A 57,671-nucleotide genomic window follows, 5' to 3' on the forward strand; every position below is an offset into this window, starting at 1 on the left:
CTCAAGCAATTCGGCAAAGTGGCAGTTGTTGCTGCCTTGGTACTTCGTTGTATACAGGGTCGCCGCTTTCGCCCTCACTTCGTCCGGCAGGGCGTGTGCCGGTTTTCTGCCACGATTCCCGTGGATAAGTGCACGAGCTCCTCCTTTGTTCTGATACTTCTGCTTCAATCGAATGACCTGCCTCTCCGTCAGCCCCAGCGCTGCTGCCCCTTCCTTGTTTGTCATATGTCCCTCGAAGATCTTTTCCACCACTAATACCTTCTTCAGCTCTGCTCTCGTCAATGTTAATGTCTCCTGTCCCATAGTGACATTATCTCAGAACAGTTATAGGGTGGCATTATCACGGAACAACAACAAAGTGAAGTGCACGGCTTGACTTTACCAAAATTCGCAGTTAAAATGTGAACAATGAAAATCATTGATGTGATCCAACGATGGGAATAAGTACTCCGGACCTTGCATAGCTCAGAGAGGGAAGCCCAGGCTGCAAGCTTCCTTATGCGAATCGGACGAACAGACATCCCGGAGGACAGTCGGGGAACCCCGCTGCTGCGCTTTCCGTGCCGTCAGGCCGGAGTGACGGAGCCGCTGGCAGTAGCCGCGCTGCGTATGGCGGGCGTTATCCGCTTCAAGTGTGAATGATCATCAGCGCCCGGCTGCCGCGGGGAGGATGCATTCGAATCGCGGGTGGTACCGCGGGAGAAATCGACATGTTCTCTCGTCCCTGTTAACGACAGGGGCGGGAGTTTTTTGTTTTTGTCCGCCCTGTTGCTGGGAGGGCACGGCCAGTAAGGGAAAGGAGTGAATGAAAAGATGAGTATTCAGAAACCGAAGGGTACGCAGGATCTGCTGCCCGGTGAAATCGAGAAGTGGCAGTATGTGGAGAGTAAGGCGCGCGAGCTGTGCCGGCGGTTCAACTACCGGGAGATCCGGACGCCGATCTTCGAGAACACGGAGTTGTTTCAGCGCGGTGTCGGCGAGACGACCGATATTGTCGAGAAGGAGATGTATACGTTTCTGGATAAAGGCGACCGCAGCATGTCGCTGCGTCCGGAAGGGACAGCCGGCGTTGTCCGCTCTTATGTGGAGAACAAGCTGTATGGCGAGCCGGATGTCAGCAAGCTGTATTATGTCGGTCCGATGTTCCGCTATGAGCAGCCGCAATCCGGGCGTTACCGGCAGTTTCATCAGTTCGGCATCGAAGCTATCGGTTCCGTCGACCCGAGTCTGGACGCCGAGGTGATTGCGCTCGGCTACACGTTCTACCGGGAGATCGGGCTGAAGGATGTGACGGTGGAGATCAACTCCGTCGGCAATCCGGCTGTCCGCGCCGCCTACCGGGAGCATATCCAGCAGTTTTTTGCGCCGGTCAAGGATCAGCTTTGCAAGGACTGCCAGTCGAGATATGACCGCAACCCGATGCGGATTCTGGACTGCAAGATCGATCAGAAATACTGCGAAGGTGCGCCGACGATTGTCGAGCATCTGGATGAAGAGTGCCAGACGCATTTTGCGCTGGTGCAGGAGTATTTGACGGCGCTGAATATCCCGTTCCGGCTGAACCCGCGCCTGGTGCGCGGTCTGGATTACTACACGCACACCGCCTTCGAATACAAGGCGGCGGGCATCGGCGCTATCGACACGATCGGCGGCGGGGGACGGTATAACGGACTTGTCGGCCAGATCGGCGGCGGAGGCCAAGATCAGCCGGGCGTCGGGCTGGGGCTCGGACTCGAGCGCATCCTGCTCGTGCTGCAGGCGCAAGGCGTGGACATTCCGGCTGCGCAGCCGCTGGATGTGTACCTGATCGGTCTCGGCGAGGCGGCGGAGAAGCGGATCGTCGGTCTGCTGCACGAGCTGCGCCTCGAAGGGCTGACGGCGGAGAAGGACTACCAGTCCCGCAAGCTCAAAGCGCAGATGAAATCCGCGGACCGGTACAATGCCGCTTATGTAGCCATTCTTGGCGATAATGAGCTGGCGAATAATGAAATTACCGTAAAGTCGCTCGCTACCGGCGAACAGGAGACGCTGCCGCTGGCAGAGCTCGCCCGTACGCTGGCGTCACGGAAACGCTAAACAACCCATTCTCATATTGGAGGAAGATAGGATCATGACACAATTGTTAAAAACGCATGACTGCGGCAAGCTAACCAAAGCAAATGTCGGCCAGACTGTAACGTTGAACGGCTGGGTGCAGCGCCGCCGCGACCTGGGCGGGGTTTTATTCATCGACCTGCGCGACCGCAGCGGGATCGTCCAGATCGTGTTCAATCCGGAGTTTTCCGGCGACGCTCACGACATCGGCGACCGGGCCCGCAATGAATATGTGCTGGCCGTTCGCGGTACAGTCGTCGAGCGCGATGCCGAGACGGTAAACGCGAACCTGCCGACAGGAGACATCGAAGTGCGCATCACGGAGATCGAGGTGCTCAATCCCGCGAAGAACCCGCCGTTTTTCATCGAGGACGGCATCGAGATCGACGAGTCGCTCCGTCTGAAATACCGTTACCTCGACCTGCGCCGTCCGGAGATGCAGCGCACGCTGCTGCTTCGTTCCAAGGCGGCCAAGGTGTTCCGCGATTATTTGGACGAAAACGGCTTTATCGAGGTGGAGACGCCGATTTTGACCAAAAGCTCGCCGGAGGGCGCGCGCGATTATCTCGTGCCGAGCCGCGTGCATCCGGGCGAATTTTTCGCCCTGCCGCAATCGCCGCAAATCTATAAGCAGCTGCTGATGGTCAGCGGTCTGGAGCGCTACTACCAGATCGCCCGCTGCTTCCGCGACGAGGACCTGCGTGCCGACCGCCAGCCGGAATTCACCCAGGTGGACATCGAAACCTCGTTCCTGACGCAGGACCAGCTGATGGAGCTGATGGAGCAGCTTACTGCCCGTTTGTTCCGCGAAACGATCGGCGTCGAGATCCCGACTCCGTTCCAGCGGATCAGCTATGCGGATGCGATGGGCAAATACGGCTCCGACAAGCCGGACCTGCGCTTCGGTCTGGAGCTCAAGGACGTATCGGATATCGTCGCGAACTCGGGCGTGCAAGTATTCAACAAGGTAGTAGCCGGCGGCGGCCAAGTGAAGGCGCTGAATGCCAAGGGCTGCGGAGTGTGGAGCCGCAAGGAGATCGACGACCTCGGGTCGTTCGCATCGCGTTACGGCGCCAAAGGCTTGGCCTGGATGACGTACAAGGAAGGCGAGCTGAAGGGGCCGATCGTCAAGTTCTTCAACGAGTCGGAACTGGAGCTGCTGAAGGAGCGTCTCGAAGCCGAAGAAGGCGACCTGCTGCTGTTCTCCGCCGACACGAAGAAAGTCGTAGCCGATGTGCTGGGTAATCTGCGCCTGAAAATCGGCAAGCAGCTCGGTCTGATCGACGAGAGCAAGTTCAAGTTCGCCTGGGTCGTAGACTTCCCGCTGCTCAGCTATGACGAGGAAGCGAAGCGTTATGTGGCCGAGCATCATCCGTTCACCCGTCCGAAGGAAGAGGATGTGCATTTCTTCGACACCGATCCGGGTCAAATCCGCGCTCAGGCGTATGACCTCGTCCTGAACGGCTACGAAGTCGGAGGCGGCTCCATGCGGATTTACAAGCGTGAGGTGCAGGAGAAAATGTTCGCTGCGCTCGGCTTCTCCACAGAAACGAGCTACGAGAAGTTCGGCTATCTGCTGGACGCCTTCGAATACGGCACGCCTCCGCACGGCGGCATCGCCTTCGGCTTCGACCGTCTGGTCATGCTGCTGACCGGCCGCACCAACCTGCGGGAGACGATCGCCTTCCCTAAGACGGCAAGCGCAACGGATCTGCTGATGAACGCGCCGGCTGAAGTGGAAGACAACCAGCTGGAGCAGCTGTCGATTCGTGTAGCGAAGAAGCCGCCTGTCGCCAAGGCGTAAGCATACCTGTCCGAAGCATAAAGCTCTTGCTCATATCCGGGCTCTCATCGGGGAGTCCGGACGCTAGGAAGCGATAAAGGAGAGAACTCGATGCTGCATCAATTTTCACGCACGGAGCTGGCTATCGGTCCCGAAGGGCTGGAGGTCATGAAGAACAGCACGGTCGCCGTTCTCGGCATCGGCGGCGTTGGCGGTATTGCCGCCGAGGCTCTGGCCCGGACGGGTGTGGGCCGGATCGTGATGATCGATAAAGACGTGGTCGATATCACCAATGTGAACCGGCAAGTCCATGCGCTGACGACGACTGTTGGCCAGCCGAAGGCCGAGCTGATGAGGGAACGGATTCTGCAGATTAATCCGGCATGCGATGCGATCGCGCTGCGCATGTTCTACACGGAGGAGACGTATGAGCAGCTGTTCGAGTATCCGCTTGATTATGTGCTCGACGCATCGGATACGATCAGCTACAAGATCCACCTGATCAAGGAATGCCGCAAGCGGAAAATCCCGCTGATCTCCAGCATGGGAGCAGCCAACAAGATGGACCCTACCCGGTTCCAGGTTGCGGATATTTCCAAGACGACGGTCGACCCGCTGGCCCGGGTCATCCGGCACAAGCTGCGCAAGGAAGGCATCCACAAGGGCGTCAAGGTTGTGTTCTCGACCGAGGAGCCGATCAAGCCTCGTGCCGACGTTACCCAGAAGATCGTGCCGGAGAATGCGCCGGAGATCCGCAAGGCCCAGCAGCCGCCGGCCAGCAACGCTTTTGTGCCGCCTGTCGCGGGATTGATCATGGTCAGCGTAGCGGTGAAGGACCTGCTCGCCAAAGCCGGAATCAAGTAAACAAGAAGAACGGTATTCGCTCGACGGGAGCGGATGCCGTTTTTTGTTTTGACGCTCAGAAGCGAAGCCGGCAGGGCTGTACCATTTTTCGATTCGGATGCGAACATGTGTTACAATATAAGGAGATTCCGTACGAAGAAGGTAGGTAGCGATGGACTTATTTGATTATAATCAGCCCTCCACGGAGGAATACATGCCGCTCGCCGAGCGCATGAGGCCGCGGAATCTGGATGAATATATCGGTCAGGCGCATCTGGTCGGCAAGGGAAAGACGCTAAGGCACCTGATCGAATCGGACAAGGTGCCCTCGATGATTTTGCAGGGTCCGCCCTCCAGCGGCAAGACGACGCTCGCTTCGATCATCAGCCAGCTGAGCGAAGCTGAATTTATCAAGCTGAACGCCGTCTCGCTGTCGATCGCGCTGCTGCGCGATACGTTCGAGAAGGCCAAGGATATGAAGAAGCTGTACAACAAGCGAACGATCGTATTTATCGATGAGATTCACGCGATGAAAAGCAATATTCAAGAGTCGCTGCTGCCTGTCGTCGAGAACGGCACGATCACGCTGATCGGCTGTACGACGGAAAGCATCCAGCATGATATTATCCCGCCTCTTGTATCGCGCTGCCGGGTATTTCAGCTGAAGCCGCTTACGGATCAGGAGATCCGCACGGCGCTTCTGCATGCGCTGGAGGATACGGAGCGCGGCCTCGGCAAGCTGAAGGTTTCGATCGCTCCGGACGCGATCGCGTATCTCGCGGATATCTGCAACGGGGATCTCCGCAATGCGCTTAATGCCCTGGAGGCTGCCGTATTCTCGACGTTCGACTCCGACGTCGTCGAGCTGGCCGCTGTGCAGGAGGCGTATGCGACCCGGATCAATACGATCACCACGAACGATAAGTACAACCTGACCTCGGCGCTCTGCAAGAGCATGCGGGGCGGCCATACGGACGGGGCGCTGTATTGGCTGGCGCGGCTGTTGGACAGCGGAGTGGACCCGATGTACATCGTGCGCCGCGTTATTGTACACAGCTGCGAGGATGTCGGGATGGCAAACCCCAACGCGCTGCAGGTCGCTGTAGCCGCGAAGGAGGCCATTCAGTTCGTCGGCATGCCGGAAGGCAGACTACCGCTTGCCCAAGCTGTGGTGTACGTGTGCGAAAGCCCCAAATCCAACAGCGTATACAAAGGGATCAACGCTGCGCTGCAGACGGTCCGGGACCACCGGGCCTATGAAGTGCCCGAGCAAATTAGAGACGCCACCAAAACGTATGTCAACCCGATCGACAACCCGGGAGCCGTTATCCAATATCTTCCGCGTGAGCTGAAGCATACCAGGTTCTATGAGCCGCAAAATGCCGGGGTCGAAGCGAAAATTTTCAGCCGTTATCACGACAAACGTCCCCAATAATCTACGATGGAGCGTGACCGTACCGGATGAACGTACAAATGGAGACTCGCCGCATAGCCAAGCGCATGAAGCCGTCTGTGGCTCTGCTGCTGCTGGCCGCCGTCGTAACGGCATGCGCGCCGAAGCCGGAGGCGGCCAGCTCGCATGCCGGGCATGAGCAGCATCAAACCGCAAGCGGAGATATTCAGGAGAAGACGGCTTCCGCTTCCGTGCTCCCGTCATTTTTGGATAAGCAGCCGGACGATATACGGCTTGTGTATCAGGCGGCCGGGCAGGCGGCGGACATCCTGAAGTGGATGCCCTGCTACTGCGGCTGCGGCGAGAGCGCAGGGCATCAAAGCAACCTGAATTGCTTTATCCAGAAAGTTAACGAAGACGGCTCGGTGATGTGGGACGATCATGGCACGCGCTGCGGCGTCTGTCTCCAGATCGCGGTCAAATCGATCAAGCTGAAGCAGGACGGCAAATCGCTGAAGGAAATTCGTCAGACGATCGACCAGACGTATAAGCAGGGCTACGCCAAGCCGACACCGACGCCGATGCCGGCGTAGTAGGCAGCCGAATTAAAGGAGACTACCTGCGAATATAACGGAACGAGGGGACAGAGCCTTGAGAGCATCCGGACGTCCGGCACAAAAACGCCGGGCATTTTTGTGCCGCTGTGCCGCTGTGCCGCGGCAGCCCTTGCCGGCCACCCGAGTACATTCTATCGCAGCCTGCGGAGGTCCGAAGGCGAACAATATTTGATCTTTTTGAATACCTTGTTCAAGTAATGGAGATCGCAAAAACCGACCTCGACGGCGATTTCCGTGACCGGCATTTCCGTCTCCAGCAGCAGTCTCTCGGCTTCGCCGACGCGAATTAACTGCAGAAAACGGCCGAACGTGTGGCCGGTCGCTTTTTTGAAGCTTTTGCAAAAATGATAAGGGCTTAAATTGACCATCTTCGCGGCGTCCTCCACGCTTATTTTTTCGGCGTAACGCTGCTCCACATACGTGATTAGCGGCTTGAACCGCTCGGCTTGCCGGGCGGTCTCTTTGGGCTTCTGCTGCGGACCGGCGCCATGCCGGAACAGTTGCGCGAAAGCGAGCGCCAGGTACAGCTTGGCGTTCATTTCGTAGGCCGTTTCGCGGCTCTCCAACTCGCGGACTGCGGACATGACCGGTCCAGCCACGTAGGCATAGAGCGGGGCTTCGGTCCCGATGTGAGGGGGAAGCCGGCGCTCCCCGGTCAGCAGCGGGGCGATCGTTCGGATGTAATGAGGATCGAAGCCTTTCCCTGCCAGCAAGTCCGGGTGAAACACGATGGCGACGAACTCGGTCGGACCCGCCGATGTCGCCTGGCCGGTATGAAGCTCTCCGCCGCCTACGAACAGCAAATCTCCGGGCTTGGCGGTAAAGGCTTGGCCGTTCACGATAAAGACCGCCTCGCCTTCCGTCATCCATATGATCTCCAGATGTTCATGCCAATGCAGTGGCAGGATGGTCGCTTCATGTCCCGTGTGGCGGTTGCGGAACAGGTTGACCGGAAATAGCGGATCTGTCTTCTGTTCTTCTCTCAGGTCGGTTCCGATAGGCATGCAGCTATCCTTCTCCCCCTATATCAAAATCGCAAGATCAGACCCATGAACCCCAAGATCATACCGAGCTATTTGGTGTCAGGTCTACTATGCTTATTATGATCAAGCTTACCGATATGCAGACCACAACGCAAGATTGCACCATCGTCCGGGGCTGGCAAAATATGAGGGGATAGAAGGAAGGGAGAATATAAACATGACAACAAGCAGCAGTCCGCATCGAATTGTGATTGCCGGGTGCGGCAGCATGGCCCGTACATGGGCAGCCTATGCGCTCGAGCGGCCCCATGCGGAGATTGTCGGGCTAGTGGACTTGTATGAGACGAGCGCGAGGAGCTTCGCCGGACATTTCGGCCTTGCGGTACCGATCTTCGCCGATTTGGATGAAGCGATAACGGCAACCGGAGCGAACCTTGTTTTCGACGTCACGATACCGGAGAGCCACAAGCAGATCGCCTCGACCGCCATAGCCCGCGGCTGCAGCATCTTCAGCGAGAAGCCGATGGCAGCCAGCTACGAGGATGCGAAGGAGCTCGCCGCCTTGGCAGAGAAAAGCGGAGCCAGGTATGCCATCATGCAGAATAGGCGTTTCCTGCCGAAGGCTCGTGCGTTGAAAGATTTTATAGCCACAGAGGCCATAGGTCCCATCGGAGCGATCCACGCCGACTTTTTCCTTGGGCCTCACTTCGGCGGCTTCCGCGACTTGATGGAGCATCCGCTTATTCTGGATATGGCGATTCATACGTTCGACCAGGCCAGGCAGATCAGCGGGGCCAACCCCGTCTCCGTTTACTGCCACGAATTTAATCCGCCGGGCTCCTGGTATCAAGGACATGCAGCTGCGATCTGCATCTTCGAGATGAGCGACGGCTCGGTTTTCTCCTACCGGGGGTCGTGGTGCGCGGAGGGCTTTGCAACATCGTGGCAGGCCGATTGGCGCATTCTGGGGGCGAAGGGCACGGTGCGCTGGGATGGAGAGAATGATCCGGTATGCGAGATGGTTGATGAGTCTCAGCGATCCGCTTTCATGAGACCCGTCAAGCGGGTCGACGTTCCGGTTGCCTGGCAAGGACGGGAAGGGCATCTGGGCTGCCTCGACGATATGTTCGATTCCCTTGAAGCCGGCCGTCCGTCCGAAACCGAATACTTCGATAACATCCTCAGCCTGTCCATGGTGTTTGGAGCGATTCAGAGCTCGAAAAGCGGACAGAAAGTGATGCTTGCTTAAGGTTGCGCCATTACAGCTTTTTTTCGTATCTCTTATCTGTTTTCCGTTCTAGGCCAAACTTCGGATGTATAAGGTAGTAATACAATCTTATTACCGGAAATCCGGCGAGCAGCGTGCAGGAAGCCTTACGGCAGCCACGGGGTCGAAGGCCGGAGGTTCCAAGTTTGGGTTAGGAAGGTGGTTTGGCTTGAGCGGCGATCCGTTATCCTTCTGGTTATGCATCATGTTGGTCGTCTTATTGATTGGATTGAACGGGCTGCTCGCGGCGGCCGAGCATGCGCTGGCCAGAGCTGCCCCGGGCGAGGGAGCCAAAGCGGTTACGCCCGACGGCTCTCTGCCTGCAGTGCGAGCGGAGGAAGGGCTGCGACCCGCCGGGACGGACTTGCCGGAGCGCCGGGCGGAGAAGCATATAGGCGGAATCCGGGCCGGCATCACGCTGGCGACGCTTGGCCTTGGCTGGCTTGGAGCGGCAAAGCTGACGGTCATTCTGGAGCCGCCGCTGCGCCCGCTCGGACTATCCGGGCAGACGGTGCATCTGCTAGCAGCCGTCCTTGGCTTCCTCGCGCTGACTCTGCTGCAGCTGATTTTGGGCGACCAGCTGCCTCGAGCCTATGCGCTGCGCAGGCAGGAGAGGGTTGTATGGCTTGCGGCGAGACCGGTTGCCTTGCTCGGCAGGCTGTTTTCTCCTCTGCTTAGACTTTCGAACGGCATGACGAACTCGCTGCTGAGGCTAGCCGGCATAGATCCGGCGGAGGAGCGGGGGACGGCTCATACCGAGGATGAGATTCGCTCATTGATGAAGGAAAGCAACCGGCGGGGGTTTATCGCCAATACGGAGATGACGCTGGTCGACAATATATTCGAATTCGCCGAGACGAACGCCAGAGAAATTATGATTCCGAGAACGGACATGGTTTGCCTGTATGCCCAAAGATCGTACGAAGAGAACAAGCTGCTGGCAATCAGCGAAATGCATACCCGTTATCCGCTCTGCAAGCCGGATAAGGATAATATTGTAGGCTTCGTGCATATCAAGGATTTGCTCAAGCTGGCCGACGGGGAGGGAGATATGCAAGAGATCGTGCGCCCGATCCTGAAGGTGCCGGAGTCGATGCAGATCAGCGCGCTGCTGAAGCTGATGCAGAAGCGGAAAACGCAGATGGTGCTGCTCATCGACGAGTTCGGCGGTACGAGCGGTCTTGTCACTTTCGAGGATATTATCGAGGAAATTGTGGGCGAGGTCCAGGACGAATTCGACGAGGAGCGCCCTCAGATCGAACGGCGAAGCGATGCCGAGCATTCCATAGACGGCAGACTGCTGATTGAAGAAGTGAACGCTTTCTTCGGCCTGGCGATTGAAACGGACGACTACGATACGATCGGAGGCTGGATGTATTCGCAGGTCGAGATGCCTCCCGCCCGGCAGCAGGAGGTGCGAATCGGCGAAGAATGGTCCCTGGTCATCGAAGAGGTGGATCACCTGCGGATCACGCGAATTTTAATGATTCGCATCCAGCCCGGGATGAACCGAACATCATCCAACTAGCTGATCTGAATGCAGATCAGTTCTTTTTTTGTATTTACAACGTAACAGTGTTATGTTACATTTATTGCGAGGAGGGGTTTTCATGCACGATGAGGAGCTGATTTCCAAGAAAGAGCTGCTGGAGCAGAAGGGCATCTCGTACGGGCAGCTGTATCGCTGGAAGCGAAAGCAGCTCATTCCCGAGGAATGGTTTATCCGCAAGTCTACGTTCACGGGACAAGAGACGTTTTTTCCGAAGCGGCGCATCTTGGCGCGTATCGATAAGATTGTCAATATGAAGGATGATTTGTCGCTCGATGAGCTGGCCGATGTATTTTCCCCGACCGCGGACAGCTTAGCGATGGAACGGGCTGAGCTAATGCAACGAAACATTGTTTCGATTGATTCGCTTGATCTATACGATTCGGTATTCGGAGAAACGGCTGTGTTTCCATTTAGGCGCATCCTGTTTACCTATATGCTCGACAAGCTGCTGTACGCCGGCGAGATCAATCTGGATGAAGGTCGGATGATGCTGCGAACGTTAATGGAGCGGGAAGCCGCGATGGAGCACAGCAAGCCTTGGGTGCTCGTGTTTATTCGCAAGATGGGCATCTCTTCTTTTCTGCTGGCGGAGGGCGAGGCGTTCTGGTTTGAAGCGGGTACGAAGGTGGTAGCCCGAATAAGCGCGGCGGCCTGTGCGGAAGAGCTAAGACTAAAGATGAGTTAACGAAAGGAGAGATTCGGATGGAGACGCGTTATCCGCTTACCGTTACCGGCAATGGCAGCTCGGCCGGCGGGATGTTCAAGGTCATTAAAATTGTGGGAGAGGCGCGCTTTACGGGAGATGTGGATTGCCTGGGATTCCGGTGTACGGGTTCGGCCTATCTGGCGGGGGCGCTCAAAAGCGACGTCTGCCGCGTCAGCGGAACATTGGACGTGAACGGAGATATGGACATCGGCCAGGCAGTTGTTAACGGCAGGCTGGAGGTAGGAGGAGACGTTAAGGCGGGGAAGATCAGGTCCAACGGCGAAACGATCATCCATGGCAGCGTAGGAGGCGAGCGGATTCACCTCGAAGGCTACTTCCTGATCAAGGGGCGCTGCGAGGCGGAAGAACTCAGGATCAAGGGGATCATAAAGATTAACGGGCATATGAACGCCGATGTGGTGGAACTGGGTCTCCACAGCCGGTGCGTCGTCTCCGAGATCGGAGGGGGGCGCATCGAGGTGAGAAGGGCTTCCGGCCACTTGCTCAAGAAGCTGGCGGGGGCCTTATTCCTTCCGGAAGATTTCTATGAAGGGACTTTGCAGGCGGGGACGATCGAAGGCGACGATGTGTATGTGGAACATACGACTGCGGACATTGTGCGCGGACGTCATGTCACCCTCGGTCCCGGCTGCCGGATAGGGCGGGTCGAATATACCGGGCAATTGCATCAGGAAGCGGGATCAAATGTGGCAGAAGCGGTAAGAACCGGAGAAGAAACGGAGTGAGGAATATGTCGGGCAGAGGAGATTTGAATATTGACGGCATTATGACTGGGGTTGGAGGCGGAGAGTATCGTTTTGTTACCATCAACGGTCATGGCACGATTAACGGCGATGTGGACTGTCTCACCTTCTCCTCGAACGGCCGGGCGGTTGTCCGTGGCGCTGTAGAGGCGGCGGAGCGAGTCGATGTGAACGGAGCGGCAACCTTCGAACAGAAGCTTGCAGCGGGTGAAGTGCGCATCAACGGCAAAGCCGATATAGGAGGCGCGCTGCATGCGGAGCTTCTGCGAGTGGACGGCCACATGAAAGTAGGGGAAGGTCTGTCCGGAGAATCGGTGGAGGTGAACGGATATCTCGGGGTTCACGGCTCCTGCGAGGCGGAATTGTTCCGGTCGCGGGGCTGCTTCCGAATCGGCGGCTTGCTCAACGCGGGGAAAATCGAGGTCGAGCTTTACGTGGAATGCCGGGCCAAGGAGATCGGCTGCGAGACGGTAGAGGTCCGGCGTCCGTTATCCGCCAATCCGTTTGGCAAGCTGGTCCGCACGCTTTTCAGCGGCGATATGCTGATCGCGGGAACGATCGAAGGCGATGATATTTATCTGGAGTCCACCAAGGCCGAAATTGTCCGGGGCAAACGGGTGAAGCTGGGCGCCGGCTGCGAGATCGGGCTGGTGGAATACAGCGAATCGTATGAGCAAAGCCCCGAAGCCCGGGTGAGAGACAGCCGGAAAAGCGTATAATCGGGCGCAAAATTTTAAAAGAACGGAGAGTCTTTATGGCAAACGCCGGACAGCGTCATTTGGGTTTTGTAGTGGCTGGTCTGATGCTTGGCATCTTGACCGCAGCGATGGATAACACGATCGTCGCTACGGCTATGGGAACAATCGTGGCGGATATGGGAGGGCTCGACAAGTTTGTCTGGGTGACGAGCGCCTACATGGTAGCGGAGATGGCCGGGATGCCGATCTTCGGCAAGCTGTCCGATATGTATGGCCGCAAGCGTTTTTTTGTCTTTGGCATGATTGTGTTTCTGATCGGGTCGGTCTTATGCGGCACGGCGCAGAGCATCGAACAGCTCAGCATGTACCGGGCCATTCAAGGGATCGGCGGCGGGGCCTTGATGCCGATCGCATTCACGATTATTTTCGACGTATTTCCGCCGGAGAAGCGCGGTCAAATATCTGGCTTGTTCGGGGCCGTGTTCGGGATGTCGAGCATATTCGGTCCGCTGCTGGGCGCTTATATCACCGACTACATCAGCTGGCACTGGATCTTTTACATCAATCTGCCGATTGGCCTGCTTTCCCTGGGCTGCATTATGTTCTTCTACAAGGAGTCGCTGATCCACGCGCGGCAAAAAATCGACTGGCTCGGCGCGGCGGCGCTGGTCGGGGCAATCGTCTGTCTAATGTTCGGTCTGGAGCTGGGAGGGCATACCTACGCCTGGGATTCCGCGCAGATCATCGGCTTGTTCGGCGGCTTTGTTGTGCTGTTTGCGGCCTTCGTGCTGATCGAAAGACGGGCGGAGGAGCCGATCATCTCCTTCGATATGTTCCGCAGCAAGCTGTATGCGGGCAGCAATCTGGTGGGGCTGTTCTTCGGAATCGCCTTCATCGTGGCAACTGTGTATATCCCGATCTTTATCCAGGGCGTATACGGCGGATCGGCCACGAACTCCGGCTTGATCCTGCTGCCGATGATGCTCGGGACGGTCGTAACGGCCCAGGTCGGGGGTTTTCTGGCCGGCTCGGGCAAAATGAGCTACCGCGGCGTCATGATCGCGTTTTCGCTGCTGTTCATTGTCAGCATGGCGCTGCTTGCCACGATATCGGCCGCTACACCGCGGTGGCTGCTCACCGTCTACATGATTCTGGTCGGACTTGGCGTAGGCGCTTCCTTCTCGACGCTGGGGATGGCGGCGATGCATCCGTTCGACGAGACCCGGCGGGGCTCGGCCAGCTCGACGATGTCCTTCGTCCGGACGCTCGGGATGACGCTCGGCATTACGATCTACGGTCTGATCCAGCGCAATGCTTTTGCCGCCCGGATGGGAGAGAGCTTTGGAGCAGGCAGCGGTACGCCTGGCGGCGGGTTGTCGAGTGATCCGCGGGCCCTCCTGTCACCGGAAGCGCGCGCAGCTATCCCGGCTCCTGTGCTGGAGACGATTACCGGGGCGCTGTCCGCTTCGATAACCCATGCATTTATGTGGGCAGTTGTTCCGGCTGCGCTGGCATTCGTTTTTTCGCTGACTATGGGGGCGGACCGGATGAAGCCTCAGCCGCGGGCCGCCGCCAAGGCAGAGTAACGAATTTTCTGCGGACATGATATACTTGCTCTAACGATTCAGTATGAGAGCAGGGAGTTGGGTAAGCGTTGGCCCGTCTATTCAAAGGATTCAAGGTGACCCCGCCGCGCGTCTTCGCGCTGGGATTTGCGCTTATTATTGCGATCGGCACGCTGCTGCTGTCGCTTCCTGCCGCCGCACAGAGCGGCAGGCATACGCCGTTTATCGATGCCTTGTTCACGGCGACCTCGGCAACCTGTGTCACGGGGCTTGCCATTGTCGATACCGGAACTTTTTATTCGACATTCGGCCAGCTGGTCATTCTGGCGCTGATTCAGCTCGGCGGACTCGGGTTTATGACGACGGTGACGTGGTTCGCGATCGCGCTGCGCAAGCGGATCTCGCTGCGCGACCGGATCATTTTGAAGGAGTCGCTTAATCTGTCGGGCATCGAAGGAGTCGTGCGGCTCATTCTGAAGGTGCTGCTGTATTCGGCTACGATCGAAGGCGTGGCGGCGCTTTACTTCAGCTATCGCTGGTCCTTCGAGATGCCGCTGCCCCAGGCCATCTACTATGGCGTGTTCCATGCGATCTCCATCTTCAACAATGCAGGCTTCGAGCTGCTTGGCGGGTCTCGGAATTTGACTCCTTATGTGGAAGACTGGGGGATCAACGTCGTATCGATGCTGCTGATTCTGCTTGGGAGCATCGGGTTTATCGTCTTGGCCGAGCTGGTGGATTACCGGCATTCGCGCAAGCTGTCGCTGCACAGCAAAGTGGTGCTGTCGGCCACGGCGGTGCTGACGCTTGTAGGCGCGCTGCTTATTTTTATTTTCGAGTTTACGAACACGCGGACCTTGGGGGCGCTCGAATGGGACGGCAGGCTGCTCGCCTCGCTGTTTCAATCGATCAGTCTCCGCTCGGCCGGCGTCAACACGGTCGATATTTCCCAGCTTCGCTCCGCGACCATGTTTTTGATGATCATCATGATGTTTATCGGTGCGGCTCCCAATTCGACCGGCGGCGGCATCAAGCTGACGACCTTCGTTATTCTGGTCGGAGCCCTGCTGGCGATGATCCGGGGGAAGGAGGATGTGGTGCTTTTCCGCCACCGCATCGCTAAAAGCGACATTTACAAGGCAACGACGTTCTGCTTTATTGGTTTATTTTGTGTTGTAGCTTCAACGATGGCGCTGTCGGCCGTCCAGCAGCAGGATTTTCTTATCATTTTGTTTGAAGCCGTGTCGGCATTCGGCACAGTCGGCCTGAGCGCAGGGCTGACAACGGAGCTGACGACGGGAGGCAAGGTGATCATCATCATCATGATGTATATTGGCCGTGTCGGCATCGTAACGCTGGCTTATGCGCTGCAGCCGAATCCGAAGAAGGAGCCTTTCCGGTATCCGGAGGGCAAGCTGACGATCGGCTGACCCGGACTCTCGGGCTTTCGCCTCGTCAACGGCTCCGTTATAGCCCGGGAAATAATTTACGACAAAGAAACCGTTGGAATCCGATTCATTCCGACGGTTTCTTTTGCGTTTCTATAGGTTGTGGTGCTGTTTGCGCCGAATGGAGAGAGCGCTCAAAACGCTATTCAGCCTTAAGCATCCGATCGATCACGGCTCCGCCCAAGCAGATGTCGCCGTCGTAGAACACAACGGACTGTCCCGGCGTAATCGCCTTCTGCGGCTGGTCAAAGGCGACTTCGCAGTTCCCGCCCGATCCGAAATGAATAGTCACGCCTTGATCCGGCTGGCGGTAACGGAACTTGGCCGTACAGCGGAAGGGCTCCTGCGGCGGCTCGCCGGCGATCCAGTTCAGCTCGGAGGCGAGCAGCCCTGTCGAATACAGCTCGGGATGCTTCTCGCCCTGAACGACGTACAAAATGTTGCGCTCCAAATCCTTGCCGGCGACGAACCACGGCTCGCCGCTGCCGGAGCCGCCGATGCCGAGGCCCTGGCGCTGGCCGAGCGTATAGTACATCAGCCCGTCGTGCCGGCCTTTGACTTCGCCGTCCAGCGTCTGCATATCGCCTGGCTTGGCCGGCAAATAACCGCTGAGAAACTCCTTGAAGTTGCGCTCGCCGATGAAGCAGACTCCTGTGCTGTCCTTTTTCTTCGCTGTTGCAAGACCGGCCTTCTCGGCGATCGCCCGCACCTCGGGCTTTGGCAGATGGCCGATCGGGAACATGGCTTTGGACAGCTGGTATTGATTGAGCGCATGGAGAAAGTAGGTTTGATCCTTCCCGGCATCCACGCCGCGCAGCAGTTGGAACTTGCCGTCCGTTTGCCCCACGCGGGCGTAGTGGCCGGTAGCGATATAATCCGCCCCCAGCTCAAGCGCTTTGTTCAGGAACTCGCCGAACTTAATCTCCCGGTTGCACATGACATCGGGGTTGGGAGTCCGGCCCTTGCGGTATTCGTCAAGGAAGTAGGCGAATACCTTATCCATGTATGGTTTCTCAAAATTGACCGTATAATAAGGAATACCGATCTGATCGCAGACGCGGCGCACATCCTCGGCGTCTTCCTCCGCCGTGCAGTGGCCGAATTCGTCGGTATCGTCCCAATTTTTCATAAATACGCCGATCACCTCGTAGCCCTGTTCCTTCAACAGGAGCGCCGAGACGGATGAATCGACGCCGCCGGACATCCCGAGGACAATACGTGGTTTGCTCATAAGTTTTCCCTCGCTTTGCTTGATGACATGGTTGTTATTATACATCTAATCGGTCGGAATATAAAATTTTTTCATGAATATGACACGGTTAGTCTCCCATCGAAAACGGTTTTATGTTACGATAGAAAAGATACGAAAATGTATGATATGTAAATGAGGTGCTAGACTTGAAAATTTCTACTAAAGGCCGCTACGGGCTGACCATCATGATGGAGCTGGCGACCCGTTTCGGAGAAGGCCCCACCTCACTGAAAAGCATCGCGGAGAAGCATCAGCTTTCCGAGCATTATCTAGAGCAATTGGTTGCCCCGCTGCGTAATGCCGGGTTGGTCAAGAGCATTCGCGGCGCTTATGGGGGCTACATCCTTTCGAAAAATCCGGAAGATATTTCCGCCGGCGATGTGATTCGGGTATTGGAAGGGCCTATCTCACCTGTGGACTTCACGGAAGAAGACGATCCGGCCAAGCGGCATCTGTGGGTGCGCATACGCGATGGGATCGCGGAGGTGCTGGATTCGACCTCTCTGCACGACCTGATCAACTTCAAGGATGAGGGTAATAAGAGCGATAGCTACATGTTCTATATCTGAGTTTCCGGATCGGTTCTAAGCCATAGCCCCACGATGTGGGGTTATTTAGGGCTTAACGGCTTTATTTTTATTACAGGCTGCAGGCCAACGATGACATGCGTGTAAATGATGATATGTAAGAATGAGTGTGGTGAATTCAATTGGACACGATTTATTTGGATCATGCCGCTACGACTCCGGTTCACCCGGATGTCCTAGAGGCTATGCTGCCTTATTGGAGCGGCAGCTTCGGCAACGCCTCCAGCATGCATGGGGCGGGCCGGGCGGCAAAGCTCGCTTTGAATCAAGCTCGGGACGGCATCGCCGCTCGAATCGGCTGTATGCCTTCGGAGCTGGTGTTCACGTCCGGCGGCACGGAGAGCGACAATCTTGCCTTGTTCGGCGCCGCTGAAGCCGGCAGGGACAAGGGCAGGCATATGGTGACAACAACGGTCGAGCATCATGCAGTCCTGCATGCTTGCCAGCGGCTGGAACGGCTTGGCTACGAAGTGACCTATGTGCCGGTCGACGAGCACGGACGAGTATCGGCTGCGGATATCCGCGATGCCGTCAGGCCGGATACGATATTGATCAGCGTCATGCACGGCAACAACGAAGTAGGCACGCTGCAGCCGATCGAGGAGATCGGAAGCTTCGCGCGCGAGCGGGGTATCGTATTTCACGTCGATGCCGTTCAATCGCTTGCATATATGCCTCTGCGTCTTTCGGAGCTGCCGGTCGATTTAATGAGCTTTTCCGCGCACAAGCTTAACGGTCCCAAAGGGATCGGCGCGTTGTATATAGCCAGGACAACAAAGTTAGCGGCGCAGAGCTACGGCGGCTCGCAAGAGCGCAAGCGCCGTCCCGGTACGGAGAATATTCCCGGTATCGTCGGATTTGCCAAAGCGTTGGAACTTTTTGACCGGAAGAGGTATGAACACAGGGAGAATGTGGAAAGACTAGCGGGTATACTGGTTAATGAGCTGGAGCAGCGGCTTGGGAAGGAAAGCTTCATAATTAACGGTCATCCGGTTCACCGGCTGCCCCACATTCTGAATATTAGCTTTCCGGGAATCGCCACGGAGACGATGCTGATGAATCTGGATCTTGCGGGAGTCGCCGCCGCCAGCGGATCGGCTTGCACATCGGGCTCGCTGGAAGTGTCCCATGTGCTGAGGGCCATGAAGCTGCCGGAATCCAGAGCAATCTCGGCTATCCGGTTCAGCCTGGGCGCCGGCAACGATGAAGCTCAGATGGTCCGCACCGCTCAGATTGTTGAAACCATCGCCCGGCGCTTACGTACTAAGACTTAAGTCTTTTCATATGCTCGTGTTCGGGCTACCTGCAGGGCTGCTCCTCGGTTTATGGCTCCGATCCGGAAATGGAGAGAATGTTGTTGAAGCGAACGCGAGATGTAATCGGGTTGCCCGTGATTTGTGTGCAGACCGGTAAGCAGGTAGGCGCAATCAAGGATGTGCTGCTCGACGACGAGTGGCAGGTTCGTGCTTTCATACTCAGCGATGGACACTGGTTCCAGGAGGCGAACTGCGTCGAATGGGAAGGTGTTGTAGCAATCGGCGACGATGCCGTGACGATCGAGCGCGAGGATCTGATCAAGCCGCTCGAAGCGGAGGAGTCGTGGAGATTGCTGCTCGGCGGCAGCCGCCGCATCAAAGGATTACCCTTATTAACCGTTAACGGAAACCAGCTCGGGTTCGTTGACGATGTTTATTTGGATGGGGAATCGGGTAGGAAAGTAATAGGTTATGAAGTAACCGAGGGTTTCATTTCAGATCTCAAAGAAGGGCGCAAGTGGTTGCCAATGCCGGACTCGGTGAAGGTCGGCGAGGATGCCTTGATTGTTCCCGTTCACGCAAGCGAGGCATTGGAGGAAATCTTCGTACCAAAAGAAGAATAGGGTGATACCAATGTTACGTTGTCCAAATTGCAACTCCAAAGATATCGGCAAAATCGGCTCGCATCAATTTTATTGCTGGGGCTGCTTCATCGAACTGACGGTGAACGGGGAGAAAATGTCTGTATTCCAGGTTGAGGAAGATGGCACGCTCAGCTCGCTGGACGATCTTTTCTTCGAAGAGGAAATGCCGCAAGTGCATGCCAATTAACGAATGACATAGTTAACCGAATATGAACGCCGCCTCGGTAAGCGACAAGCGCTTGCCGATTAGCGGCGTTTTTTGCCGTCTGCAGGCGTACGAGAGGACGAATGGACAGCTGACGGACGCAGCATGAGCAAAACGATGGGTTAATATCCAAGGGTTGTACATATACTGTCTTATGGGTAACCCGCCGCTGCCGATGCGGCGCTGCGCTAGGAGGAGAAATTCATGGACAAACTGCCAAGAAACCGCGTCCTGCTGGGCATGATCTATGTGCTGATCGGACTCGCCATCCTGCTGCTGCTTATGCAGCTTCGTCCGATGATCTCGGGCGTTTATGTGTTTCTCAGAGAAATTCTGACCCCGTTCATCATAGCTCTTATCATCTCTTACGTATTGAATCCGGTGGTATCGCTGCTGGGCGCGCGCCGCGTTCCCCGTACGATCGCCGTATTGCTGATCTATGCCATGTTCATTATGTCGATGACGGTTATTCTCATGAATGTGATTCCCATGTTCGTGAAGCAGCTGGCGGAGTTGAATCAACATATGCCTGACGTGTCGTTTCGGGCGCAAAGCCTGGTGGACAATTTGAACGGCTTGCAGTTCCTGCCCGACAGCGTGCGAATTGGGATCAACCAGTCGCTGTCCAAGCTGGAGGCGGGCATTTCGGCAGGCATAGCCAACTATATTGACGGCATCGGCAACACGATCAATGCGCTGTTTATGATTTTCATCATACCGTTCGTCTCCTTCTATATGCTGAAAGACTTTCAACTGCTGGAGAAGACGACGCTGGCTATCGTGCCGAAGACGCATCGCAAAGAAATTGTATCCATGCTGATGGATATCGACACGGCGCTCGGCAACTACATCCGGGGCCAATTTACCGTTTGCGTCATTATCGGCGTACTGGCCTATATCGGCTATTGGGCGATCGGGATGCCGTATGCGCTGCTGCTGGCCAGCATCGTAGCGGTATTTAACATTATCCCCTATCTAGGGCCGTTTCTCGGAGCTGCGCCTGCCCTGATCGTCGCGTCGACCATCTCGATCAAGATGGTGCTGCTGGTTATCGTGGTCAACACCGTCTGCCAAATTCTTGAGGGCAATGTCATCTCTCCCCAGGTGGTAGGCCGATCGCTCAAGATGCATCCGCTGTTTATCATATTTGCGCTGCTGGTCGGGGGCGAGGTGGCCGGCATAGCGGGATTGATTTTGGCGGTGCCGTTTTTTGCCGTGATGAAGGTGATTTTGCAGCATTTGTTCCTATATTATGTGCATAGACGGACGGTGCATTGAGGCCGGCATACTGGCTCCGCACGTTCTAAGGCGCATGTTGCAAGCAGGCATTACGCGCCAATCCAGGGGCGAGGAATGAAGCGAACGCTGAGTTTTGATGGCGGCTCGGAAGTTTTGCGCCGAGGTATTACATTATTGTGAGGGAGCGTCCAGTTGACAGCCCCTGCTTGACAGCGGTATAATTTGCCGGTATAAGAACCATTGACTATAGTCAAAAAGCGTCGAAGAAATTCAGTAGGTTGTAGTCCATTAGCCAGAGAGAAGGCTTGGGGCGCGGCACAGGATTCGCCACGAACGGCATAGAGCCGGACTAGGATGCTGTCAGGTCGACCCCGCTGCGAGAGCCTTCCTGATGAAGGATAACCGAAAGCTCATTTCCGAGTGCGGATAAACTCCGCCGGCCCCGGACCCGTTAATATCCGGCAAAAGGAGATTGTGCCCGGCATTCCTGCGCTTCCAAGCGTCGGTAGCCTGCAGGCGCGATAACCAGGGTGGTACCGCGATTCAATTCAATCGTCCCTGTTTTCAGGGGCGGTTTTTTGTCGTTTTCCGTTTCATACCAATTGAAGGGGGTTATTAGCAAGTGAAAGCCAGTGAAATCCGCTCTAAATGGTTGAGTTTTTTTGAAAGCAAGGGACATAACATCGAACCGAGCGCTCCGCTCGTTCCTCACAACGATCCGTCGCTGCTTTGGATCAATGCGGGGATGGCGCCGCTGAAGCCTTATTTTGACGGCCGAGTCGTGCCGGAGAATCCGCGCATCGCCAACTCCCAGAAATGCATCCGCACCAACGATATTGAGAACGTAGGAAAAACCCGCCGCCATCATACGTTTTTCGAGATGCTCGGGAACTTCTCGATCGGCGATTACTTCAAAGAAGAGGCGATTACCTGGGCGTGGGAATTTTTGACCAGCAAGGAATGGATCGGCTTCGATCCGAACCGTCTGTCTGTCACGGTATATCCCGAGGATACGGAAGCTTTCGATTTCTGGAACAAGAAGATCGGCCTTCCGGAGGAACGCATCTACAAGCTGGATGAGAACTTCTGGGATATCGGCGAAGGTCCGTGCGGACCATGTACGGAAATTTTCTACGACCGCGGCGACAAATACGGCGATCTAAACGATCCCGAATGCTGGCCGGGCGGCGAAAACGAGCGCTTCCTCGAAGTGTGGAACCTCGTATTCTCGCAGTTCAATCATAACAAGGACGGCAGCTATACGCCGCTTCCTAACAAGAATATCGATACGGGCGCAGGTCTGGAGCGGTTTGCGTCGATTCTGCAGGATGTCGACTCGAACTTCGACACCGATCTGTTCCAGCCGATCATCCAGAAGACGGCCGAGCTGGCGGGCGTTACGTACAAGCAGAATGCGGATGCCGACGTGGCGCTGAAGGTGATCGCGGATCATATCCGGACCGTAGCTTTCTCCGTGGGCGACGGCGTGCTGCCGTCCAACGAGGGCCGCGGCTACATCATCCGCCGTCTGCTGCGGCGGGCAGTCCGCTACGGCAAGGTGCTCGGCATGGACAAGCCGTTCCTGTACACGCTGACCGGCATCGTCGGCGAAATCATGGGCAGCTACTATCCCGAAGTGGTGGAGAAGCGCGAGTTCATTGAGAAGGTCATCCGTACGGAAGAAGAGCGGTTCCATGAGACGCTGGGCGGCGGACTTGCGATTTTGGCCGATCTGACCGAAAAGGCGCGCCAGGCGGGTCTGACGTCGATCAGCGGACCGGATGCGTTCAAGCTGTATGATACGTACGGCTTCCCGTTCGATCTGACAGAGGATTTTGCTGCTGAGCAGGGCTTGACGGTCGACCGTGCCGGATTCGACGCAGCGATGCAGGAGCAGCGGGAACGCGCCCGCGCAGCCCGCCAGGACGAGGGCGGCATGAAGGTGCAAGGCGGTCCTTTGGCCGAGTATACGGTTAAAAGCGAGTTTGTTGGATATACTGAGCTGGTAACAACTGCTAAGATTATTGCGATCGTGCATGAGCAGCGGTTCGTCGATCTTGTCGGAACCGGCGAGCAATGCCAGGTCATTCTGGACCGTACGCCGTTCTATGCGGAAAGCGGCGGCCAAGTCAGCGACCACGGCTACATGAGGGCGGGCGAACTCGTCCTGAAGGTCGAGGAAGTCGGCAAAGCGCCTCACGGCCAGCATGTGCATACCGTGCGAGTCGAAGCGGGCGTGCTGCGTACGGGGGAAGAAGTGCAGGCCGTCGTTACCCAGGACGTGCGCGAGGATATTATCAAGAACCATACCGCTACCCATCTGCTTCACAAGGCGCTCAAGGAAGTGCTTGGCGAACATGTCAACCAAGCCGGCTCGCTGGTGGCTCCGGAGCGGCTGCGGTTCGACTTCTCGCATTTCGGCGGCATTTCTCCCGAGGAGCTGCAAGAGGTGGAACGCCGGGTCAATGCGCAGGTGTGGAAAAACCTGGCCGTGGACATCACGCTTAAGCCGATTGCGGAAGCGAAGGCGCTGGGGGCGATGGCGCTGTTCGGCGAGAAATACGGCGAGGTGGTCCGCGTCGTGCGCGTCGGCGATTACAGCCTGGAGCTGTGCGGCGGCTGCCATGTGGCAAGCACCGGGCAGATCGGCCTGTTCAAGATCATCAGCGAGTCGGGTATCGGATCGGGCGTGCGCCGGATTGAAGCTGCGACGGGCAGAGGCGCTTATCAATATTTGGACGATCAGCTGCAGCTGCTGCGCGATGCCGCAGGCTTGCTGAAGTCGAATATTCAGGACGTGCCGAAGCGTGTCGAAGGCTTATTCACACAGCTCAAGGAGCTGTCGAGAGAAAACGAGTCGCTCAAGGCGAAGCTGTCCAGCGTGGAAGCAGGCTCTCTGACCGATCAGGTGAAGTCGGTAGGCGGCGTCACGCTGCTCGCGGCAGAGGTAAGCACAGGCGACATGGAGACGCTTCGTACGATTGTCGACCAGATGAAGCAGAAGCTTGGCTCCGCGGTCATCGTACTTGGGGCAGCCGCCGAAGGCAAGGTCAACCTGGTCGCAGCTGTGACAGCGGATCTGGTAGGCCAAGGCTACCATGCCGGCAAGCTTATCAAGGAAGTGGCAGCGGCATGCGGCGGCAGCGGCGGCGGACGGCCGGATATGGCGCAGGCGGGCGGCAAGGACGCTTCCAAGCTGACCGAGGCGCTCGGCAGCGTAGAAGCTTTGCTCGCATCCAAATAAATGTTTGGGTAAATGTTCGCTTGTCAAGAGGAATTTGTTGCCTGATGGCGAATAAGGTGAATACAACGAATTGCAGGGGGTGCTTCGCAAGATGAGTTCGATGGATAAAACGATGAAATTCAACGTGAAAGCGGAAGAGATCGAAACCTCGCCCAAAGAAGTCATTCTGGCGGTATATGACGCGCTGCAGGAAAAAGGGTATAATCCGATTAACCAGATCGTCGGTTACTTGCTCTCCGGAGATCCGGCCTACATCCCCCGTCATGATAACGCCCGGAGCATCATTCGCAAACGGGAGCGTGACGAACTGATCGAGGAACTCGTCCGTTCGTATCTGAAGCAGTACAAGTCATAAAGCGACGGACGGGACTGGAACGCCATGCGGTTGATGGGATTGGATTACGGGGACAAGACGATCGGGGTTGCGGTCAGCGATGCGCTCGGCTGGACGGCTCAAGGGCTGGAGGTTATCCGGCGCACGACCGAGGAACGCGATTTGGGCCGACTGCAGGACATTATCCGTGAGTATGAAGTTTCGGAAGTTGTCGTCGGCCTGCCGAAAAATATGAACAACACGATCGGCCCGCGCGGAGAGCTTTGCATCGAGTTCTCCCGGAGCCTTCACGAGAGGCTGCAGCTGCCGGTGCATCTGTGGGATGAACGACTGACTACCGTCTCGGCCCAGCGCACGCTGCTTGAGGCGGATGTCAGCCGCAGGAAACGGAAGCTGGTCGTCGATAAGATGGCCGCCGCCTTGATCCTGCAAAATTATATGGATGCACATTCCAAATCGAAGAGGTGAAGGACCATGTCCCAAAAGGAACATAACGACATTCAGGACCAATTGGAAGAGGAACCGGAAATTATTTTTATTCCAGACGAAGACGGCAACGAGGAAGAATTCGAAGTGATCATGAAGTTCGAGGTAGACGACTCGGACAAGAAGTACATGATGGTTGTTCCAGTCGATGCGGACGAAGAGTCCGAGGAAGTGTACGCCTTCCGCTATGAGGAAGATGGGGATGACCTCCAGCTGTACACGATCGAAGATGAGGAAGAATGGAACATCGTGGAAGAAACCTTTAATACCCTGATGGATGAGTTCGACGGGGAAGAGGATGAAGAAGAGGAGGAGCAGTCGAAGTAACCACTTCGGCTTCTCCGCTTGATCTGAAGGAGGAAGCCCATGTCCGATTCGGCACGGGAAGCTGCTCCGACGCGCCAGTTGCGGGATGCGTACGGAGATGATATTATTTTATATGACGAGCAGCAGGAGTCCGTCGTATATCGCATCGTGACCGAGCTTGAGTGGAACGGCCATGGCTACGCCATGCTGGAGAAGGCCAAGCCGGGCAAAGAGGATGAACCGGAAATTTTTCGCGTCGCGAGCAAGGGCGATGGTGAGCTGGAGCTGGAGACGATCGAAGATGACGACGAGTGGGAAGATGTCTCGGAGCTTTTCGACGAATGGACGTTTCCGCCGGATGAAACCATATAAGCCTGCCATTTGACCATGAACAGCTTATGAGCGGAGATGATCCGCTCTTTTTCGTTTGTTTGGAGAAAGGAGCGGCGCTGGAAGCGCCCGTGTGAGACTATGACGCGTAAACGGGTTTGGATTAGCGGACTTTTACTGATTATTTGTTTGGCCGCCGGCTTGACGGTCGGCGTTGCGCTGTATATCAGCCGCGCGCTCTCGCCGACCCTGCCTTCGGACACGCCGGTCAGGGTGGCGCTCCCGGCAGGCACGGGAGTGGGCGAGCTGGCGCATGAGCTGCAGCGGAAGGGGCTTGTGCGCGACGCGCGGCTGTTCACATATTACGTCAAGTACAAGGGAGAAGGCGGACGTTTTCAGGCAGGAGAGTATGACATGCAGCCGGGACTGACCCCGGATGAGATCATCGCCAAGCTGAACCGCGGGGAGACGGCCAAGGAGGCCGGCCTTCGGCTGACCGTGCCGGAAGGCTTCACGTTCAGACAGATTGCGGAGAAGCTGCAGCAGTCCGGCATGGACCCCGCCGCATTCGAGGCTGCGGCGGCCAAGTTTGTCGCACCTGCCGGTTCGGCGGCTGCCGGAATCCCGGCGAATCCGAATCTGAAGGCGCGCTTGGAGGGCTACTTATATCCCGACACGTATGAGTGGAAAAAGGATGCGAGCCCGGACGAGCTGATCGCTACCATGACGGCACAGCTCGACAAACGGCTGCAGGAGCTTCCGCAGGGGTGGAGACAGGCGATGGAAGCCCGGGGGCTTACGCTGCACCAGACGCTGACAGTGGCTTCGCTGATAGAGCGCGAGGTAGCGATCCCCGAAGAACGGGCTTTGGTCAGCGGAGTCATCCATAACCGGCTGAAGCAAAATAAGCAGCTGGAGATCGATGCGACGATTCAATATTTATTCGACAAGCAGAAGGAAAGGTTATATGAGAAGGACCTGCAGGTGGACAGTCCGTACAATACGTACTTGAACCGCGGCCTGCCGCCGGGGCCGATCGCAAGCCCGTCGATTGCTTCCATCCAGGCGGCGATCTATCCGCAAGAGACGACTTATCTTTTCTATGTCACGAAAAAAGACGGGAGCCGCAAGCACCTGTTCGCGGAAACCTTCGAGGAGCATAAGAAAAATATTGCGGAGAGCAACAAGACGGCCGCGCCTTGACGACCTTGACGAGAGTCGGGCGGACCGGAATTCTTAGGAACAAGAGGTGTCGGAATGACGACTAAGCCGGAATTGTTGATAGCAGCGGGTACACCTGAGGAAGCCAAGCGATATGTGGAAGCCGGGGCGGATGCGATAGTGGTCGGCGAGCACCGCTTCGGATTGCGTCTGCCGGGCGAGATCACCGTCAGCGAGCTGGAGAAGCTGGCTCCCTGGCTGCGTGAGCGGGGAGTGAAGCTATATGCTGCAGTCAATAATCTGTTCAGCAACGAGCAGCTGGAAGAGCTGCAAGCGTATCTGAAAGAGCTGCATCGTCTGCAGGTCGATGCGCTCGTGTTCGGCGATCCCGCCGTGCTGATCGCGGCCCGGGAAGCGGCGCCAGGCATTGGCCTGCACTGGAACGCCGAGATGACCTCGACCAACTACGCCACGGCCAAATATTGGGGCACAAAGGGAGCCACCCGGATGGTGCTGGCCCGCGAGCTGAACCTGGAGGAAACGCTGGAAATCAAGCGTCTGCTGCCGGATATGGAGGTTCAGGTGCAGGTTCACGGCATCACGAATATTTATCATTCCAAGCGCAGTCTGCTGACGAACTATAATAACCATCAGGGCCAAAGCCGCGTATTGACGTCGGATGAGGTGCTGAAGGCATGTGTCGATCAAGGTTTGTTTCTGATCGAGCAGGAGCGGCAAAATGAGCGATACCCTGTCTATGAGGATATGAACGGGACCCATATCATGAGCTCCGACGATATCTGTATGCTGGACAGTCTGCATGAGCTGATGGAAGGCGGCATCGACAGCTTGAAGATCGAATCGCTGCTGAAGCCGGTCGCATATAACGAAACGGTGCTGCGCAGCTACCGCCGGGCGATAGATGCCTATACGGCTGATCCGGCCGGGTATGCGTTCGATGAAAGCCTGCTGGACGCCATCCGCGAGCTGCAGGACCCGAGACGCGAGTTGTCGTACGGATTTTTCTTTAAAGAGCAGGTTTATTAAGAGAGTGGCAACAAGGAGAGAGGTGAGCGTCTAACATGACTACGATGGAGCAGCAAGCCCTGCTCGGCAAGCGGATCAGACTGGAGAAGCCTGAGCTGCTGGCGCCTGCGGGCAGCCTGGAGAAGCTGAAGTTCGCCGTCCATTACGGGGCGGATGCCGTCTATATCGGCGGACAACAGTATGGTTTACGCTCGAATGCGGATAATTTCACGTTCGAGGAGATGCGCGAGGGCGTGGAGTTTGCCGAGAAGTACGGAGCCAAAGTATTTGTCGCAACGAATATATATGCTCATAACGAGGATTTGGCGGGCCTGGAGGATTACTTGCGGGGGATTCAAGACGCTGGCGTTCATGCGATCATTGTCGCCGATCCGATTATTATCGAGACCTGCCGCCGCGTAGCGCCCAAGCTGGAAATTCACTTGAGCACGCAGCAGTCCACGATGAATCGCCAGGCGGTGCAGTTCTGGAAGGAGGACGGCGTCGACCGCGTCGTGCTCGCCCGGGAGGTCAGCATGGAAGAGATCGAAGAGATCAAGCGCAGCGTCGAGATGGAGATCGAGGTGTTCGTGCACGGGGCGATGTGCAGCTCCTATTCGGGCCGCTGCGTGCTGTCCAACCATTTCACGGACCGGGATTCCAACCGCGGCGGCTGCTCGCAGTCCTGTCGGTGGAAATACGATCTGTTCACGACGGAGGAGGAGCTTGCCGGTCCGCAGATCGGAATTAAGGAGCTGCCGCTTTTCCAGGAGGGCGACAACCCCTTCTCGATGAGCTCCAAAGATTTGTGCATGATCGAACATGTGCCGGAGCTGATCCGTTCGGGCGTCGACAGCTTCAAGATCGAAGGACGGATGAAAAGCGTTCATTACGTAGCTACGGTGGTGAATGCCTACCGGCAGGCCATTGACGCTTATTTTGCCGACCCGGTGAATTACGAATTGAAGCCCGAATGGCTCTATGAGATTCAGAAGGCGGCGAATCGTCCGCTGAACACGGGCTTTTTCTATGATCGTCCGGGCCACGAGGATCATATTTTCGAGCCGGAGGACAAGGCGGCGCCTTATGATTTCGTTGGTGTCGTTCTGGATTACGATGCTGAGAACGGTACAGCGCTCGTCCAGCAGCGCAACCACTTCAAGCCCGGCCAGGAGATCGAGTTTTTCGGTCCCGGCGGCACGTTCTTCAAGCAGACGGTGCCGGATATTTATGATGAGGCCGGCCAACAGCTGGACGCGGCCAGGCACCCGCTGCAGCCGATCCGGATGAAGGTGGCGGCCCCTGTCCGTCCGTTTGATATGATGAGGAAGAAAATGGGCAAGGGAAAGTAAGCGGGCCAAGCTTCAAGCTGTGCGCCTGATTGGCGGCTGAACGTAGGGAATGTGTGCGGAAAAACGTATAAACGCTCCCTTCTGGCGGTCAAAGGAGGGAATGTGTGCGGAAATTCGAATAATACGCTCCCGACTGCCAGGCCCACGGATAAAATTTACCTGGAACGTTCGTCGTTACTCTGCCCTCCATGAACGGGAGCCTAAACTGCAACTCCATATCTTGTCTTTCGCCAAGAGGTTGTCCGCTGCCACAGGGATAGCCTCTTTTTGCTCTGCGCAGAAGGCAGAAGGCGTGGGGCCAAAGAACTAATTATTTTTGCGTAGGATGCGGAAAAGAAAAGGATTTTTCCCAAATGATGTCGAATACCTTGTGCAATGGGAGCACAGGCAGTCTGCGCATTACCAAGCCAAGGGGCTCAATTTAAGAATAGGTGGTGTACCCTGTGAAGAAAACGCTATCAGAAAAATGGCAACGCTTTCAGGAGAAAGGCTCGGTAATGGCCAATTCCGATCCCTCTCGCCCCAATCCATCGTCATCAGGCAGTCACGCTGCCCGCAGGGTCGCCGATTCCCTCGATTCCATGCGGATTAATCCGATGAAGTCGGTAGGAACCAAGCTGTTCGCTATTTTTTTCTTCAGTATCGTTATTTTCGTCCTGGCCGTGGGGCTGATGTCGTACAGCCGTTCCAAGGAGGTTATTCAGAATAAAGTAGCGGAGGCATCGGAGCAGACAATCATCCAAGCGGGCCAGAAGCTCGGTCTTATATTTTCCAGCTACGAGGATTTGTCGATGCAGATCGTTCTTAATAACGAACTGAGCAGGCTTGCAAGCAGTTTACGGAAGACGAATCGGAACTCCTATGAATTTCTGGAGCAGGGGCGGCTGTTGACGGAGCAGTTGAATATGTATGCCTTTGCCAACAAAAACATCCAGTCGATTCATCTGATGACTGAGAAGGGGGAAGGCATCAATTCCACAAACAATTCCCTCGGGATGAATATTCAGGCGGATCAGGAATGGTTCGGCGACATCGTGAAAGCGGGAGGACAAGCGGTATGGCTGGAAACGAAGGAAAAGGGCTATGCCGGCGACAGTAATTTGGGAGGATCGTCGCCTCCGACCTTCGCCTTGGGGAGGCTGCTGAAAAATCCGGTCACCAGCGAAATTACGGGGGTTCTTGTCATCGAGATCAAGGTTGACGTCATCGGCGACCAGATGAAGCAAATTCAGATGGGCGAAGGCGGCAGCACCCTTGTGCTTTCGGATAAAGGCAATTACGTCTATCATGCCGACAAAAATTTGGTTGCGAAGCCAAGCACCCTGCCTGTTGGGACGGATGCCTTGGACAAAGAACATGATAAGCTCCAAACGTCTGACGGCCAAAATCAGCTTGTTTACTTCAGAACGCCGAATAACAATTGGATTTTAGTCGGATTGATGCCGGTGAAGGAACTCGTCAAGGATGCGGCCGTCATCTTTGATCTGACGCTTGCAATAGCGTTCGGAGCGGCGTTGATCGCGGTCGTAATCGGGTTCATGCTGGCGCGGATGATCGGCAGACCGCTTATCCAGCTGCGCAATCTGATGAAGGAAGGCGAGCAGGGCAACCTGACAGTGCGGATGCCGGCCAAGCGACAAGATGAGATCGGTCAGCTCAGCGTCAGCTTCAACCAGATGATGGAGAAGATCACCCAGCTGGTGCAGCAGACCAACAGGTCGGCTCAGGAGGTGCTGGGGACGGCGGGCGAGCTGTCGGATGCCTCGAAGAAGACGGCGATGTCGGCCAAAGATATCGCGGTGGCGACCGAGGAAATTGCGATGGGAGCAAGCAGCCTGGCTGTGGAATCGGAGCGGGGCAACGAACTGACGCAGTCGATCGGCGTCCAGATGAAGTCGGTTGTCGAAGCCAATGTGATCATGGGCACGGCCGCAGGCGAGGTGCAGGCGTCCAGTAAGCAGGGGATCGCGTACATGGATGAGCTGATCGGCAAGACGAATGAAACCGAAACGATGACGCGCTCGATGGTGGAGAAGGTCGACAACCTGAAGGAAAGCACCCGGTCGATCGTTAAGATTCTGGATATGCTGGGCAATATGACGAAGCAGACAAACATCTTGTCGCTGAATGCGACGATCGAGGCGGCTCGTGCCGGAGCCGCGGGCAAAGGCTTCATGGTAGTGGCGGACGAAATCCGCAAGCTGGCGGACCAATCCCGGCAATCGATCGCCGTCGTCGGTCAAATTACGGAGAAGATCCAGAAGGAGATCGACGAAACCGTGCAGGTGCTGTCGCAGGCGTATCCGATCTTCCAGGAGCAGATTTCGTCGGTGAAGGAAGCGGATTCGATCTTCAAGCAGGTGGATGAGCAGATGAGCGGATTTATCGCAAGGCTGTCCAACGTGACGGAGTCCATCAGCCAACTGGAAGCCTCTCAGGTCGTCCTGAGCGAATCGATGACGAATGTCAGCGCGGTAGCGGAAGAGTCGTCGGCGACTTCCCAGGAGGTGGCGTCGCTCAGCACCGAGCAGCTTAACATATCGGGCGGCCTCGTCAAGCTGTCGGACAAGCTGGAGGAGCTGTCCAATTCCTTGAAGGAATCTTTATCGAAATTCCAAATATAAAGGCAAGTCAAAACCTGGTTAGCCGCTTGACGCGGCCGGCCAGGTTTTGTTGTTCCTACAGCAAAATATCCGCCGTTCCATGCGGGAAGCATCCGTGATATCCGTGATCCATAATCCGTGCCCGGTGCTCCATGGCTTAGCCTGCCGTGCGGCATCGGGCTTCACCTTTGTCCCGCAATCCGGGATGGTTGGCGTATGAGGTGGCGCTGCTAGGACCTCGATTTAGTCGTGTCGACTCAGTTTGAGACATTTTTCACTTTAGAAACAGGCGGACTCAGCCGATATAACTATAGCGGGAGTGTAAGCTTGTTAAGACGATGGCCCTAAAGTAATCCTTGTATATTCATGGAAAATAAGAAGGATTATGACCGAATGTGTCGAAAGAGTACATACCCTCAATTATGAAGAACGTGTAAAGAATCGAAAATTCTAGGTAGTATACGTTCAATCTAACAAAACTAGGTGGTGCTTCCTGTGAAGAAGACATGGTCTTCACTGCTTGACGGCCTGCAGCGTGCCGGCAAATACCTGCAATCGAAATCAGCTTCCCTTTCCAACGAGACGGCCTCATCGGCCGGTGGTGCAAGGGGAGGAGGGCGCTTGAATCCTCTTCAATCGGTAGGTACGAAATTATTTGCCATCTTTTTCTTCTGTATTTTATTTTTCGTTCTGGTCGTAGGTTTGATTTCCTATGCCAAATCCAAAGACGTTATCCAGACCAAGGTTGCCGACGCCTCCGAGCAAACGATCATCCAAGCGGGGCAGAAGCTTGACTTGATTTACTCCACTTATGAGGATCTGTCCTTGCAGATCATGCTGAACGAGGACCTTCGTAAGCTGATGGTGGAATTGAGTGCGGTCGACCGCGGCAGCTATAATTATTTGGAATCCACTCGCTTTATTACAGAGAAGCTTAATGTGTACGCGTTCGCTAATAAAAACATCAAGGCCGTTCATTTGCTGACTGAAAAGGGCGAGCCTATCACCTCCTCCACCGGCAACCCCGGCGGTGGCAGCCGGGGCGACAAGGACTGGTTCAAAAAGATCGTCGATGGAAACGGTCAAGTCGTATGGCTGGCGACAAGCGAAAAAGGGTTCTTGGATGAGAACGTGGTTACGAGTACGGCAACTCCCGCCTTTGCTGTTGGCCGGGTGCTGAAGAGCCTGAACACAAGCCAGATTACCGGCGTTGTGCTGATCGAAATCAAGCTGGACGTCATGAGCGAGCAGATGAAGCAGATCAGCATGGGCGACGGAGGCAGCACGGTCATCGTCTCGGAAGACGATAATTATGTGTATAATGAAGACAAGTTACTGCTGGCCAAGCCGAGCAACCTCGATATTGAGAAGGGCGCGCTTGATCAGCAATTTGGACAGCTTAAAACCCGGGATGATCAATATCAGCTCGTCTATTACAAGTCCGGCAAAAGCGGCTGGAACCTGATCGGTTCTATCCCGGTGAAGGAGCTTGTGAAGGATGCCAGCGTTATTTTCGACATTACGGTGGCGATGGCATTCGGAGCGGCGTTGATCGCGGTCGTAATCGGGTTCATGCTGGCGCGGATGATCGGCAGACCGCTTATCCAGCTGCGCAATCTGATGAAGGAAGGCGAGCAGGGCAACCTGACAGTGCGGATGCCGGCCAAGCGACAAGATGAGATCGGTCAGCTCAGCGTCAGCTTCAACCAGATGATGGAGAAGATCACCCAGCTGGTGCAGCAGACCAACAGGTCGGCTCAGGAGGTGCTGGGGACGGCGGGCGAGCTGTCGGATGCCTCGAAGAAGACGGCGATGTCGGCCAAAGATATCGCGGTGGCGACCGAGGAAATTGCGATGGGAGCAAGCAGTCTGGCTGTGGAGTCGGAGCGGGGCAACGAACTGACGCAGTCGATCGGCGTCCAGATGAAGTCGGTTGTCGAAGCGAATGTGATCATGGGCACGGCCGCAGGCGAGGTGCAGGCGTCCAGTAAGCAGGGGATCGCGTACATGGATGAGCTGATCGGCAAGACGAATGAAACCGAAACGATGACGCGCTCGATGGTGGAGAAGGTCGACAACCTGAAGGAAAGCACCCGGTCGATCGTTAAGATTCTGGATATGCTGGGCAATATGACGAAGCAGACAAACATCTTGTCGCTGAATGCGACGATCGAGGCGGCTCGTGCCGGAGCCGCGGGCAAAGGCTTCATGGTAGTGGCGGACGAAATCCGCAAGCTGGCGGACCAATCCCGGCAATCGATCGCCGTCGTCGGTCAGATTACGGAGAAGATCCAGAAGGAGATCGATGAAACCGTGCAGGTGCTGTCGCAGGCGTATCCGATCTTCCAGGAGCAGATTTCGTCGGTGAAGGAAGCGGATTCGATCTTCAAGCAGGTGGATGAGCAGATGGGCGGATTTATCGCAAGGCTGTCCAACGTGACGGAGTCCATCAGCCAACTGGAAACCTCTCAGGTCGTCCTGAGCGAATCGATGACGAATGTCAGCGCGGTAGCGGAAGAGTCGTCGGCGACTTCCCAGGAGGTGGCGTCGCTCAGCACCGAGCAGCTTAACATATCGGGCGGCCTCGTCAAGCTGTCGGACAAGCTGGAGGAACTGTCGAAGTCTTTGCAGGACTCGCTTTCCAAGTTTCGCGTGTAACAGGTCAATATCTCTTGACGGTTTCGAAGCAGCGCAGCGCTCTCTTCATGAGGGTCTGCGCTGCTTTTTGTCGTCCTGGAAGTCCGGTGACCAAGAGGCCGCAGGCCGGGCGTGTTCACCGGACTTCCAGAGGCCGGACGTTCGGCGGCGTCATCAGGCAGGAGGAGTTTGGAAGAAGCCGGTTATGCGCATACTGACTACCAGCGAAATAGACGAGGATGGGGTCGGGGACAGCTATGAGAGAGACAAGCGGGTTGAAGAAAAATCGGATATTTGTCATTCTGATCGTAACCGTGGGCGTGCTCATCGTGTGGAATATCAGGCTGTTCTGGATTCAGATTGCAGCCTCGGGACGCTGGACGTGGCGGCATATCGATCTGGTGGAAAATTCCGTCGTTCAGCGTGAGCAAGGCATTGTGCTGGATAGCGGACGGGGAGATTTCGTAGACAGACACGGCAAACCGTTGACAGGCGCTCCGGTTCGGGTACTCACGGTATTCCCCATACAGACGGAGCCGCAGAGAGAGGAGGCCCGGGAAAGATTGATCGCAGAGGCGGCTCGTATCCTGCAAGTGACGAAGTCCGCTTTAAAAAGCTTTCAGCAGTCATCCTCATCTCCGCGGATGTGGCCGGGTCAGGACGCCAAGCCGCTGGCGCTCAGCACTGAGCAGGCAGAGAAGCTGGCTGCGTTAGGACTTGAAGACTTCCGGGTAACCACCTACAAGCAGCGGTATGAGACGCATCAGCCGGCCTCCCGGCTGATCGGCTATATCGGGCAAAATCCGGAGAGGATTATCCGGCAGTTCACCGACTTGTTCCACAAAGGTGAGCTGCAGCTGACAAGCCGGATCGGCAACGCCGGATTGGAGAAGTCCTTTGAGCCTTGGCTGCGGGGCATCGGCCCTACGACCGTGTCCCTGTTCACCGATGCCGGCAAGCGGCCGCTGCCCGGACTGGACATTCGCGAGATCAGCCCGCGCAATCCCTATTATCCCCTGCGTGTAGTTACGACGCTGGACCGGGGCATTCAGGAGCGGATTGAGCAGAAGCTGGAGCGTTCCGCCGTCCGTGAGGGGACGGTGGTCGTCTTGGATATCGAGACGGCCGACGTGGTGGCGATGGCCAGCAAGCCTTTTTTTACCCCCGATCATGTCGATCCTTCCCGGACGAACTGGAGTAATCTCGCGCTTCAGGCAGAAGCGCCGGGTTCGATATTTAAAACGGTTACGGCCATAGCGGCCTTGGAGGAAGGAGTCGTGAAGCCAGGCGAGACCTTTCATTGCAGAGGGGAGCTTGGACAATTCGGCTTTCGCTGCTGGAAGCATGGAGGGCATGGCGAGCTGACGCTTGAGGAAGGATTTGCCCAGTCCTGCAATATCGTCTTCGCGCAAGTGGCGCAGCGGCTCGGGGGAGAGCTGCTAGCGCAGTATGCTGAAAGACTGGGAGCATCCGGCACGGTGGGCTGGTCGGGAGCTGCCTCCGTCTCCGGCCATTTCCTGCAATGGGACGGGGAACAGAGAGGCCAGACCTATGCGGCCTCCACGGACCGCTCCGATCCGGGGGCGCTGGTGCAGACGGCCATCGGTCAACGGGATGTGCAGATGACGCCTCTGCAAGCCGCCAATCTGGTCGTCACACTTTATCATGGTGGGCGCGTACAGGCTCCCCGTATTGTGAAGGAAGTTCGCTTTGCGAATGGAAGGCTGTATGAGCAATTTGCTCCGCATGAAGCTGAGCTTATGTCCGGCGGTAAAGTCAGGCTTCACGCGAAGACAGCCGAGACGCTGCTGGAGTGGATGGACGGAGTAGTCGACCATGGAACAGGGCGAGCTCTGCAAGCGGCCAAATGGCCGTTAGCCGGGAAGTCAGGTACGGCCCAGATTGTGCTGGATGGAGGCCAGGCCGGCGAAAACCATTGGTTTATCGGCTACGGACCGGCGGACGCTCCAAGGTACGCGGCCGCCGTGCTGATTCGCCACGTACCGGAAGGGGGACCGAATCGGTCCATAGAGCTGTTCAGGGAAGTAATGGACGTGCTGGCGGATCAAGAGCGTTAATGATAACTGGAAGGCTGAAGCGTCGGCAGCAGCAGGGTGAAGCAAGTGCCTTTGCCATGCTCGCTTGTGACATCGATGCGTCCATGAATATTATGGATGGCGCGATAAGTGACCATCATGCCGAGGCCATTCCCTTTCCCGCGAAGCGAATAATACGGTGTGCCCAGTCGTCCGACTTCCTCGGGCGTCATTCCGATGCCATGATCGATGATATCGATGCTGACCATGGAGCTGTGCAGCGAACCGATGATCCGCAGCGTCCCTCCTCCGGGCATCGATTCGATGCCGTTTTGGCACAGATGGGTGATGCATTGGATAAATTTCTCCGCGTTGGCGCTGATCATCAGCTTGTCCTGAAGCTCGGTTTTAATGTCCACATGACGGAGAGAAGCGAACGTTCTCAGCGAATCGACGGCCCGAAGCACCAGCAGCTTGGCATCGAGCAGCTCGATCGCATCCAGCTGAGGTTTGGCAAAGGATAAATAATCATTGATGACCGTCTGGGCTCTATCGATCTCCTCTTGCACCATCTGGACATATACCTGACGTTTGTTCTCCGCCACATCTCCCTGCCTAAGCATCTGCACAAAGCCGCGCGCGACGGTCATCGGATTGCGCACCTCATGGGCGAATGAAGCGGCGAGCTCGCTCAGCACATTCATCCTCTCATTAGGCTGGGGATGCTTCCGCAAGCTCCTGTTAAGCTTGATGCGTGTGATGATGCAGGCGGCCAGCACGGCAGCCGCCGTATGGGTCAGCATATAAAAGAGGATGCCGACAGCCAATCTCGCATCAAATACAGAGCTAGGGCTGCTCCAGATTGCATATACGGCCGCAGCGGCTGCCGTAATAACGGACACGGTAAGTCCGACGGCGGCAGCGGCGAGCGGACGCAGAATCCGGTCTGCGGTCATAACTTTTCTTCGGATCAGAAGCAGGCAGCCGATGACCGGCAGAGCAGCGAGCAGGAACAGGATAGCCTCTTCTACGCCGCCTAGCATGATCTGGTACATCCCGATCGCGGCGGCGGCGGCGAGCGAAGGAAGAAGTCCGGCATACAGCACGCATGCCGCCAAGGCAATCATGCGCAGATCATATGGCATGCTGCCGAAGAACTGGAGGGGATAAGTCATACACAGTATGGCCGACAGTATGCTAAGACCTGCCGCAAGCAGCTTGGACCTCGCGCGCGCATCCTGGGCCAGCCGATCGCCCCATAGTAGCTGATACAGCAAAATCGGCGCCGCGATCAGCAGCATATTCAGTAAAAGTTGGGTAATAAAGCTCACAGTTCGTTCATCACCTTTGGTTATCCGACTCACATGCAGGCTGTCAACCGCGTTTATTTATTCGACAAGTTTTCCGATTATCCTACAGGGACAGCCCAAAAAATCTGTCCGCTGCCGAACAGATTCCGGGTAGCTGTAAACCGGCGCTGCTGCTAGGCCTTGATAGGCACGATCCATTCCGAACCCGGAATCCAGGTGCGGTCCGTGAATTCCCGGCCCTTTACGATGACCTGATGCGGGTAGATTTGCACATACATGCCTTGGACGGCATTGGCGCCATTGGCGCTTGCGCGGGTTTTGCCGACAGAAGCGTTGTTGAACCAGTGGAAGGTATTCTCCTGGTTATAATGGTTTTCGCTCAGAAAGTTGCGGTGGGTATGTCCCGAGAAAACAAACGCATTGCGGTAGGGCTGCAAAATTTCCCGAAACCGCTTGGCGCGGATCAGCCTATGCGTCCCTCCGTCCGTGCCGGGAGCGGGCAGCGGCTGATGGATGAAAATAAACGCCGGCTTCCCGTCGGCATGGGGCTTCAACGTTTCTTCGAACCAGGCAAGCTGCTCGTCGGAATACCAGGCCCCCTCGCCCACGTCAGGCTTCTCCTGCACGTAAGCTTCCTGCGACAGCAGGATCAGATGAACATCCTGAAGCCATACATCCGTATAGGGCTTATCCTTGTAGCCGAAAAACTTCATGAAGCGGTTCCGGCACATCGCATCCGTCTTGCCGTTGGGCATCGTCTCCGTGGAGAAGGCTCCCCGGTCGGTCAGCCAAATATCGTAATAATCATGATTGCCCATATTGGCATAAATGGGAGGGAGCTTGTAATCGTCCAATATGCCTTTGAGCTGCTTGTATTCGATGTCCCGTCCGAAGTCGGTTACATCGCCTCCGAAGATGAGATTATCGACAGGAGAATCGAACTGGGTGATGTCTTTCAAAGCCAGACGAAGCTTATCGCCGATGGAGGTGTCCGCTACGGAGATATGCAGGTCGCTGAGCAGGAAGAAGGAGAGCAGGGGCTTGTCGGAAACAGCAGGCTCCTTGGCTGCAGGTTCGGGCTGAACAGCCGGCAGAGCTGCCGGGGGCTCGACGGGGGCGGCTTGCTCCGAGCCGAGGAAACGGTCAGATAAGGCCGCGCCGCCTGACGCGAGAGCAATCAGCGCCAGCAGCTGTTTAACAAATATACGTCTGGTTATCATGTAGGTACATCCCTCCGGGAAGCTTGGCAATTGTAGGCTCAGTATGGGGTACGGCGCACTATAGCTTTATTATAAAGGAGCGCGCATAAAAAAAGAATACACGAATCGGCAGCAGGTACTAATTGAAGTTAGTACTTCTCATCTCCATCATAATGTCTATACTGTAGGTATAAGGATCTGCAAGCCAAGTTCAGCAGACTAGGACAGGGGGGATCAAGCATGGGTAGAAGATGGGTCGAACGGGAAGCGCCTGCGTGGGTCGAGAAAGGAATCATCTCCCGCGAGCAGGCTGACCGGATCATCAAGCTGTATGCGCATCAGACTCAAGGCGTCGGCGTCCTGCCGCTGCTGGGCAGCATTCTGCTTGCAGTCGGCATTCTCAGCTTCGTGGCGGCCAACTGGCAGGACATCCCTCAGCTGGCCAGACTTGCTCTGATTATTGTCGTAATGTGCGGCTTCTACGCCGGAGGAGAACTATTCGTCCGCCGCGGCGACAACCGGCTCGGTATTGCGCTTGTCAGCCTGGGCGTCATCAGCTTCGGAGCGGGGATCATCTTGATCGGCCAGATGTTCCACCTCGTCGCGCATCATGCGGGCTCCTTCATCCTTTGGGCCTTGGCCGGGACGTTGGTCACTTATTTGTACCGCAGCCGTTATCTGTACATCATTGCCTTGATTTTGTTTAACGCGGCGCAGTTTTACAGCCTGGCCTCTTTCGATACGCTCAGCTATACGGCAATGGCGCTTATGGTCGCCGGGCTCGGGTATTACGGCTGGAGAAGCCGCAGTCCGCTGCTCATCTGGTGCTTCAGCTTCAGCGTGACGCTTCATCTCCTGATCTGGACGCTGTCGGAGGAGCTGCCGTTCATGTGGATGTTTATTCCGACGATGCTCTTGTATGCCTTGGGAGATTGGCTGAAAGAGCGTCGTGAGAGCTACGCGATGCAGTCCGTTCCGCTCGCCGCAGCCTATCTATTCGCAGTCGTTATGGTGCTGGCAAGCGGTGAGTGGATTAGCGTAAGAGCTGATGTGCTCCCGGACGCCCCCGGCTATCTCGGAGCGCTTGCGGCCGTGTTTCTGCTGTCAATGGCCGGCAAGTATGTCCGCGGAACGCTCCCAAGCGGATTGGAGTGGATTCTGCTGGTCCCGTTCCTCTATATGAGCTCCGGATATGCCGTATTGTACCTGCTGGCGCTGTTTCTATTTTCGCTGTATGTGCTGTGGAGAGGTTATGCCGAGGGCTGGCGGTTTAAGATCAACTTCGGAACGCTGCTGTTCATCTGCAGCACTCTCGTTGCTTACGTCAAGCTGACCTGGGATTTCATGGACAAATCCTTGTTCTTTATACTTGGCGGTATCTTGCTGATCGGGCTGAGCTGGTTCCTGAACCGCAGAAACAAGCGCATCTTGAAGCTTGCGGAGGAGGCGAATCGCCATGGATAAGAACGAAGCAATCGCAGAGACGCCCGTACGGCCGCGAAGCCGCCGGGGAAAACTGGCCGCGGTGCTCGTACTGCTGCAGGTGCTGGCGCTTGTCGGCGTGGCGCTTTCCTATTACGCGGTCAGCTGGTACGGCCAGGATGTGCGAGTCAAGACCGTACCGGTCGATCCGAGGGATCTTTTGTACGGAGACTATGTCAATCTGAGCTATGAGATCAGCGAGGTTTCGCCGGGCCTCTGGAAGGGATCTCCGGATGGCGTCAAGCGGGGGCAGACGGTATATGTAGCGGTTGCGCCTACAGCGGATGGGACCTACGCGCTGGCGGGGGCATATGACCGGAAGCCGGCCGTAACTCCGGAGAATGCAGTTTTGATCAAGGGGCGCGCCTCCTCTGATTGGGCTGTTCAGAACTGGCAGATGCGCGTCAATTATGGCATCGAGAAATATTATGTGCCGGAAAATACGGGGAAGGCGCTGGAGGACAAGGCGGACCGGCTGATTGTGCGGCTGAAGGTAGCGCCTTGGGGTCAGGCGAAGATCGAAGGCTTGGTGGAACGTGAATAGTGTGAAATAGGAGGAGTTGCTGCGGCAGCTCCTTTTCGATTAAGATAAACGGAAAGATGACGCTTCGCTCGCTGCTGCCGGGCCGAGCTTGAACGTGAGAGGGGAACGAAGGATGATAGACCAAGCTGCTTCGCTGGCCTTGGAGGAAGGGCTGCATAATTTGCTGCTGCTGGATCGCAGCGGGGATCTTAGCGAGCCGGATATTTTATATCCGTTTGCGCTGGAGGAGCTGCTGTGCCGGCATGCGGGCGAGGGAGGCCCCCCGATGGTTCATATCTGGAGACATCCGCGAGCCTTCGTCATGGGCCTTAGGGACAGCAGGCTCCCGGAGGCGGCGGCCGCGAGTAGCCGTCTGAAACAGGATGGCTACCGGGTAGCGGTGCGCAATTCGGGAGGCGCGGCTGTGCCGCTTGACCTTGGCGTGGTCAATGTGTCCCTGATAGGGCGCAAGCCTGCGGGAGGGATCGACTTTCATGATGATTTTGAGAAAATGTACGGGCTGATCGCTCTGGCCCTCAAGGAAGCGGGAATGCCCGTAAACAAAGGCGAGATTGCCGGGGCTTATTGCCCCGGCGACTTCGACCTTAGTATCGGCGGGCGTAAATTTTGCGGGATTGCGCAGCGGCGTCAGCAGCACGCTTATGTCGTGCAGGCGTTTGTCGTCGTGGAGGGCAGCGGAGCGGAGAAGGCGGCGGTCGCGCGTTCCTTCTACGATCATGCGGCCGGGGGCGGCACGGATGCCGTCTACCCGCGGGTCAGCGCAAGCAGTATGGCCAGTTTGACCGAGCTGCTGGGCCCTGCTCTGGGCCGCAGCGGGCTGGACAGCCTTGGCCGTGCGGAGAGTGAACGGCAGGTTGGGGAGCTGAACGGCTCGCTCAGCGGGCAAGCCGGGGATTCGCCGGCGGAGGCAGGCTTGGGCCCCGCCCAGCTGTTTATCGACGCCGTCAAGCGAGTGATCCGGGAACGCCAGTCGCCGGACGGAATCGCCCGCGCAACGGAAAAGCTATGGCTGCCCGAACCGCCCGAGGTGCGGGCGATGGCCCAGCGGATGAGGGAGCGCTACGGCATAGCGGCTCCCGACCGATGACGATGAGGATCAAGGGATTTAAGGGAGTTATAAAAAGCGCTTCATCATCGCCGGTAGCTCCTGCTGCCAGAAGCCCCATACATGCTTGCCCGGCTTCTCTTCATATACAACCGGACAGCTCCTCTCGATGAGGAGCTGTTTGCTTATCCGGTTGGCCTCCAGAAAGTCGAACCGGCCGCGGCCGGTATCGACCTCCTTCTCCTCCAGTCCGATGACCATCGAGATGTCCAGCCACGACAAATCCGTTTCCAACTGAATCCGCTCTTGGGTGGAGAGCAAAAAAGCTCCGGACAAGGATATAACCCGGCTAAATAGGCTAGGATAATCTAAGGCAAGATGCAGCGACACGGTGCCGCCGAGCGAGTCCCCGGATACAATTCGCTCGTTCGAATCCGGCCTCACGGGGTAATGATGTTCTATAAACGGCAGCAGCTCTTCCGCGAAAAAACGGCAGTATGCGGCGAATCGTTCGCCGTCCGGCGAATATTCGCTGGTCCGGATGCTTTTGTCTACATCGACGCCGACGATAATTGCCGGCTCCGTATTCTCATCATAGATCAATCGGTTCATGGTCGTGGCGATGCGTCCGAAATTGAAGAAATCTTCTCCGTCCTGACAGTAGATGACAGGATAAGATAGCAGCTCGTTGTAGCCTGGCGGCAAATAAATTCTTACCGACCGTTGCTCGCCGAGCATGGCCGACGGGACAAGCTCTTTGACAATCGTCCTTTTGTAATAAATATCCTGGTTCATAAGGGGATCACCTCTGTTGTATTATAATAGTTTTGTAAATATGGAGAAACTGTAATACTTATTTTTTGAAACTGTTATAGTTGGTATGCGCAAGGAAGAACGTATTCTTCTAGATAGTTCTTGTGTTATTCACGAAAACAGGTTTATAATACTACTATAACAGAAATTGTGTTTTTGTTCATTGCATCATTCCGCAAAGCTTTATCGACATTAACCCAACTAACCGTAAGAGGTGACTTTTGAGATGAGTAAGCCGCATATTGTTGGCGTGCAAGAAGTGAAGCCGTTAAGCGTTCTTTCGACAGACGGACAGATCGTCAATCCGGAAGAAATGCCTAATCTGACTGATGATCAATTGCGTGAGCTGATGCGCCGCATGGTTTTCACGCGCACCTGGGATCAGCGTGCCGTTAACCTGACCCGCCAAGGACGTCTTGGCTTCTATGCGCCGGTCTCCGGACAGGAAGCAACCATGATCGGCAGCGAGTTTGCTTTGAATAAAGATGATTTTATTTGCCCGGGCTACCGTGACATGCCGCAAATCGTATGGCACGGTTTACCTATGTACCAGGCGTTCCTGTATTCGCGCGGCCACCAGCATGGCGGTCAAATCCCTGAGGACGTTCACGTGCTTATGCCGCAAATTATTATCGGCGCGCAATATCTGCACGCGATGGGCGTAGCGATGGCGTTTAAGAAGCGCGGCGAAAAGCGCGTATCCATCACGTACACCGGCGACGGCGGCTCCTCCGAGGGCGATTTCTACGAAGCGCTGAACTTTGCGGGCGCGTTCAAGCTGGGCTCGATTTTCATGGTGCAAAACAACGGCTATGCGATCACGACGCCTTTCGAGAAGCAGACGGCTGCCTTGTCTGTCGCTCACAAAGCGGTTTCGGCAGGGATTGTAGGCGTACAGGTTGACGGTATGGACGTGCTGGCTGTCGTCAAGGCGGTACAGGATGCAGCCGAGCGCGGACGCAACGGCGAAGGCGCTACGCTGATCGAAGCGATCACTTATCGCTACCTGCCGCACTCCATGTCCGGCGACGACCCTTCCAAGTACCGCACGAAGGAAGAAACGGCTGAATGGGAGCAAAAGGACCCGCTGAACCGCTTCCGCACTTACCTGGTCGGAAAAGGTCTCTGGACCGAAGAAGAAGAAGCGGCTGTGGTCGAGGATGCGAAGAACACCGTGGCTGAGCAGATCAAGAAGGCGGAGACGACGGAGAAGATGACGGTGCCGGGTCTGATCGACAGCATGTTCGAGACGACGCCTCAGCATCTGGAAGAGCAAAAAGCGGATTACTTAGCGTAAGCGTAAAGGAGAGGAACATTCAGCCATGGCTCAAATGACAATGATTCAAGCGATAAAAGACGCGATGCGCGTCGAGCTGCAGCGCGACCCGAACGTCGTCATTTTCGGGGAAGACGTTGGTAAGGTAGGTGGCGTATTCCGGGCGACGGAAGGTCTTCAGGCAGAGTTCGGCGAAGAGCGCGTATTCGATACGCCGCTGGCCGAATCCGCCATCGGCGGTATGGCGGTCGGTATGGCCACTCAAGGCTTCCGTCCGATTATGGAAATCCAGTTCGTCGGCTTCATTTTCGAGGCGTTCGACCAGATCGCTGTGCAGGCAGCACGTATGCGTTACCGCTCCGGCGGCCGCTATCAGGCTCCGATTACGATCCGTACGCCATTTGGCGGCGGGGTTAAGGCGGCTGAGCTGCATACCGATCCGCTGGAGGGCTTGATGGTGCAAACTCCGGGGATCAAGGTGGTCGTGCCTTCGAATCCTTACGATGCGAAAGGCCTGCTTATCTCGGCCATCCGCGATAACGACCCGGTATTTTTCATGGAGCATCTGAACTTGTACCGTTCTTTCCGCGCCGAAGTGCCGGAAGGCGAGTACACCGTGCCGATCGGCAAGGCAAACGTGGTCCGCGAGGGCTCTGACGTTACCATCATTACTTACGGCGCTATGGTTCATACGTCGCTGAAGGCGGCGGAAGAAATCGAGAAGACGCGCGGCGCTAAAGTCGAGGTCATCGACCTGCGTACGCTGATGCCTCTTGATATCGATACGATCGTCGAATCCATCAAGAAAACGAACCGTGCGATCGTCGTACAGGAAGCGCAAAAAACATCGGGCATCGCGGCTGAAGTCATCGCTCAGATTAACGAAAAAGCTATTTTGCATCTTGAAGCGCCTGTGCTTCGCGTAGCTCCTCCGGATACGGTATATCCGTTTGCCCAAGTCGAGGACCAATGGCTGCCGAACCCGGCGAAGATTGTAGCCGGCCTTAACAAAGTGCTTGATTTTTAATTTGACGAAGCGACAAGGATGGTGACTGTTCGATGGCAACTTTTGAATACCGGTTTCCGGAGCTGGGCGAAGGCATCCATGAAGGCGAAATCGTCAAGTGGCATGTGAAGCCGGGCGACACTGTAAATGATGAAACGATCCTGATGGACGTGCAAAACGATAAATCGACCGTAGAAGTGCCTTCTCCGGTTGAAGGCAAAATCGTGGAACTGAAGGTAACCGAAGGTACGGTATGTACGATAGGCGACGTCATCGCTGTTATCGATGTAGTCGGCGAAGTTCCGCAGCAGGCGGGCGGCCATGGCGATGCGCCGGCTGCAAGCCCGGCTCAAGCAGCTACGCCTGCGGCTGGCGCAGTCGAGAAGGACGCGGCCAAGGGCGGCGCGGACGTACCGGTCAGCGGCGTTGAGCCGGTGGGCAGCTCGGTGGCGGCCAATGTGGCGGCTTCCAAGCTGGATACTCCGCTTGCAGGCGGCGCTTCGGCGGCAGGCGGTGCAGCTCCGGCTTCCTCCGCGGGCAGCGTGCTTGCAACGCCAAGCGTCCGCAAGCTGGCGCGCGACAAGGGCGTGAATATCGCCCAAGTGACGGCTACAGGCAAGAACGGCCGCGTTACGAAGGAAGACGTGCTTGGCTTCGCGGCAGGCGGCGGCGCTGCAGTTGCTCCGGCAGCGGCCGACCAGGCAGCTTCGGCAGCAGAGGCGCCTAAGGCTTCTTCCGCTCCGGCAGCCGGCGCCGTAAGCGGCGACCGCGAAGAAGAGCGCGTGCCGCTCAAGGGCATCCGCAAGGCGATTGCCAACGCAATGGTCAAGAGCGCCTACACAGCTCCTCATGTGACGCTGATGGACGAAGTCGATGTGACGCGTCTTGTGGCGCTGCGCGAGAAGGCCAAGCCGGTCGCCGAGAAAAAAGGCGTCAAGCTGACGTATCTTCCGTTCATCGTGAAGGCATTGGTTGCGGCGGCTCGCCAATTCCCGGCCCTGAACGCGATGATCGACGAAGAAAAGCAGGAGATCGTCTACAAGAAGTACTACCATATCGGCATCGCAACTGATACCGACAACGGTCTGATCGTACCGGTTATCCAGGATGCCGACCGCAAGAACATCTGGACGATCGCCTCGGCGATCAAGGATCTCGCTACGCGCGGCCGCGAGGGCAAGCTTGGTCCTGCCGAGCTGAGAGGCTCTACGCTGACCATTACGAATATCGGTTCCGCAGGCGGCATGTTCTTTACGCCGATCATCAACTTCCCTGAAGTGGCGATCCTCGGTACAGGCCGTATTTCGGAGAAGCCGGTTGTCAAAAACGGCGAGATCGTCATCGCTCCGGTGATGGCATTGTCGCTCAGCTTCGACCACCGCATCATTGACGGCGCTACGGCGCAAAACTTTATGAACTATATCAAACAACTGCTCTCCGATCCAGAGCTGCTTGTCATGGAGGTGTAATCCGCTATGGTAGTAGGTGACGCATCTGTAGAGATTGACGTATTGGTCATTGGCGCAGGTCCCGGCGGTTACGTAGCGGCAATCCGCGCTGCGCAATTGGGCAAGAGCGTGCTGGTCGTGGACAAGGACGAAGTCGGCGGCGTGTGCTTGAACCGCGGCTGCATTCCGTCCAAGGCGCTCATTTCCGCGGCGCATCATTATGAAGTGGTCAGCCATTCGGAAGCGCTCGGCATTACCGCTGAGAACGTCAAGCTGGATTTCAGCAAGGTGCAGGCTTGGAAGGATGCCATCGTCAAGAAGCAAACCGGCGGCGTCAACATGCTGCTGAAGGGGAACAAAATTCAGTATTTCAATGGCGAAGCGCTGTTTATCAACGAGCATGAAGCGCGTGTGTTCAACGATAACGAAACGGCCCGCTACAAATTCAATCACTGCATCATCGCGACAGGCTCCCGCCCGATCGAGCTGAAGGCTTTCCCTTACGGCGGACGCATCCTGTCTTCGACTGAGGCGCTGTCGCTGCAGGAAGTGCCGAAGAGCCTGATCGTCATCGGCGGCGGCTACATCGGCATCGAGCTGGGGCAAACCTATGCCAAGCTGGGCGCGAAGGTAACTGTTCTGGAAGGCTCCGACTTCATCCTGCCGGGCTTCGAGAAGGAACTGACGAAGCTGGTTGAACGGAACCTGAAGAAGCTGAACGTCGAGATTGTGACCGAAGCGATGGCGCAATCTTGCGAGAAAACAGCCGACGATGTTACGGTTACGTACACGGTCAAGGGCGAGGAGAAGAAGGTAACCGCGGATTATGTGCTGGTTACTGTCGGACGCCGTCCGAATACCGATGGCGAGCTGTCGCTGGAGCTGGCGGGTGTCGAAGTCGGCGAGCGCGGCCTGATCAAGGTAAATGAGCAATGCCAGACGAATGTGCCGCATATCTATGCGATCGGCGATATCGTCCCGGGACTTGCATTGGCGCACAAAGCTTCGTATGAAGCGAAGGTTGCGGCCGAGTCCATCGCAGGACTGCCAAGCGTCGTCGACTACAAAGTGATTCCGGCTGTGGTCTTCTCCGATCCGGAGATCGCAGGGGTGGGCTTGAGCGAAGCGGAAGCGAAGGCGAAGGGCATCAATGTCGTTGTCGGCAAATTCCCTTACGCCGCCAACGGACGCGCGCAGTCGATGAACGCAACCGAAGGCTTCGTGAAGCTGGTTGGCGACAAAGACACTGGCTTGCTGGTCGGCGGCTTCGTCGTCGGTGCGGAAGCCTCCAACCTGATCTCCGAGCTGACGCTCGGCATCGAGATGGGTGCTACGCTTGAGGACATCGCTTTGACAATTCATGCGCATCCGACACTGGGCGAGATTACGATGGACGCGGCCGAAGGCGCGCTTGGCCATCCGATTCACCAGCTAGGCAAATAATCTAAGTCGTAGCCTGTAGAACCCTGCCGGAAGGCGGGGTTCTTTGGCTTGCCTGGCCGACGAGGCCCGCTACCCGTTTTTGGCGAAGGCCGCAATTCGCAAGCCGGAGGAAGCTCCCTAAATAATTGTCATTTATGCTATAATAAAAGGAAAAACAGGGAGCGATCAGATGGCGAGCAGAAGGTTGAAGCCGAAAAATGACTTTATTTTCCAACGTTTGTTCGGAGAACCCGAAACGAAGAGCAGTTTGATCTCTTTGTTGAATGCTATTCTGGGTTTGACAGGCAATGAACGTATTGCCGATCTGACGGTCATGGAAAATAAGCAGTTGGACAAGCAATTCATCGATGATAAGTCAGGCAGACTTGACGTGAGAGCCGAGACGGCTGACGGTGTGCTGATCGATATCGAGATTCAGTTAAGCAATCAGCGGAATATGGTGCGGCGCACGTTGTTTTACGCCAGCAAGCTGTATGCTGGTTCCATTAAAGCAGGGGGGAAATATGAGAATCTCAAGCGGACGGTAGCGATCAATATTATGGATTTCAAACTATTTGAATTTAAGCGATTCCACAGTTCGTTTCGATTTTACGAAGATCAGGAGGAACCCAAGTACTTGCTGACGGATGCGATGGAGCTGCATTTTATAGAATATCCGAAGTTTGCGGTGACAGCTAAAGATCTGAATGACCCGCTGCACCGCTGGCTGCTGTTTCTTGACGAGAAGGTGCCCGAAACTCAACTGAAGGAGCTGATAAACATGGATGCGGACATTCAAAAAACAGAGGAAAGACTGGCGTGGCTCAGCAGCGACGAGGAGACGCTCAGGTTGTATGAGGCTCGTGAGGAGGCGTTGATCGAGTATAACAGTCGAATGTCGGAGAGCAGACAAGAAGGATTGGAGCAGGGAATAGCAGAAGGAAGAGCAGAAGGAATAGTAGAAGGAAGAGCAGAAGGTAAAGCAGAGGCTAAAGCGGAGCTTGCCTGCAAGATGCTGGAGGAAGGCATAGGCCGGGATGTCATCCTGAAGCTGACCGGGCTGACGGAGAAAGAGCTTGAGAAGCTGGAGAAGGAAAAGAAATAAGTCGGCACCTGCCAAACGACACTTGCTGTCAATCACGATGTTTGTCTGAGTCCGTCATCATATTCGTGACAGCAGGGCCTGCGAAATCATGCGCAAGGCCCTGTTCGGCGTCTCCTGCCTCCCGGATAATGGAGAGCGGATAGCAGAGATGAAGCGAAGGAAGTGGACAAAATGAGAATGGAGCAAGTCGTGGTTGGCTTAGGCTTTACAGCTGTTGCAGGCGGCTTAGTCCGTATGGCGATGACGCCGGCGGCCCTGATATGGGGAACGGACAGCACACAGGAGCTTTGGGCGGGATTAATCGCATGCTGGCTGATGGCTATCGGTTCGCTGGGGCTGTTTCTGGCTCAGGTTCAGCAGACGGGTGTGCTGGGACTGATATCTTCTTTGGCTTTAACGCTGTCCAATATGATAACCGCATGCCTGGTCTGGTCGACGATGCTGGGCGCTGTGCCACCGGACGGTTCATTGGTTCTTCCCATAAACAGCCTATTGATGCTTGCGGGCCTGGTTATATTTGCGGCGGTGACCTGGAGAGGCGGGATTCTGCCTCGTTGGGCGGCCGTGCTGCTGCTGGTCTGGCCGTTCGTGACGCTTATTCCGGGAACGGAGGCATACGGAGCTGTCTTGTGGGGCTTGGCTTATATCGGTCTCGGGCTTCCCGTCTGGCTCAACAAAAAAGCCGCTCCCGTCAAAGGTTGGGCGGAGCTGTAACGGAAGCTGGATTCAGCTTCCAACAGCATGGCGGCGGCTTCAATTAGCTCCGAGTTTCACCGGATATATGTTTACGGCTAGCATACAGCCTTATCGCCCGCGTTCCCCTTCCATCAGCGTTCCGCCTCATCCTCATGCTGTGCGCCGATTCCCCTATTTCCCGGCTGCCGCCCGGTTTTTGCCTTTGTCGGATTGTCCGGCGTTTTCGCTGGCCGCGGCGCGGTTGTTCCGCATGTCCTCCACCGACTTCACCTGCAGGCGGGCGGCTCCCCGGTAGCTATCCCGGGTAGGCAGCCGGGGCTCTGCGGCGAGTCTGGCTTTGGCGGCGGCAATCGCATCCGCGTACTGGGGAAGCCAAGGTTCGCCGGCCACGAGCATCTCGTCGACCATCTGCCAGATTTCCTTCGGATTGCAGACGGCGCCGACGAGCGGGTCCATCATGAACGCTTGGCGCAGCAGGGCATCGTCCCCCCGAACGGCGGCTTCGACCGCCAGCCGCTGCACGGAGATGCTGACGCTGCAGACCGCGGCCGGTCCGAGCGGCAGGTCACCTACCGTCGGCATGGAGATGCCGTTGAAGTCCACATAACCGGGAGCTTCGATCACGGCATCTGCCGGCAGGTTGGCGATAATGCCGTTGTTCACCACGTTGAAGTGGCCGCGGTACAATCGGCCTGTCTCCAGCGCCTCGATGATATACGAGCCGTGCTCGTGCCCGCGCTTCTCCGGGGTAAACGTCATGGCCGGCTCCTTCATCCAGTTCGGGAAATCGGTCTCGAACCAGCTCCGCCCTTCCGTACAAACCCGCAAGTAACCGCCAGTTTCCCCGTTGATCCATGATCCTAGATCGATCCAGTCCAGCATCTCCTCCGGGCGCTTCCGGTACCAAGGCACGTATTCGCTCAGATGTCCGTTTGACTCGGTGCTGTAGTAGCCGAAGCGGCGCAGCATATCGATGCGCACCTTCTCGGTGCGGGCAAAATCTTCATGACGCTCGAACGCCGCCAGCAGCTCGCCGGTCAGATCCCGGCCTTTATGCCGGATCTGGATATACCAGGTCTGGTGATTGATGCCCGCGCAAATAATATCCACTTCCTCCTGCTGCAGGCCGAACACTTCGGCAATTTGCCGGTGTCCGTGCTGGACGCCATGGCACAGGCCGACGGTGCGCACGCCGCCGTATTTATTGCAGGCCCAGGTCAGCATAGCCATCGGATTGGCATAATTCAGCAGCAGCGCGTCCGCCGCTGCGACTTCGCGGATATCGCGGCAAATATCGAGCATGACCGCGATGCCCCGCTGACTGTACATGATGCCCCCGGCGCAAAGCGTATCCCCTACGCATTGATCTACGCCGTATTTCAGCGGTATGTCCACATCATGGGCGAACGCTTCCAAGCCTCCTACGCGAATGGTGCAGAAAATATATTTGGCCCCGCGCAGCGCCTCCCGGCGGTCCGTCGTGGCCTGGATCGTGACGTTCAACCCGTTCTCTGCGATATCGCGGCGGCACAGCTCGGTCACCATCTCCAGGTTATGCTCATGGATGTCTGTAAATGCAACCTCAATCTCGTGAAATTCCGGCACAGTGAGCAGATCCCGCAAAATTCCCCTTGTAAAACCGATGCTTCCCGCCCCGATAAAAGCGACCTTGAATGACATCCCGATAACCTCCGTTTAGGTATGGATATAAGTGCTGCTGTCTCTTACTCAAGCCGATTGTATCAGGATGGGAGCGTGAAAGGTTACCAAGATCGTGACTTGCCGCAAGCGTCCTTGTCAGAAATCGTCACTTCGTTCCGGAACCCGCGCCTCGGCGCGAATCGATCTGCGAAATTCCGTTGGCGTAAGTCCCGTCTGCTTCTTGAACAAGGAATGAAAATATTGCCGGCTTCCTACGCCGACATAGTCGGCTACGTCCAGAATGGGAATATCGGTATGCAGCAGCATCTTCGCCTTCTCGATCCGCAAGTCCGTCAAATAGCCGGTCAGCGACCTGCCCGTCTGCGTCCGGAAAATCCGGTGCAGATAGCCCGGATGCAGGCTGACGGCCGCCGCGATATCCTTCACGCGGATGTCGCGGTCATAATTATGATGCATGAATTCGACGCATTGTCTGATGTAATAGTCGGCATGCGGCTGCCGGCTGTCCTCCGCGCTGCGCTGCAGCCGCGCGATCCGTATCAGCAGCTGCATCATCTGCAGCCGGATGAGGAGCCGGCTGTTTTTGTCTTTTCCATCTAGCTCCAGCACCAGGCTTTTCAACAGATGATATACCTCGTCCGGATCGCGCAGCACGATATGGGCGAGCCCGGCGGCGAGCAGCCGCCCAAGAGGTTCATCTTGGGCCGACAGCAGTCGTACCGAAGGAAACGGATCGTCCGGCCGGCAAGGCTCGAAGCGGAACTCGATGTTCAGCATCCGGCAGGGCAAGCCGTCCTCCACGATCAGCCGGTGGGGAATGTCGGCGTTCAACAGGATGAACTCTCCTTTTTTGAGCAGGACGCGCTCTATGTGCTTTCCCTGCTGCAGATCGACCCGGCAATGTCCCGAGATGATATACATAATTTCGGTGTCGGCATGCTGATGAAAGGCCATCTGGAACGAGATCCATTGCTTGAAATAATAAGCTCGTACGCGAGGGTGATAATCGCCCTCAAGCAAGCCGGCTTGAAATAAGCTTTGCTCCGCCATGCTGCATCCCCCTGTATTGTGTAAATATCCGCTCCTGCCCCTATCATGCCGAATATCCGGCAGGAGCACAAGCGGCGAATGACTCCGCAAGCCCGGTAAAGGCCCGGAGCCGGGGCCTCATTATCCCGCTCTGTCCCGATTGTACAATCGCAGGAAACGGCCGTTTCCTTGGATATGCAATTGCCGGAAACGGAAACGGGGCTTAGGATGGGGAGCAGAAACTGAATTCAACAAGGCAGGTGGAAAGATGAACGCGGTCAAGTCACAAGCAGACGGAATGTCTGCGATCTCCAGCCGACCGGGTTACCGGGAAGGGAAGCAATTGAAGCGGAGAGGCTGGATGCGGGATATAAGCAGAGACCGGTACCTGTACCTGCTTGCGCTCCCGATGGTGCTCTATTTTCTTATTTTCAAATATGTGCCGATGTGGGGGCTCGTCATCTCGTTTCAGGAGTATTCCCCCTATACGGGGATTGCCGGTAGTCCTTGGGTCGGCCTGGAGCATTTTCAGCGCTTTTTCGCTCATCCGGATTTTTGGAAGCTGCTGCGCAATACATTTGCGATCAATTTGTTCGGGCTTGTATTTTTCTTTCCGCTGCCGATCCTGCTGTCCATTCTTTTGAATGAAATGCGGCATCAAGCCTACAAGCGGATTTTGCAGTCCATCGTCTACCTGCCGCATTTTCTGTCGTGGGTCATTATCGCTGGAATCACTTTTCTGATGCTGTCGCAGTCCAAAGGCATCGTCAACGAGCTGATTGCGTGGATGGGCTATGAAAAGATCGATTTCCTGAGCGATTCCCGGCTGTTCTGGATCAATCTGACGTTGCAGTCCATCTGGAAGGATGCGGGCTGGGGGACGATCATCTTCCTCGCGGCGATCGCGGGCATCGACCCCGGCTTGTATGAAGCGGCCAAAATCGACGGAGCCGGCCGGTTCCGCCAAATGTGGCATGTCACCTTGCCGGGCATCCGCAACGTCATCATGATCCTGCTGATCCTGAGAATCGGGCATATGATGGATGTCGGCTTCGAGCAGGTATTTCTGATGATGAACGGAGCTGTATCCGATGTGGCGGATGTATTCGATACTTATGTTTACCGGTCGGGGATTCAGCAAGGACAATTCAGCTACAGCACGGCCGTCGGCTTCTTCAAGTCGGTTGTAGGACTTGTTCTGGTTATCGGCGCTAACCGGTTGGCCAAGAAGTTCGGTCAGGAAGGCATTTATTAAAAATCAAGCGAGGCGATAGCTATGAGCCAGGCCCATAAAGACCGTTTATTTGACGCATGCAATTATGTTCTATTGACCTTGATTACATTGGTCTGTCTGTTCCCGCTGTACTATGTGTTCGTCGTCTCCTTCACCCACCCGGATGAGTATATCCGCAAAGGCTTCGTGCTGTTCCCCGAGCATTGGAGCCTGACCTCCTACAGCTATCTGCTCTCGAACAGCGATTTTGCGAAAGCTACGGGCGTCAGCTTCTACCTGGCGACGGTCGGTACGGCTCTAAGTCTGATCATAACGGCTTCAGGCGCTTATGCCTTGTCGAGAAAGCGGCTGCGGGGGAGGCGGGTCCTGCTGATTCTCATTTTGCTGACGACCTTGTTCAGTCCGGGGATTATTCCCAACTACTTGCTGGTCCGGGAGCTGGGGCTGATCAACAGCCTTTGGGCGCTTATCGTTCCGGTATTGTCCAACGGGTTTTATGTGATTTTGATGAAAGGTTTCTTCGACAGCATCCCCGATGAACTGGAGGAGTCCGCCAAGATGGACGGAGCCAGCGATATCGGCGTGTTTTTCCGGATTATATTGCCGTTGTCTTTGGCGGCGCTCGCGGCATTCGGACTGTTCTATGCGGTGGCTTACTGGAACACCTTCTTCTCGGCCGTGCTGTACATCAATGATACGGATAAACGTCCGCTCCAGGTTCTGCTGCAAATCATGCTGATCGATTCCTCGACGACCGCATCCGGAGATGTGGCCCGCGAGCTGGCGGCGGAGCAGACAATTCCCACCGAAACGTTAAAGATGGCGGCTGTCGTCATCGCCACGGTGCCGATTGTGCTCGTGTATCCGTTTTTGCAGAAGCATTTCTCCAAAGGGGTCATGCTTGGTTCCATCAAGGGTTGACCCAAGCGGCTGCCGTTCTTGACGGGGATGATGAAATCCGCGCTGCCGCTTCAGGAAATGAGCGCGGTTTCTTTGACCATACGATTGAAAGCGTTATAATCAAAGAGATGAAGGGGATGACAGGAAAGATGAACAAAAGCAGATGGATGGGGTTATCATTGGCGGTTGCGGTGACAAGCGTTGGCTTGCTGGCGGGCTGTGCGAAGGAAGAGGGAGGGGCTGTAAACGGCGAGGCGGGCTCGTCTGCTCCGGCTGCGCCGACACCGATCAAAATTTTTCTGAATCAGCAGACGCCCGAGGTGCTGCCTTCGAATAACCCCGTTCTACAGGAAATCGAGAAGCGGACGAATACGAAGCTGCAGATCCAATGGGTGCCGAGCAATACGCTGAATGACAAAACGAAGGTTACTTTGGCCTCCGGGGATATTCCCGATCTGATGCTGATCACCAATATATTCGATCCCCAATTCGTGACGATGATGAAGCAGGGGGCCTTCTGGGATTTGACGCCGTTCATCAAGAGTTATCCGAATATGAGCGCGCTGCCGGAGCAAATCTGGAAGGATGCGAGCAGCGGGGGCAAAAGCTACGGTCTGCCGAGAATCCGGCCGATGGAGGGCGGAGGCAGCATGCCGATGCTGCGCAAGGACTGGCTCGACAAGCTCAAGCTGGACGTGCCGGTGACGATGGAGGACATGTATCAGGTAGCCAAGGCATTCACCCAGCTTGACCCGGACGGCAACGGCAAAAACGATACGTTCGGCATCACCGGGCATCTGGAAGTCGATCATATGGGCAGCTTGAACTGGGTGGAGCAAGTATTTACAGGCAACACGGGCAAGTGGAAGCTGATAGACGGGCAGCTTGCGCCTACTGTATTTGACCCGGGCATGAGAGAGGCTCTGATCTGGATGAATCGGCTGTACAGCGAGAAGCTCATTACCCCGGACTTCTCGATTATGAAAAGTACGCAAGCACGCGACGAACTGATGGCAGGGAAGGCAGGCATGTTGGGATCGGCGATGAATCCGCAGTGGCTGTTCACGGAAGCGATCCGCAAGCATACTCCGCAAGGCGATATGCTGCCTGTCGTGTCCTTAACCGGTCCTTACGGCAAGTTTGTGGATAAGCAATCCGGCGTATTCGGCATGTTCGTCATCCCCAAGACGGTGCCGGAGGCCAAGATGAAGAAGCTGCTGGAATTTATGGACTTCGGCTACTCGGATGAAGGCTCCGACCTGGCGCTGTACGGTATCAAGGGCGTTCACTATACCGAGCAGGGCGATATGAAGATTGCGACGGAGCAGGCCAAGACCGATATGGTCGGACAAAACATTTTGGGGCAAATGTACGGGAAATATGAGAAATATCAGCGCGCATTCCTGACGGGCATCCCGGCTGACCTCTACGAGCGGAACAAAAAGATCATCGACCAGCGTGCGGAAATCAGCAAAGCGGATGAAGCGTACGGACTGGAATCGGCGACATATATCAAGGTAGGCAAGGATATAGACAAAAGCATTCAGGACATGAAGGTCAAAGTGATGCTGGGCAAGGTGCCGTTAACGGATTGGGATAAATTTGTGAGCGATTTGAAAAATAATAATGACTTCAAGCAAATTATCAAGGAAATGAACGAAGCTTATAAAAATCGGTAAGACGGCTGCCCGCAGCCTGATCGAAACCGGTTCGGGAGGGACAGGGAGTGGGGGCGAGGGCCAGGAAACCGTTTTTGCGCAAAAGCTTTTACATCATTCTGCTGCTCACATGCATCCCTTCCCTGCTGACGGGCATGTTCGTATATGTGTTCGGAACAAGCCAGATCGAGCGGGAGATCAACAGCATCCATGTCAATCAGCTGCAGCGGGCCGTGCAAGGGATCGACCGCGATTTGACCGATCTAGAGCTGGTTTCCTCCCAGTGGACGATTAATCCGGTGTTGGACGGCACGCTAAGGGCGGCCGATCCCGAGGTTTCTTTCGAGCAGATTCATAACCTCTATAAGACGCTTGCCTCAATGAAGGGCAGCAATCCGATGGTCGACGCGATTTATCTGTACATCAAGAAATCCGGCATGCTGGTGTCCGACCTCCAGGGCGCCAAGCGCTTGTCCGAGGATGAAAGGCGGCGCGTGGAGGAGCTGCTCGGCCAGGAGAGGGATATCTACTGGGTCACTGGCGACGAGCGGACGCCGCAACTATTTTCCCATGCGCGGCATCTGCTGGTCACCCAATCCCCGGCAGGCTCCCAGCAGAGGCTCGGGGCGATTTTCCTGACGATCGATGAAGAGCGTTTGAACCAGCTTGTCGGCACAGCTCAGTGGAGCGGGGATTCGCCGGTGCTGCTGCTGAACGGACAAGGCCAGCCGATCTCCTACGGTCATGAGGGACGGGGAGGCGTTGGAGGGCTTGGAGAACGCGAAGGGCATGGAGGAAACGAAGGACACGGGGGACGTGAAGGGCTGGAGGCTTCCTTGCAGCAGGCTGTGATGAATAAGGAGGGCTCGAGCGGGACGTATCTGACCGATTGGAAGCAGGAAAGCTACAGCGTGTCGTATTCCCGCTTCTCGCGACTCGGAGAAACCTGGACCTATATCACGGCAACGCCCTTGTCCGGCTTGACCGCTCCGGTCGTAACCTTGTCCCGCATTATTGCGGCTATCGGCCTGACCGTGCTGGGCTTGTCGCTCATTATTTCCTGGCTGGCCTCCCGACACTTGTACAGGCCGCTGCACCGGCTGCTTGAGCGCCTGAACGCTACCTTCCGGAACGTCGAGCTGGAGGACGGCGACGGCGGCAAGGATGAATTCGATTGGCTGGAGAAGCAGTGGACATCCGTAACGAGGGAAAGCAGGCTGCTGCAGACGCGGCTGGAGGAGAGCCTGCCCCTGCAGCGGGAAGGTTTCTTTCTGCAGCTCGTTCAAGGCCATCTGTATTCGCTGACGGAATCCGAGCTGCGCCAGCGCATGAGCCTGCTCGGCTGGGAGACGCACGAGCGCTGCTTCAGCGTCTCCGTCTTCTATCTGAGCGGCTTCCCGGAGCTTTCGGAGAGGTTCTCCGAAGGCGATG

The 57,671-nt window shown here is 56.2% G+C and carries 49 protein-coding genes (1 of these 49 running past the window's edge); 41 read left to right on the forward strand and 8 right to left on the reverse strand.

Features of this window, described 5'->3' with window-relative positions; translation table 11 throughout:
- The coding region (locus tag BLR08_RS10930) for a helix-turn-helix domain-containing protein (protein WP_143014363.1) at positions 1–282 on the reverse strand (282 nt) is incomplete at its 3' end.
- 531 nt (positions 283–813) lie between these two features.
- Between BLR08_RS10930 and hisS the strand changes: the two genes are divergently transcribed.
- The 5 genes from hisS (at position 814) to BLR08_RS10955 (ending at position 6,706) form a co-directional block, all read left to right on the forward strand.
- A complete protein-coding gene (gene hisS, locus BLR08_RS10935) occupies positions 814–2,076 on the forward strand; it encodes a histidine--tRNA ligase (protein ID WP_072329466.1) in 1,263 nt (420 codons plus the stop codon).
- Between the two features lie 34 nt (positions 2,077–2,110).
- Positions 2,111–3,898, forward strand: coding sequence for an aspartate--tRNA ligase (gene aspS / locus BLR08_RS10940; RefSeq protein WP_072329465.1), 1,788 nt, complete (start codon positions 2,111–2,113; stop codon positions 3,896–3,898).
- A gap of 90 nt (positions 3,899–3,988) precedes the next feature.
- Positions 3,989–4,741: a tRNA threonylcarbamoyladenosine dehydratase gene (locus tag BLR08_RS10945; protein WP_072329464.1), complete on the forward strand. Its 753-nt coding sequence runs from the start codon at positions 3,989–3,991 to the stop codon at positions 4,739–4,741.
- 151 nt (positions 4,742–4,892) lie between these two features.
- Complete coding sequence (locus BLR08_RS10950; RefSeq protein WP_072329463.1) at positions 4,893–6,155, forward strand: replication-associated recombination protein A; 1,263 nt, start codon at positions 4,893–4,895, stop codon at positions 6,153–6,155.
- 65 nt (positions 6,156–6,220) lie between these two features.
- Positions 6,221–6,706, forward strand: a complete 486-nt coding sequence (locus BLR08_RS10955; RefSeq protein ID WP_072329487.1) for a PCYCGC motif-containing (lipo)protein — start codon at positions 6,221–6,223, stop codon at positions 6,704–6,706.
- Positions 6,707–6,861: 155 nt separating this feature from the next.
- Here the strand turns inward: BLR08_RS10955 and BLR08_RS10960 are convergent, their stop codons facing one another.
- Positions 6,862–7,734 carry an AraC family transcriptional regulator gene (locus BLR08_RS10960; protein ID WP_072329462.1) on the reverse strand — a complete coding sequence of 291 codons (873 nt, stop codon included), beginning with the start codon at positions 7,732–7,734 and terminating at the stop codon, positions 6,862–6,864.
- Positions 7,735–7,930: 196 nt separating this feature from the next.
- Between BLR08_RS10960 and BLR08_RS10965 the strand changes: the two genes are divergently transcribed.
- The 7 genes from BLR08_RS10965 to BLR08_RS10995 all read left to right on the forward strand — a co-directional run bounded on the left by BLR08_RS10965 (position 7,931) and on the right by BLR08_RS10995 (position 15,695).
- Positions 7,931–8,962 (forward strand): Gfo/Idh/MocA family protein, encoded by a 1,032-nt coding sequence (locus BLR08_RS10965; RefSeq protein ID WP_072329461.1) that lies wholly within the window; start codon positions 7,931–7,933, stop codon positions 8,960–8,962.
- 187 nt (positions 8,963–9,149) lie between these two features.
- Positions 9,150–10,508: a hemolysin family protein gene (locus BLR08_RS10970; RefSeq protein WP_256257525.1), complete on the forward strand. Its 1,359-nt coding sequence runs from the start codon at positions 9,150–9,152 to the stop codon at positions 10,506–10,508.
- Between the two features lie 82 nt (positions 10,509–10,590).
- On the forward strand, positions 10,591–11,217 hold the full coding sequence (locus tag BLR08_RS10975; protein WP_072329460.1) for a YhbD family protein: 627 nt from the start codon (positions 10,591–10,593) through the stop codon (positions 11,215–11,217).
- A 17-nt stretch (positions 11,218–11,234) separates the two neighbouring features.
- Positions 11,235–11,984 carry a hypothetical protein gene (locus BLR08_RS10980; RefSeq protein WP_072329459.1) on the forward strand — a complete coding sequence of 250 codons (750 nt, stop codon included), beginning with the start codon at positions 11,235–11,237 and terminating at the stop codon, positions 11,982–11,984.
- Between the two features lie 5 nt (positions 11,985–11,989).
- Positions 11,990–12,721 (forward strand): polymer-forming cytoskeletal protein, encoded by a 732-nt coding sequence (locus BLR08_RS10985; protein WP_072329458.1) that lies wholly within the window; start codon positions 11,990–11,992, stop codon positions 12,719–12,721.
- Between the two features lie 35 nt (positions 12,722–12,756).
- Entirely contained in the window at positions 12,757–14,286 is a 1,530-nt protein-coding gene (locus BLR08_RS10990) for an MDR family MFS transporter (RefSeq protein ID WP_072329457.1), read from the forward strand.
- Positions 14,287–14,354: 68 nt separating this feature from the next.
- Positions 14,355–15,695: a TrkH family potassium uptake protein gene (locus BLR08_RS10995; RefSeq protein ID WP_072329456.1), complete on the forward strand. Its 1,341-nt coding sequence runs from the start codon at positions 14,355–14,357 to the stop codon at positions 15,693–15,695.
- Between the two features lie 160 nt (positions 15,696–15,855).
- On the opposite strand, the gene mnmA is transcribed toward BLR08_RS10995, so the two are convergent.
- Positions 15,856–16,944 carry a tRNA 2-thiouridine(34) synthase MnmA gene (gene mnmA, locus BLR08_RS11000; RefSeq protein ID WP_072329485.1) on the reverse strand — a complete coding sequence of 363 codons (1,089 nt, stop codon included), beginning with the start codon at positions 16,942–16,944 and terminating at the stop codon, positions 15,856–15,858.
- A gap of 167 nt (positions 16,945–17,111) precedes the next feature.
- Between mnmA and cymR the strand changes: the two genes are divergently transcribed.
- The 16 genes from cymR (at position 17,112) to BLR08_RS11080 (ending at position 36,453) form a co-directional block, all read left to right on the forward strand.
- A complete protein-coding gene (gene cymR / locus BLR08_RS11005) occupies positions 17,112–17,534 on the forward strand; it encodes a cysteine metabolism transcriptional regulator CymR (RefSeq protein WP_072329455.1) in 423 nt (140 codons plus the stop codon).
- Positions 17,535–17,674: 140 nt separating this feature from the next.
- The gene (locus tag BLR08_RS11010; protein ID WP_072329454.1) at positions 17,675–18,826 is read left to right on the forward strand and encodes a cysteine desulfurase family protein; all 1,152 of its coding nucleotides are present in this window, start codon (positions 17,675–17,677) and stop codon (positions 18,824–18,826) included.
- A gap of 77 nt (positions 18,827–18,903) precedes the next feature.
- Positions 18,904–19,431, forward strand: a complete 528-nt coding sequence (locus BLR08_RS11015; protein ID WP_256328354.1) for a PRC-barrel domain-containing protein — start codon at positions 18,904–18,906, stop codon at positions 19,429–19,431.
- Positions 19,432–19,441: 10 nt separating this feature from the next.
- Positions 19,442–19,639, forward strand: coding sequence for a hypothetical protein (locus tag BLR08_RS11020; protein ID WP_014371928.1), 198 nt, complete (start codon positions 19,442–19,444; stop codon positions 19,637–19,639).
- A 222-nt stretch (positions 19,640–19,861) separates the two neighbouring features.
- Complete coding sequence (locus BLR08_RS11025) at positions 19,862–20,935, forward strand: AI-2E family transporter (protein ID WP_072329453.1); 1,074 nt, start codon at positions 19,862–19,864, stop codon at positions 20,933–20,935.
- A 583-nt stretch (positions 20,936–21,518) separates the two neighbouring features.
- The gene (alaS, locus tag BLR08_RS11030; protein WP_072329452.1) at positions 21,519–24,140 is read left to right on the forward strand and encodes an alanine--tRNA ligase; all 2,622 of its coding nucleotides are present in this window, start codon (positions 21,519–21,521) and stop codon (positions 24,138–24,140) included.
- Between the two features lie 91 nt (positions 24,141–24,231).
- Positions 24,232–24,495 (forward strand): IreB family regulatory phosphoprotein, encoded by a 264-nt coding sequence (locus tag BLR08_RS11035; protein WP_072329451.1) that lies wholly within the window; start codon positions 24,232–24,234, stop codon positions 24,493–24,495.
- Between the two features lie 24 nt (positions 24,496–24,519).
- A complete protein-coding gene (gene ruvX, locus BLR08_RS11040; RefSeq protein ID WP_072329450.1) occupies positions 24,520–24,942 on the forward strand; it encodes a Holliday junction resolvase RuvX in 423 nt (140 codons plus the stop codon).
- Positions 24,943–24,948: 6 nt separating this feature from the next.
- Entirely contained in the window at positions 24,949–25,287 is a 339-nt protein-coding gene (locus BLR08_RS11045) for a DUF1292 domain-containing protein (RefSeq protein ID WP_072329449.1), read from the forward strand.
- Positions 25,288–25,326: 39 nt separating this feature from the next.
- Positions 25,327–25,638, forward strand: a complete 312-nt coding sequence (locus BLR08_RS11050; RefSeq protein ID WP_072329448.1) for a DUF1292 domain-containing protein — start codon at positions 25,327–25,329, stop codon at positions 25,636–25,638.
- A gap of 99 nt (positions 25,639–25,737) precedes the next feature.
- The gene (gene mltG / locus BLR08_RS11055; RefSeq protein ID WP_072329447.1) at positions 25,738–26,799 is read left to right on the forward strand and encodes an endolytic transglycosylase MltG; all 1,062 of its coding nucleotides are present in this window, start codon (positions 25,738–25,740) and stop codon (positions 26,797–26,799) included.
- A 54-nt stretch (positions 26,800–26,853) separates the two neighbouring features.
- Complete coding sequence (locus BLR08_RS11060) at positions 26,854–27,804, forward strand: peptidase U32 family protein (protein ID WP_072329446.1); 951 nt, start codon at positions 26,854–26,856, stop codon at positions 27,802–27,804.
- Between the two features lie 35 nt (positions 27,805–27,839).
- Positions 27,840–29,135, forward strand: a complete 1,296-nt coding sequence (locus tag BLR08_RS11065; RefSeq protein WP_072329445.1) for a peptidase U32 family protein — start codon at positions 27,840–27,842, stop codon at positions 29,133–29,135.
- 497 nt (positions 29,136–29,632) lie between these two features.
- On the forward strand, positions 29,633–31,759 hold the full coding sequence (locus BLR08_RS11070; RefSeq protein WP_090586079.1) for a methyl-accepting chemotaxis protein: 2,127 nt from the start codon (positions 29,633–29,635) through the stop codon (positions 31,757–31,759).
- A gap of 474 nt (positions 31,760–32,233) precedes the next feature.
- The gene (locus BLR08_RS11075; RefSeq protein WP_090586062.1) at positions 32,234–34,396 is read left to right on the forward strand and encodes a methyl-accepting chemotaxis protein; all 2,163 of its coding nucleotides are present in this window, start codon (positions 32,234–32,236) and stop codon (positions 34,394–34,396) included.
- 236 nt (positions 34,397–34,632) lie between these two features.
- The gene (locus BLR08_RS11080; RefSeq protein ID WP_072329443.1) at positions 34,633–36,453 is read left to right on the forward strand and encodes a peptidoglycan D,D-transpeptidase FtsI family protein; all 1,821 of its coding nucleotides are present in this window, start codon (positions 34,633–34,635) and stop codon (positions 36,451–36,453) included.
- On the opposite strand, the gene BLR08_RS11085 is transcribed toward BLR08_RS11080, so the two are convergent.
- Together BLR08_RS11085 and BLR08_RS11090 are read right to left on the reverse strand one after the other, a co-directional pair.
- A complete protein-coding gene (locus BLR08_RS11085; RefSeq protein WP_072329442.1) occupies positions 36,450–37,742 on the reverse strand; it encodes an ATP-binding protein in 1,293 nt (430 codons plus the stop codon). The two genes, BLR08_RS11080 and BLR08_RS11085, sit on opposite strands and share 4 nt — an antisense overlap.
- 152 nt (positions 37,743–37,894) lie before the next feature.
- Positions 37,895–38,941 carry a metallophosphoesterase family protein gene (locus BLR08_RS11090; protein WP_072329441.1) on the reverse strand — a complete coding sequence of 349 codons (1,047 nt, stop codon included), beginning with the start codon at positions 38,939–38,941 and terminating at the stop codon, positions 37,895–37,897.
- Positions 38,942–39,160: 219 nt separating this feature from the next.
- Between BLR08_RS11090 and BLR08_RS11095 the strand changes: the two genes are divergently transcribed.
- The 3 genes from BLR08_RS11095 (at position 39,161) to BLR08_RS11105 (ending at position 42,033) form a co-directional block, all read left to right on the forward strand.
- Positions 39,161–40,384 carry a DUF2157 domain-containing protein gene (locus BLR08_RS11095; RefSeq protein ID WP_072329440.1) on the forward strand — a complete coding sequence of 408 codons (1,224 nt, stop codon included), beginning with the start codon at positions 39,161–39,163 and terminating at the stop codon, positions 40,382–40,384.
- Positions 40,377–40,946: a GDYXXLXY domain-containing protein gene (locus BLR08_RS11100; protein ID WP_072329439.1), complete on the forward strand. Its 570-nt coding sequence runs from the start codon at positions 40,377–40,379 to the stop codon at positions 40,944–40,946. Before BLR08_RS11095 ends, BLR08_RS11100 begins: the two co-directional genes overlap by 8 nt.
- A 112-nt stretch (positions 40,947–41,058) precedes the next feature.
- Positions 41,059–42,033 carry a lipoate--protein ligase family protein gene (locus tag BLR08_RS11105; RefSeq protein ID WP_072329438.1) on the forward strand — a complete coding sequence of 325 codons (975 nt, stop codon included), beginning with the start codon at positions 41,059–41,061 and terminating at the stop codon, positions 42,031–42,033.
- 27 nt (positions 42,034–42,060) lie between these two features.
- Here BLR08_RS11105 and BLR08_RS11110 read toward each other — a convergent pair whose 3' ends face one another.
- Entirely contained in the window at positions 42,061–42,786 is a 726-nt protein-coding gene (locus tag BLR08_RS11110; RefSeq protein WP_072329437.1) for an alpha/beta hydrolase, read from the reverse strand.
- A gap of 244 nt (positions 42,787–43,030) precedes the next feature.
- Here BLR08_RS11110 and pdhA point away from each other — a divergent pair, with 244 nt between their 5' ends.
- From pdhA to BLR08_RS11140, 6 genes are all read left to right on the forward strand, one after another.
- On the forward strand, positions 43,031–44,101 hold the full coding sequence (gene pdhA, locus BLR08_RS11115; RefSeq protein WP_072329436.1) for a pyruvate dehydrogenase (acetyl-transferring) E1 component subunit alpha: 1,071 nt from the start codon (positions 43,031–43,033) through the stop codon (positions 44,099–44,101).
- 25 nt (positions 44,102–44,126) lie between these two features.
- Positions 44,127–45,107 (forward strand): alpha-ketoacid dehydrogenase subunit beta, encoded by a 981-nt coding sequence (locus tag BLR08_RS11120; RefSeq protein ID WP_072329435.1) that lies wholly within the window; start codon positions 44,127–44,129, stop codon positions 45,105–45,107.
- 32 nt (positions 45,108–45,139) lie between these two features.
- Positions 45,140–46,555 (forward strand): dihydrolipoamide acetyltransferase family protein, encoded by a 1,416-nt coding sequence (locus BLR08_RS11125; RefSeq protein WP_072329434.1) that lies wholly within the window; start codon positions 45,140–45,142, stop codon positions 46,553–46,555.
- A gap of 6 nt (positions 46,556–46,561) precedes the next feature.
- A complete protein-coding gene (lpdA, locus tag BLR08_RS11130; protein WP_072329433.1) occupies positions 46,562–47,977 on the forward strand; it encodes a dihydrolipoyl dehydrogenase in 1,416 nt (471 codons plus the stop codon).
- A 169-nt stretch (positions 47,978–48,146) separates the two neighbouring features.
- Positions 48,147–49,061 carry an Rpn family recombination-promoting nuclease/putative transposase gene (locus tag BLR08_RS11135; protein ID WP_072329432.1) on the forward strand — a complete coding sequence of 305 codons (915 nt, stop codon included), beginning with the start codon at positions 48,147–48,149 and terminating at the stop codon, positions 49,059–49,061.
- Positions 49,062–49,232: 171 nt separating this feature from the next.
- On the forward strand, positions 49,233–49,775 hold the full coding sequence (locus BLR08_RS11140; RefSeq protein WP_072329431.1) for a hypothetical protein: 543 nt from the start codon (positions 49,233–49,235) through the stop codon (positions 49,773–49,775).
- A gap of 153 nt (positions 49,776–49,928) precedes the next feature.
- On the opposite strand, the gene BLR08_RS11145 is transcribed toward BLR08_RS11140, so the two are convergent.
- Entirely contained in the window at positions 49,929–51,437 is a 1,509-nt protein-coding gene (locus tag BLR08_RS11145) for an alpha-glucosidase/alpha-galactosidase (RefSeq protein ID WP_072329430.1), read from the reverse strand.
- A gap of 117 nt (positions 51,438–51,554) precedes the next feature.
- Positions 51,555–52,469 carry an AraC family transcriptional regulator gene (locus BLR08_RS11150; RefSeq protein WP_072329429.1) on the reverse strand — a complete coding sequence of 305 codons (915 nt, stop codon included), beginning with the start codon at positions 52,467–52,469 and terminating at the stop codon, positions 51,555–51,557.
- A gap of 247 nt (positions 52,470–52,716) precedes the next feature.
- Between BLR08_RS11150 and BLR08_RS11155 the strand changes: the two genes are divergently transcribed.
- The 4 genes from BLR08_RS11155 to BLR08_RS11170 all read left to right on the forward strand — a co-directional run.
- Positions 52,717–53,703 carry an ABC transporter permease gene (locus tag BLR08_RS11155; protein WP_072329428.1) on the forward strand — a complete coding sequence of 329 codons (987 nt, stop codon included), beginning with the start codon at positions 52,717–52,719 and terminating at the stop codon, positions 53,701–53,703.
- Between the two features lie 21 nt (positions 53,704–53,724).
- Positions 53,725–54,603, forward strand: coding sequence for a carbohydrate ABC transporter permease (locus tag BLR08_RS11160; RefSeq protein ID WP_072329427.1), 879 nt, complete (start codon positions 53,725–53,727; stop codon positions 54,601–54,603).
- A 128-nt stretch (positions 54,604–54,731) separates the two neighbouring features.
- Positions 54,732–56,261 (forward strand): extracellular solute-binding protein, encoded by a 1,530-nt coding sequence (locus tag BLR08_RS11165; RefSeq protein WP_072329483.1) that lies wholly within the window; start codon positions 54,732–54,734, stop codon positions 56,259–56,261.
- Between the two features lie 74 nt (positions 56,262–56,335).
- Positions 56,336–57,671 carry the 5' portion of a helix-turn-helix domain-containing protein gene (locus tag BLR08_RS11170; RefSeq protein WP_143014364.1) on the forward strand. It continues 1,010 nt past the right edge of the window, so only the first 1,336 of its 2,346 coding nucleotides appear in the window; its start codon is at positions 56,336–56,338; its stop codon lies beyond the right edge, outside the window.

Source organism: Paenibacillus sp. cl123 (genome assembly GCF_900101595.1).
Lineage (GTDB): Bacteria > Bacillota > Bacilli > Paenibacillales > NBRC-103111 > Paenibacillus_G.

Bases quoted from the DNA above. Each gene is read 5' to 3' on its own strand.
- BLR08_RS11100 (WP_072329439.1), top strand. From the start codon at position 40,377: ATGGATAAGAACGAAGCAATCGCAGAGACGCCCGTACGGCCGCGAAGC.
- BLR08_RS11105 (WP_072329438.1), top strand. From the start codon at position 41,059: ATGATAGACCAAGCTGCTTCGCTGGCCTTGGAGGAAGGGCTGCATAAT.
- BLR08_RS11060 (WP_072329446.1), top strand. From the start codon at position 26,854: ATGACGACTAAGCCGGAATTGTTGATAGCAGCGGGTACACCTGAGGAA.
- BLR08_RS10980 (WP_072329459.1), top strand. From the start codon at position 11,235: ATGGAGACGCGTTATCCGCTTACCGTTACCGGCAATGGCAGCTCGGCC.
- BLR08_RS10990 (WP_072329457.1), top strand. From the start codon at position 12,757: ATGGCAAACGCCGGACAGCGTCATTTGGGTTTTGTAGTGGCTGGTCTG.
- BLR08_RS11095 (WP_072329440.1), top strand. From the start codon at position 39,161: ATGGGTAGAAGATGGGTCGAACGGGAAGCGCCTGCGTGGGTCGAGAAA.
- BLR08_RS10955 (WP_072329487.1), top strand. From the start codon at position 6,221: ATGAAGCCGTCTGTGGCTCTGCTGCTGCTGGCCGCCGTCGTAACGGCA.
- BLR08_RS11035 (WP_072329451.1), top strand. From the start codon at position 24,232: ATGAGTTCGATGGATAAAACGATGAAATTCAACGTGAAAGCGGAAGAG.
- BLR08_RS11070 (WP_090586079.1), top strand. From the start codon at position 29,633: ATGGCCAATTCCGATCCCTCTCGCCCCAATCCATCGTCATCAGGCAGT.
- ruvX (WP_072329450.1), top strand. From the start codon at position 24,520: ATGCGGTTGATGGGATTGGATTACGGGGACAAGACGATCGGGGTTGCG.
- BLR08_RS11065 (WP_072329445.1), top strand. From the start codon at position 27,840: ATGACTACGATGGAGCAGCAAGCCCTGCTCGGCAAGCGGATCAGACTG.
- BLR08_RS11020 (WP_014371928.1), top strand. From the start codon at position 19,442: ATGTTACGTTGTCCAAATTGCAACTCCAAAGATATCGGCAAAATCGGC.
- pdhA (WP_072329436.1), top strand. From the start codon at position 43,031: ATGAGTAAGCCGCATATTGTTGGCGTGCAAGAAGTGAAGCCGTTAAGC.
- BLR08_RS10945 (WP_072329464.1), top strand. From the start codon at position 3,989: ATGCTGCATCAATTTTCACGCACGGAGCTGGCTATCGGTCCCGAAGGG.
- BLR08_RS11015 (WP_256328354.1), top strand. From the start codon at position 18,904: ATGTTGTTGAAGCGAACGCGAGATGTAATCGGGTTGCCCGTGATTTGT.
- BLR08_RS11150 (WP_072329429.1), bottom strand. From the start codon at position 52,469: ATGGCGGAGCAAAGCTTATTTCAAGCCGGCTTGCTTGAGGGCGATTAT.
- BLR08_RS11145 (WP_072329430.1), bottom strand. From the start codon at position 51,437: ATGTCATTCAAGGTCGCTTTTATCGGGGCGGGAAGCATCGGTTTTACA.
- BLR08_RS11050 (WP_072329448.1), top strand. From the start codon at position 25,327: ATGTCCGATTCGGCACGGGAAGCTGCTCCGACGCGCCAGTTGCGGGAT.
- BLR08_RS10950 (WP_072329463.1), top strand. From the start codon at position 4,893: ATGGACTTATTTGATTATAATCAGCCCTCCACGGAGGAATACATGCCG.
- aspS (WP_072329465.1), top strand. From the start codon at position 2,111: ATGACACAATTGTTAAAAACGCATGACTGCGGCAAGCTAACCAAAGCA.
- mnmA (WP_072329485.1), bottom strand. From the start codon at position 16,944: ATGAGCAAACCACGTATTGTCCTCGGGATGTCCGGCGGCGTCGATTCA.
- lpdA (WP_072329433.1), top strand. From the start codon at position 46,562: ATGGTAGTAGGTGACGCATCTGTAGAGATTGACGTATTGGTCATTGGC.
- BLR08_RS11045 (WP_072329449.1), top strand. From the start codon at position 24,949: ATGTCCCAAAAGGAACATAACGACATTCAGGACCAATTGGAAGAGGAA.
- BLR08_RS11080 (WP_072329443.1), top strand. From the start codon at position 34,633: ATGAGAGAGACAAGCGGGTTGAAGAAAAATCGGATATTTGTCATTCTG.
- BLR08_RS10985 (WP_072329458.1), top strand. From the start codon at position 11,990: ATGTCGGGCAGAGGAGATTTGAATATTGACGGCATTATGACTGGGGTT.
- BLR08_RS11155 (WP_072329428.1), top strand. From the start codon at position 52,717: ATGAACGCGGTCAAGTCACAAGCAGACGGAATGTCTGCGATCTCCAGC.
- BLR08_RS11160 (WP_072329427.1), top strand. From the start codon at position 53,725: ATGAGCCAGGCCCATAAAGACCGTTTATTTGACGCATGCAATTATGTT.
- BLR08_RS11090 (WP_072329441.1), bottom strand. From the start codon at position 38,941: ATGATAACCAGACGTATATTTGTTAAACAGCTGCTGGCGCTGATTGCT.
- BLR08_RS11165 (WP_072329483.1), top strand. From the start codon at position 54,732: ATGAACAAAAGCAGATGGATGGGGTTATCATTGGCGGTTGCGGTGACA.
- hisS (WP_072329466.1), top strand. From the start codon at position 814: ATGAGTATTCAGAAACCGAAGGGTACGCAGGATCTGCTGCCCGGTGAA.
- BLR08_RS10960 (WP_072329462.1), bottom strand. From the start codon at position 7,734: ATGCCTATCGGAACCGACCTGAGAGAAGAACAGAAGACAGATCCGCTA.
- BLR08_RS11025 (WP_072329453.1), top strand. From the start codon at position 19,862: ATGGACAAACTGCCAAGAAACCGCGTCCTGCTGGGCATGATCTATGTG.
- BLR08_RS11140 (WP_072329431.1), top strand. From the start codon at position 49,233: ATGAGAATGGAGCAAGTCGTGGTTGGCTTAGGCTTTACAGCTGTTGCA.
- BLR08_RS11120 (WP_072329435.1), top strand. From the start codon at position 44,127: ATGGCTCAAATGACAATGATTCAAGCGATAAAAGACGCGATGCGCGTC.
- BLR08_RS11110 (WP_072329437.1), bottom strand. From the start codon at position 42,786: ATGAACCAGGATATTTATTACAAAAGGACGATTGTCAAAGAGCTTGTC.
- BLR08_RS10965 (WP_072329461.1), top strand. From the start codon at position 7,931: ATGACAACAAGCAGCAGTCCGCATCGAATTGTGATTGCCGGGTGCGGC.
- BLR08_RS10975 (WP_072329460.1), top strand. From the start codon at position 10,591: ATGCACGATGAGGAGCTGATTTCCAAGAAAGAGCTGCTGGAGCAGAAG.
- mltG (WP_072329447.1), top strand. From the start codon at position 25,738: ATGACGCGTAAACGGGTTTGGATTAGCGGACTTTTACTGATTATTTGT.
- BLR08_RS11135 (WP_072329432.1), top strand. From the start codon at position 48,147: ATGGCGAGCAGAAGGTTGAAGCCGAAAAATGACTTTATTTTCCAACGT.
- BLR08_RS11125 (WP_072329434.1), top strand. From the start codon at position 45,140: ATGGCAACTTTTGAATACCGGTTTCCGGAGCTGGGCGAAGGCATCCAT.